Raw genomic sequence first — 57,671 nt, forward strand, 5'->3', positions numbered from 1 at the left:
TCTTCTAACTCTTGGATGATATGCAGATAAGTCTTCTGAGTAGTTGCCATATTAGCATGTCCAAGGCGTTTCGCTACACTAGCAATCGAAACGCCCCCATATAGCAACAAAGAAGCGTGAGTGTGGCGCAAGGCATGAATAGTGATTTCTGGAATATCAGCCAGCTGGCATAGCTTAGCCAAGCGCTGGTTGACCGTAGAATTATGGATACGTCCCTGAACAAAGATCGGCATATTCTGAGGAAATCCTTGGATTAACTGTTGAAATTGTAGGGTTAATTGCCAGTCCAAACGAATCTTCCGTACAGAAGAAACATTCTTAGTCGGAACAAACCCACCTTCATCTTTCTTATAGTCCCAGGTCTTATTAATCGACAACATGTGCTGGCTGAAATTGAAGTCTGCGGGAGTGATACCCAAGGCTTCGCTGAAACGTAACCCTGTCTTGGCAACTAAAAGAATGAGCCAGTCATAGGAAATCTCTGTTTGCAAGTGGAGCTGATTCAAGAGCTTGTGAAGCTCATCTTGGTTTAAATATTTAGCCTTCTTAGCCTTTCCTTTAATTCCCTTAATCACCACTTTTCGTGTCGGGTCACGATCAATTAATCCCTCATCATAAGCTTCGAGAATAGCACCTTTCACCAGATGATGAAAGTCTAAAGTCGTTTGCTTCTCATGGCTTTGGGAAAATTGGTTAAGTAAGCCCTGGTAGTTTTTCTTGGTCAGCTGGTCCAAAGTTAAGTCTGGAGCCAGCCGTTGCAAGTGCCGCCAAGTCAAATCATACTTTCTCAGGGTCACATCACGCACAGCCCCTAACTTGTACAACTCAAACCACTCCTTAAAATACTGGTGAAAGAGAACTTTCCGTTTTCTTGCCATAATAAAACCTCCTGATAATATTTGTTCTAACGAACCTTATTATTATCAGGAAGTTTATGGAGATATTAAATAAATAATGATTGGAGGAGTTTGTTTTTGAGGTCTTTGTATTCCATTAATTTTGACTGTTCAAGAGTAATAATGCTATCTAAATTAGTTATGAAATTACTAATTTTTTCTTGCTCCGCTATTTTTGGAATAAGAATATTTACTTTTAGAAAATCTGTAGAATGAATTTTATATTGTCCATATAAAGCCCCCTGCCGATAACTAATAATTTTGTGTAATATTCGAGGTGTCTGTACGATATAAGAAATAACATCTGGATTATTATTTGTTATTGAAAAAATCTCATAAACTACAGATATGCAGGCATTTCCAAATTTATTAAGCCCTATTGCTCCTACATCCAAGTTATTAGAACTATATATCAAATCATTAAATTCTGTCGCTTTATATTTTTTGTTTGAGTTTTTGACCAAAAAACTTCGATCATAACGGTCTCCTTTTTCTTCAATTCCACCAGTCGATGTAAATGACATTAATGGATAGTCAGCATTAGGAATTATTTTTTCATCTCGTTTATCCAGAATTTCACCTAATTCACACTGAATCCACTCTTCATCAAAATTATCAAATCTTAGCTTAGGATTCCCATCATTGTTAGCAAACATATTCTGCAGCAAGTACTGTTTTAACAGCTCTAGCTTCTCAATTTTTTTCTGCTCAAGAGTAATAATGCTATCTAATAGCAATAAAGTTTTTTCAATTTTTATCTGTTCATCAAAGGTAGGGATATATAGCTTATATTTTAATAAATTTTTCGCAGTGATTCCAAATACTTTCATTCCTGTTCCAACCTTGCTTCCAAATTTTCTAAAAGTAAGGGTATGGATATGATAATAAAGAAAGATAGATGAAATTCTGTGAGGTCTTAAAACTATAGTATGTAAGCCTGCAACTATTTTGTTAAGGGGGGTGCAAATTATTACTGAAGGCCATGCGATGCCTTCATAATCTTCGGAAGCATCTGCTAAAATTAAATCATTTTTCTCAAGTAACTCATAATCTCCTGGGCCTATATTCGGCAATATACTATCATCCGAAACTAAGTTGACTTTATTGGTATGAATATCTCCATAATGAATATATTTATAACCTGTCTCTTCATCTACTTCAACAGATCTTGAAAGAGAATATGACTTTTTTTGAACAACCAATTCGCCTAATTCACACTGAATCCAATCATCCGTGAACCCCTTGAACCTTAACTCAGGTTGTTTTCTTTCTTCTGCCATTATTTAAACACATCCTTTATCGCCTGAATGAGTTCTGCGGTTTCGTCCGTCACCTGCAAGTCATCCACCATTTCTAAGAATTCGGCTGTGGTTTGTTCCAGTTCTTGGTTGATTTCTTGCATGTCCTTGCTGACTTGGACAATATCGATGGGTTCTGGCTCTTCGAAGGTATCCACATAGCGAGGAATATTGAGGTTATAATCATTCTCTTGGATTTCTTCATAGCTTGCTTTATGGGCGTATTTCTCCACATCTTCCCGCTTATTATAAGTATCAATAATCTTATTGATGTGATCTTCGGTTAAGATATTTTGGGTCTTCACCTTTTCGAATTCCTTGGACGCATCAATAAAGAAGACATCACGACTGGTTCGGTTCTTCTTCAAAACAATAATCGTGGTAGGAATACTGGTGTTGTAGAAGAGGTTTTCCGGCAAACCAATCACTGTGTCAATATAACCATTTTCAAGCATAGCCTGGCGTAACTTTCCTTCAGAGGCCCCACGGAAAAGAACTCCGTGAGGTAAGACAATACACATGGTACCGTCTGTCCGCAAGTGGTAGAAACCATGGAGCAAAAAGGCAAAGTCAGCCCGTGATTTAGGTGGTAGAACCCCATAAGCAGCAAAACGCGGGTCATCTAAAAAGCCCTTATCGGCTGACCATTTTTGCGAGTAAGGCGGATTCATCAAAACAATATCAAAGTTGGTTGGCTCATCTGTGGGCCAGTCGGCATCCAAGGTATCCCCATTCCGTAACTTCTGATGGTCAGTTGGCACCCCGTGCAGCATCATATTCATCTTAGCTAAGTTGTAAGTGGAGGTGTTAATTTCTTGCCCAAAGTAACGGATGGAATTTTCCACGTTTTCATCAGCGTACTTCTTAGTATTTAAGAGCAGTGATCCCGATCCAGCCGAAGGATCGACCATATAAGGAATTACCTTATCATTCTTTATTCTATCTATTGCTAATTTATCAGCAGATGAAGCATATAGCATAAATCTAACAATATTAATTGGTGTAAAGAATTGACCTTTAGTTTGTTTAAAACCATCTCTTATTATTCCCTCAAAAAAATCTCCGAGAATATCTTTCCCGTTTAAGCTATTTTTCCCATCAACAAAAGACAAGTTTTCAAGCTGTTGAACGGTGTATTTTAATTTAGACAAAGAGAATTTTTTAGTATCGACTACATAGGATTTATTTAATTCCTTTTCATCTATTACATACAACTTCTCTTTTAAAGCTTTTCTATAAAGATTATTTATTCTTTCAAACAGTGTTTCATTGCTTTCAAAATCATCATCACTGGCTTTTTCAAACATCAACGATTGAAAATCGTATCTTTCTCCATCTTCTTTTTCATCTTCATCTTGAATTTTAGCTAAAATCAAATTCACAAGTGAAGAGAACACCTCATTGTCGTCTGTTCCTCCACCTCCCCATAAAACATTGTGAAGATCTTTTTGTAGGGTTGTAATATATTCAGTAGAAAAATTTGTTCTTAAATCATTTTCACTTCCCTTGATATAAGGTACTTTTTGTGCTTTTTCATAGCGTGCAGGTAATTTATTTGTAGCGTTTCTTACTTGTTCCCAATCTACAAATGTCGGTATTTTTTCATAATCAATTACCATACATTCATCATCAAGAGTTTCTTCATTTAAAGTATATAGAACCAAATATTTTACAATATGACCTTGTGCTTTTTCTAATGCTCCTAAATTAAATAGTTGCTTTTCTATAATTTCATCTTTTGAGTCTTTTGCATATTCATCGGGTGCTTTTACTTCAATAAATAAAAATGCATTATCATTTTTATCTTTGACAATAACATCTATTCTGCTTGTAATTGTATTTGGTCTTCCTGCTTCATATTGTTTTTCAATCTCTATTCTATCAGCAGGATATCCCAATTCATTTACTAATTTTGTTAATAAATATGCTCTTACAAGCTCTTCATCCTTATATTCTGTAATAGTCCTATGTTCTATTATTCCTTTATACCTGAATTTATTATTTTCAGTGGACAAGTTTTGAACTATAGAATTGGGCTGACTATTGATAAAGTCGACAATATTTTTTATATTCTCTTTTGCTATTCCCATCTTATTTGACCTTTTCCTCTTCTTTTACTATTTCTACAACTTCCTCTATCTTGCAATCCAATGCCAAGCAAATCTTTTCTAATGACTCTAAGTTCACATAAGAGTTTTTGCTCATTCTTGAAACTATGTTGCTTGTTATGTTTGCAGCTCTTTTTAAGTCTTCTTTGTTCATTTCTCTTTCTACCAATAAGTGCCATAATGGTTTATAAGAAATTGCCATATTATTACCCCTTATCCGTTTTATTGTTAAGATATATTATATCATAAATAGACTGATAAGTCACTTTAGCCTATTTTATACTTGTGCTTACGTTAGTATTTATTGAGATAGTCCTTGTTTTTTTCCTTGTCCCACTTGGAACTGCTCCAAATCAGACGGTCTCCAAGGGACGTCTAAATCATGTAAAGCTATTAATTTATTCTGTACATTTGTACCTGCTCCCATTTTTTGAGTAGAACCTAATAATACTCTTACTTCTCCTTTTCTTACCTTAGAGAACAATTCATCTTTTTGTTTGTCTGTATCTGCTTCGTGGATAAAAGCTATTTCTTCTTTAGGTATTCCCATATTCACTAACTTATTCCTAATATCATCATAGATATTAAATTCTCCATCTCCTTTTGGTGTAGACATATCTGAAAATACTAACTGGGTTGATGAGCTTTCTTTTGTCTTATCCCAGATTGAAAAGATATTTTTAACGCATACATTTACCTTTGAATTAGGATCATCTGGAAGTAGTGGGTTTATTAATCTTTGGTCTAGGGCAAGTTTTTTACCATCATTTGTAATTTTTAGCATATTATCTTCTGTTGGCTCGACTTGATTATTTCTAACTGCGTCAGCTCTATCTGAAATAGCTTCTAGTATTTCTTTTTGTTCCTCAGTAGGTTTTGTTTTAATAACTTCAAAACTTGCTTCTGGTACTGGCAAATTTAACATATCTGAAGTCTTTATATCTGCTACTTCTTTAAACATAGACATCAATTCTGGTAAATTATAAAACTTTGAAAATCTTGTTTTTTGCCTATATCCAGTGCCTTCTGGAGATAATTCAAAGGTATTTTCTGTTTCTCCAAAAGTAGAAGCCCAAGCGTCAAAATGTTCTAATCCTCTTGCCTTTAGATCGTCATATTGAAGGTATCTTTGCATAGTATAAAGCTCTGTCATTGAATTTGATATTGGTGTACCAGTAGCAAATACAACTCCCTTTCCATCTGTCATTTCATCCATATACCTACATTTCATATACATATCTGAAGACTTAAAGGCTTCACTCTGACCGATACCCGCAACATTCCTCATCTTGGTATGCAAGAATAAGTTTTTGTAATTATGAGCTTCGTCTATAAATAACTTATCTACTCCTAGTTCTTCAAAGGTTATTACATCATCTTTTTTAAAGTCATCATTTAGTTTTTCCAGTCTTACCAAGAGTTTCTTCTTTGTCTTTTCCAGTTGTTTTACTGTGAAATTTTCCCCTCTATTTCTTTTATTCTCATCAATAAAGGAAACTATATCATCAATTTGGTCTTGTATATGTCTTACCTGGTATTCCTTAGACATCGGTATTTTTTCAAATTGAGAGTGTCCTATGATGACCGCATCATATTCTCCCGTTGCAATCCTACCAATAAATCTTTTCCTATTTTTGGGTTGAAAGTCTTTTTTATCGGCCACCATAATATTTGCTGACGGATATAACTGCATAAACTCCCTACCAATTTGAGTAGTTAGATGGTTAGGAACTACAAATAATGATTTACTTGCAAGTCCTAACTTTTTAGATTCCATAGCAGAAGCTACCATTTCAAAAGTCTTTCCTGCTCCTACTACATGGGCAAGTAGTGTATTTCCACCATAAAGAGTCCTTGCTATGGCGTTTTTCTGATGTTCTCGTAGTCTGATTTCAGTATTCATTCCATCAAAAGTTAAGTTAGAACCATCAAATTCTCTATTTCTAATTGAATTGAATTTTTCATTATAAATCTTCTCTAGCCTATATCTTCTATCAGGATCTTCAAATATCCAATTCTTAAATTCTTCTTTAATCAATTCCTGCTTTTGACTTGCAAGCATAGTTTCTTTTTTATTTAATACAGAAGTCTTAGACCCATCATCATTTATTACTTGGTCAAATACTTTTGTATCTTTTAAATTAAGAGCGTTCTCAATTAGCTTATAGGCATTCACTCTACTTGTACCATAAGTCATGTTAGCAAGGTCATTAGTTGAGTCAACACTCTTACCTTCAATATTCCATTCACTTGTATGTGGTGAGAACCTAACATTTATATTCCACCTATCATAGCCTGGTGTTTTTAAAAGATTAAAAGTAAAGTCTTCTATATCTTTTTGAGGTATCCAGGTTGCTCCTAACCTTACATTTATATCAGAAGCAGTTAGTTCTTCAGGCATAACTTCTTGTAATTTTTCTCTTTGATATTTGAGTTTGCCTAACTCGTTTAATAATGTGTCTTTCTTTTCAGAAGGTGCTAAATCTATTACATTTTCAATTTCTCCGATATATGAATTGAGGTAGCCAATTTTTTCTCTAATATTGCCACTTAAATATTCATCAGCTGATACATATGAAAAATGAAAGGGATCGTCATTGTTAAAGTTTTCAAAGGGCATTCTGTTATTTATTAGGTCTGTATCCTTAATATCTAAAAATATCTCGCCTTCTAGCTCACCAATTAAGGTGTCCCTATCTTTACTTGTGATAGATTCCATATATTCAAAGTCTACATATCCTTTTTGTGAAACTGATAAGACTAAGGCTTCAAGGGAAGTATCTACATGATCTACTACCTTTGCCTTTGTTATTGTTCTTTTTGAAAATATATCACTCTTAGCTTTGAAATTATCCTCATCATCAAGTATTTCTATTGATGATACTAAAGGAAAGTTTGAGTCTTCCTTTAAGGCTCTAGTGTTTGATAAGGAGTTAATAAAGCCATGTTTCTTTGAAAAGTTATCATAGACTTCATTTAACTTTGCTTGTGACTCTTTTATTTCTTCATCAGAAAAATCGTCCTTTTGTTTTTCTATTACATCTTTTAAAGCATTCATTACATCAAGGTAATCTTTTATCTTTTCTTTGCTTTTGTCTGATATATTCTGCTTAATTAAGACTGAGTTTTCTCTTAGGTAGACCTCTTCATCAATAATAGTGTAAGAAAAGTTTTTAACATCGTCTGTTGCTGGAAGACTTAATTCTTCATATTCCAATAGTTCAACTTCTTCATATTTTGAATTTGAAGATATTTCCTTACTTGCAAGATCCATTAAATCTTTTAGATTTTCGTCTTCTTTTTCATCACAAGTAATAGTATTTCCAAATCTTCCAGATACTTCTTTCATATCCCCTAATACCATTTGAGGATTATCTACAAAGTATTTATTATAAGTCAAACCCTTTTTATCAGTTGCTAGGTGTATCCAATCGTCATCTCTTTCTATAACTGAATCTCTCTTCTTTAAGAAAATAATATCTGATGTAACTTCTGTACCAGCAAGTCCTTTAAATGTTGTATTAGGAAGCCTCATAGCTCCTAAAAACTTACATCTTGCATTAATATATTTTCTAACAGATTCATCTTTTTTATCCATAGTTCCAGATGATGTTATGAAGGCAATAATTCCTCCATTCCTAACCTTATCTATAGACTTTGCAAAAAAATAATCGTGAATCAGAAAGTTATTTCTGTTATATTCACGATCGTTAACTTTAAAATCTCCAAAGGGAACATTTCCTATAACTAAATCAAAGAAATTGTTTGAAAAGTTTGTTTCTTCAAAGCCTTTAATTTGAATGTTAGCTTCAGGATAAAGTTCCCTTGCTATTCTTCCGCTTAGACTATCTTTTTCTACTCCATAGACTTTAGAGCTTTGTATTTCACTTGGCATACTTCCAATAAAATTACCGACTCCTGCAGATGGTTCAAGGATATTCCCAGTCTTAAAACCCATATCTGTTATGGTCTTATATATTCCATCCATTACCTCTCTAGGTGTATAAAATGATGTTAGAGTAGACTCTTTAGCATTCAAATACTCATCATTTGTTAGATTTTCTTTTAAAATATTTCTTGCTTCAAGCCATTGTCCTCCCTTTTCTTCATCAAAGACATCGGCAAGACCACCCCATCCTAGATAATCAGCAAGATAGGCTTGTTCATACTCTCTTGGACTCCTATTTTCATTTTCAAGTCTTTTGAGCATCTTAATAGCTTTTATATTTTTATCTAGCTTTTCTGATGGTGTTAGGTATTCTGAGTAGATATGATTTTTCAAGTCATAATTTCTAGCAAAACTTAGCCTTTCCTTATTAGGTTCATAGCCTAGATTTTTTAAATCCTCTTTACCCCTCAATAAGTTTTCGGCTGCTTCTCTTGGAACATTGTATCTATCCATCATTTGGTCAATTTCAAGATTGTGGTTATCTATAAAGCTTTCTTGCTCTACTTGTCTTTCAATTTGTTTTTCATGCTCAGATAATTTGTATATCTCATAATTTCCACTATCTAAAAGGTCATCAATCTTTCTACTTTCTTCAAATGTTTCACCTTTATATAAAGGGAATTCTTCCCCATTAACTTCTACCTTAGTTCCAGCTTCAATTAAGTTAATTCCATCAAAGGTATTCTTATCTTCTAAAATAAATTCTTTTCCAACCTTTACTGCTAATTTTTCTGATGTTTGAGTTAGATTTTCAAAGATTTCTTCAAGGTATGAATCGTTTCTATATGGAATTACTTCCGAACCCCTAATCATACCTCCCATATACTCCATATTATCTCTAATGGTTACAGTTTTAAGTCCTCCACTTAGTTCATCAAAATCTGTAATGGTAAAGTCCTTATCTTTATATCTAACCTGATCACCTATCTTAAACTTAGGCTCTATCTTTTCCTTAACTTCTTCTTGTGAAGCTTTTTCCTCACTTAGTGCAACTTGCTCTTCTAAATATGAAAATTCACGCTCATTAACTTCTTCACCATCTCCAAGGTCAATTCTATAATGTTCGACAACTTCGCCGTCTACATAGTGATCAAAATAGAATTTGAAATATCCGATATAATCATCAGTCATTTCTCCAAATTCATTTTCTCCATGAGTTTGATTATGGTCTTTAATATCAATATCCTTTTGTCTTAGGATATTGATTAAGTCTTTAGTTACTATCTGCCCACTATAATCGGGAACTAATTCGTGATTTTCATTAAATTCTACAATCCAGTAATCTTTTCTATTTTCAGTGTTTTTGCCATCAAAAAAAGAAGCTTCATCAGCTTCCTTTTCTGGACTTATTTCATTTTCTAAGCTTCCACGTATTCCTTGATTGCCATTTTCTTCACTGTTGCCATCAAGTTGTTCATCTGTCCTTGGTATTCCTCTGGATTCCCTCTCATCATTTTCTCTGTCAATCCTTGTGCTTTCATCATCTTGACTTTCTCTCTCTTGATAAAGTCCACTGCCTGATTCTGAATTTCCTTCAGGTGGTTCAAAAGTGTTTTCTCCTCGTACATTTTCTGAAGTTTCTTCCAGTTCTCCATGTCTTCGCTCCCTACCAGGTAAGACAGTCTTAGAACTGCGTATGTTGGATTCGGAAATCTCTCCATAAATTCCAGATCCTTCTCCATCATGTCCAAGGTTTTCTCTTCGATCTTCATTGCTATTTCTTCTGTCGCTTCCATCTGTGAAAACTCGTCCATCTCTACTTCTTGACCTATCATCTCGTCTATATAAATCATCTTGACCTCCTCTATCTTCATTTATATTTTCTATATCTCTATTATAGTCGGCAGCGGCCCTTTCTGTCAGCAGCCTAGCTCGATCCATTTCCTTAGATTTTTCTATTGTGCTATCTATAATATCTTCGCTAACTCTTGATATTACAAGACCTATCTGTTCTAAAGAAATTGTATTAATCCTAGAAAAATTATTTTTTAAATTTTCCATATCCATAGGATAGGCTGTATTAAACCTATTAGCTATCGCATAGGATATTGAGTCTCTCATAAACTTTTCAAAACTCAGTCTATCCTCTACATCTATTCTCAAATCAGCAATAGCCAAATTAATATATTCATCTCCATAAATTCGACTTAAAGAAAATATATTTTCGTTTAGTGAATCACTAGCTTCAAATGAAGAATCTCTTATTATTTCTTTTAAAGCCTCGTTATGGTTTTCGTGGTCAAACTGCCATAAGCTAACCTCATTAATATTCCTATCCATTGATGTGGTTTGACTAATATCGAAAATATATGAAATTCTTTGATTTACATCACTTCCAACTAAAATTGGAATACCCTTTTGACCTCTCATAACAACTCGACCAAAATATTTCTTCCACATATCAAATGTCGCACAAGCTCTAGCTTCAGGTTCTTTGTTGTATATACTTAGTTGGCTAGAAAAATCATATTTCTGATTGTTACCTATAACTTTTAAGAGTTTTAAATATTCTTTTTCATCTTGTAAAACTTCATACTTTATTGCTTCTTGTATGTTCTTAAAATCATTTACTTGCATTTCCTACCTCCTTTTTTGAGTAATAAAAAAGACGATAGATTTTAAATAATCTACCGTCTATAATGTAATATAATTAAATGACCTATATTAATTCTTTAAGTTTTCCATATAAGTTCAATAATTCGTTAATATCCATATCCATTATAGGCTCATACATAAAAGAGTTTATATGAATATTTTCTGGAGTCATTATATTAACTTCATTAACTATATTAATTTGTTCTTCATTCGCAATCTGCTTATATGCATCAAATAATACCCTGGTCATATTATTAGTTTTATCTACATGATTCAGAAATTCCGCTTTATCTCCTGTTTTCAAATTATTTTTCACTTTCCAATTTAGCATACCATTATAATTATTAATTTTATCTAACATTATTTCCTCAGCTTTAAGTCTACAAGCCATTGATAATAAAACTTTATGCTCGAGCAAATTTAAGTTACTAGTTAAGTTTTCAGTAGTTTCATAAAGCTTTTCTATAACCAGATCATCCTCTTTAAACTCACTTGGTATATCAAATCTCCCTATATATTCTTTATATACTTTCCCTAAAGTTTTAAAATTAATAGTTCCTGAATTTTCTTTTTTGTGTAGTAAATTAGTTAATAGCTCATAATCGCTATCATAATAACTTGAATCATTAACAGATTTATCAAAACTATATTCAATTAGATTCCTAACAAATGGTATAAGTGCAAATAAGGAATATTTATCTGGTTTAGTTTTCCATGTTATAAAAGGTTGTTTTTGATATTTCTCTTCTATCAAATTTAAATCTTGTTTGTTTTCAACGATAAATCTAGATGTACGAGGTACATTTAGTCTAGAAGAAATTGTTCTATAAAAATCAAAATTATGAGATAAAATTATCATTCTAAAATTATCAATTGTTGCCATTTCATACAAATATTCTACAATAGCATACTTATTTTTATAATCAAAAGAATCTGCTATATCGTCTACTATAAATAGGACTTCATTGCTTTCTTTTTTTATTTTTTCTATGTCAAATATTATATTTAACAAATATAAAGATCTTTTCTCTCCTTGACTTAACACGTCTAATTTTTCTAAATTTGATCTATCTAAACTTGCTTGATTTTCACCCTTTTCAAATATAAACTCCACACGTGGTAGGTTTTCTCCTATTATCGCTCCCTTTAAATTTGATATTTTCATCTTATATGGAACAGTGAACCTATCTTCAAATATTTCTAAAGAACGATTCCACAATGTATTGTCTATATTGAGATTTTTAATATTCTCCTCTAATTCTTTATATATCTCTAATAAATCATCAAAAGATTTCTTTTCTTTCTTTATATATGAAGTCCATAATTCTTTTTTTAAATTATCTAAATTTTCTATTTTCAAAAACTCTATTAGTTCAGGATTGTTTTCTATTGTATCTCTTAATAATATGCCTTTTGTATCACTTAGTAACTTTTCTATCTGTTGAAATTCTGGAATATCTTTAATTTTCCCCTCTATTTCATATATTTTCTCTTGTAGTTCATCATTATTACCAATTACTATGCTATTATTTAAATTAAGTTTATTATCTCTTACAAAAAAATTATCTGAATCTAAATTTTTTGCAACATTCTTCAATTTTGGAAATGTGAATTGACCTTTTTCAAAAAAAGTATAACTACTGTATATAGTTTCAGCAGCTTCACAAAACTCTTTTATTTTATTTTGAAAACTACTGTCTTTTATTTTTTTAATTACACTATCATCAAAAATTGTAGAGTATTTAACGAGATATTTTTGATAAACAAATCGATGAATACTATTCCTTAGGTTATCAGCTTACCGATACAGAAACTATAAAACTTCTTAGTCAAGGACAAGGTAAAAAATCGATTCAGGAAATTAATTTAAATCTTCCTGATGAAATAAATATAAACATTGAAGAACTTGAATTAAAACCTATCCATAATCTAGTTTCCTTAAATCAAATCAAAAATAAAAATAGTCCTGACAAAGGCTTTAAAGAAGGATTCCCACTATGGGAAAAAGGTGATAAAATCAGGAAACAGGGACAGATAAAAGAAGCTATTGCTCTGTTCGATGAAGCAAGATTTCTTGGCTACGACGCACCTGCATTATATGAATCTTACGCCCTAGCTTATCGCAAATTAAAGGATTATGAAAATGAAATTGCTATTTTAAATGAGGGACTTAATCGTTTAGAAGAAACTAACCCTGAACATAATGGAACTCAATATTCTAAACTGTCCAGTCGTAGAGAAAAAGCAGCTGCTCTTTTGCTTAAAAGCAACAAATAGATTTATATTCAAAAAAGCCTCATCCATGCTCTATATTATTATAGAGGTGGGTGTGGCTTTATTTTTTCTTACTAAAATATAGAATTACATATTTAGTAGTCTTATACACTCGCTTTTAAACGTTCTCTTTCAATTTCTAATACCTTAGTTTGCAATTCTTTTTCATTTATAGGATCTGCTTCAGTACGATCATATGCATCAGATACGACCGAATCATTGGCATAATCATTAAATAAGTCTGTTTTTTCGCCTAATAGTTCCAGCATTGATTCATCTATACTATCTTCTGTTAATAAGCGATAAACAATCACATTCTTGGCTTGTCCCATTCGGTAAACCCGTCCAATCGCTTGTTGTTCTGTAGACGGTTTCCATTGAGGTTCACATAAAATGACAATATTAGCAGCTTGAATATTCAAGCCTACCCCACCAGCATCAATTTGAGCTAGTAAAATAGAACCTTTACCAGAATTCTCTAATTGGTCAATGAGTTCCTGACGTTCCGCTGTAGAAACATCGCCAGATATCATTCCGATAACATTATCACCTAGGAAATCCTTCAATTTATTTAAAACCAGTTTGAAGAAGGAGAAAATTATTATTTTGTCGCCGTTTTCCATAGCTTCCTGACAAATATCACATGCGTTTGCAATTTTTTCTGAGTGCTTCCTATCTCTACCAGAAAAAGCTGCACGTCTCATCATCTGCAATCCAGAAATACCTCTCATAACAGCTTCATTATAATAGTCTTGTTCTTCCTCAGAAAAACTAGACCACATTTCAACCATTTCAATTTCTGGCAAGTCTCTAAGAACATCCTCACGTTTTCGACGTAAGTAAACAGTCGCAATTCCATCTCTAAAGGCTTGGGGATTGTCATTATAATCATTAAAGAAGCCTTGATCATTGTCCTTAAAGTAGTCTAAATCAGGCTGTAAAACAGAAAGAAGTTGCTTCATCTCTTTCAATCGATTTTCTAAAGGAGTCCCGGTCATAAATAAATTATAATCAGCTAATTGGGCTAATCGATAAGCATTTTTTGATCTTTTTGTCCATGGATTTTTAATATAATGCGCTTCATCGACAATCACTAAGCTAGGCAACATTGAAAATTGATTTTCTACCAAATGGGTAGCTTGTTCATAGTTCAATAACAATACTCCTCCTTGGTCTTGCCAATTTTCAAATGCCTCTTCACGATTAGCATTTCTATATACAAGACTTTCCATTGTTGTCCACTTTTTTATTTCTCGTTGCCAATTCATTAAAATTGACAACGGCCCCAGTACTACATGATGCTTGTAGCCCTTCTGACTTAGATGATTAGCTATAGCTAGGGCCTGTATTGTTTTTCCTAGACCCATTTCATCGCCTAATAGCACCTTCTTAAAAGTTAAAGCATACTTTACCCCAAATTCTTGATATGGACGTAAAATCCCTTTAAAGCTTCTATTATCCAATTGAAATTTATTTACCTTATCAACAACTAAACTAGGTAAATCATTAGTATCTTTTCGTCCACCGCCATTTACTTTATCGATAACGGCATAGTATTTAGCTATATTACTTTCAAAATCATTAATTGCTTCACTATTGCTAAGCTTAGGAACCTGCCAAAGCTTTTTAGGAATAGCAGTTAGTTGATTAAAACAATCAAATAATAAATAGTAAAGTTTAACTGTTTCCTCTTGTTTAGTGACTTCTAATTGAGTCATCTGGTAAGAATTTAATTGTCTATCCCAAATTTTATCGAGATTGTTTTGAGCTCGTTTAAGTGTCACTTTTAATAGATCTAGATTTTTTTCTTCATTTTCAGCCAAATGTATATACCGATAAATTAATTTTAATAAAGTAATCTCATCTAAATCTAATTTTTGAAGGTCCATTCTTGGATAATAATCTTTTTTAGCATATTCAAGATATTTATTTAGTTCAGTCTCTATCTTCCAGCAAGCAGCTGTAGTCAAGCCTGAACGCGGTCTAACATCCCACAACTTAGTTTGAAGATCGGCTAAGTTAGTAATACCACGATCCTTTAAACGATTTAGGTGTAATTTTTCATCACTAAAAATATTCAACACTCTTAGGGGTTGATTTAAAGCTTGAGTTAACCCTTTTTTCTCTTTAATTTGGTTAATTTGACTTTTTATCTCACCTTCTAAAGACTGAACATCAATTAGATTAATTGCAGCTTGTACTTGGCCTAAATATTCTTCAATTTCTAACAGAAGATTATCTTTACGATTTTCTAAATAAGTAGTTTTGTTAACTATAACTTTGTCAATCTCCGCTTTATTATCTTGAATAATTATTAAATAATCTTTGTTATCTGAGCTTTTATCGATAGCTTCTTTCAATTTAGATTTTAGCAATTCTATATGCTCATAATTTTCCAAAATCCATTCCTTGTTTTCTTTAAGTTGAGATCTATTTTTCTTATTCATAAAGAATAAAGCAAAGCTATTTCTATCATTATTAATGACAAATTCTAAGTTCTTTCTTAAGCTCTCTATAAAATCTGAGTGTTCTTTTTCAACTTTTAGTCTTGTTTGAAAGTTAAATAAAAGATGGGCTATTTTTCGTCTATTAGTTTCATAGGCTAAAGATATGCCTGGTAGCATTAGGGGCGGAAATAAGAAAATATTACCTTGCTTATTTAAAGAATCCACTTGCTTTAACTCTGAAAAACTAATATCCGATAATTTAGATTGCATCAAGTGATTATATTCTTTACTGCATTCTTTCAAAAGGGACTCCAATTCACTATTATTCATAATATTGTGGTCATTTAAAGTTAACTTATCAATATCTTTTAAAAGCTCCTTAGCAGTGGCTTTATTTATTTTTATCTTATTCTTCAATTTCCCGCCCCTTTCTTCTCAAAATCATCTCGCCTTTACACCGAAAGCTCCAAACAAACTTAAATATTCACCTAACCCCCTACACATCATAAGGCATAATTTTCTCTCGAATCAGATCTTTATAGCCATTCCGTATTTCCTTAATATACTTCAATTTTGGTTTAGGGTTCTCAGTATTTGCCTTGTAAGCGTTAAAATCAGCCGTATTAATCATTTCACTTTCACCAATTTGCGGACCTTCCCGGTCTTCATCATAGTTAGCAGCGACGTATTTCAATAAATCTTCATCTATAAATTCTGCCTTGGCATAGTCTTCTAAGACCCGTTCCTTATAACCGTTAATTTCATTAGCCAAAATTTCATCAGTCGACTGATTTTTATACTTATCTGGGCTGGAAATAATAGCTTGGAAAATATCACGAATTTTTTCACTTAATTCGGGCTTCCGGCGACCAAATTCATCGATAGTCTTCTCCGCTTCATGTTTAAATTTCTCTTTATCTTGTTCTGCCGTCGATTCACGGTAACGGTCAATGAGAAGCACTAGATAGTCATAATCAATTTGTTCCGTTCGAACCGATTCAATCTCATACTCGATATCGATCGAATCATCCTCATCAACTTCATCCTCATCGTTCATCTCATCTTTAATCCGTTCGATAAGATTTTTATAAGCTCCAGTGTAGTCTTCAAATTCTTCCCGGTCGAAGCCATATTGAGCGACAAATTCCGCTTCACTAAAGTCACTATAAACCTCAATGGTCCGGTAAATCGTATCGAATCGTTGAAAAGCTTTGGCTACCCGCTTCATTTCAACTAATTCAGTGTAATTGTTGAAACTCTCTGCATTAGGCACTAGCGCTCTTAGTTCTTTAACCGCTTCATCAAGCTCTTCCTTCGACTCTTCATAAGTTGGCGCTTGAATCTGATCTTCCCCACCATTGGAATAGAGTATGAGGGCCTTTTTAACGGCTTCCTCATAGATGGCTGGTGTTTGAAAAGTGACAATTTGTCCATATTTCTTATGGTCATCAAACAAACGATTAGTCCGAGAGAAGGCTTGAATCAAGTGGTGTGGTTTCATCGGTGGTCGATCCATAAATAATGTCGATAGACACGGCGCATCAAAACCTGTCAGTAAGCGATCGACCACAATTACCAAGTCCACTTGTTCAGAACGCACTTTATAGGTATCTGACTTACGCGCTAAACGATTATTGAGATTTTGATTATAAGCATTTAGAGTTTCAAGAGAAAAGTTTGTGCCAAATTCCTGGTTATAATCCGTTAAAATCTCTTTCATCGCTTCTTTACGGTCTTGAGAATCGTGTTCATTATCAGAGATGGAGAAGGTAATCGCAACTTTAGGAAAATCCAAGACCGCACGTTTAGTGATTTCACTAATGGAAACTCGCGGATTTTGACCGGCCTTGACTTCTTTAAAGAGTTGGTAATAAGCAATGGCTTTATCAATAGAAGTTGTCGTTAAAATGGCATCATAGGTCTTTCCAACACCATTATTAAAGCCAAATTTATTTTGTGATTTATTAATAATTGAATCCACCACCGCTTCCATATGGTCGGGATGGTCAAATATGGCTGAATCTAACTGGGCTTCCTTTTCCTTCTTATCAATCGCATCAAGGTTAGCCTTAGGAAACTGGTTTGCCACGAGCTGGTCGAGTTGAAAGTCACTGAAGGTTTGCTTGTACTCAATTTGAAAACCTAAAACAGCTTGGTCATGCATGGCTTCTTGGACAGTGTATTTATGCAAACATTCACCGTACTGCTCTTCTGTAGTCCGAGCAAGATCACCAAAGGCATCACGAGCATTCTCCGCAAAAAGCGGCGTCCCGGTAAAACCATACCAAAGAGAATATTTGAAAAACTTCTCCAGTTCAAATTGCTTCTGTGGTGTGACTGCGCGATGACATTCATCAACAACCACCGCAAGTCTTAAATCCCTTAACTTATTTAGCCGCTTATTATCAGGATTTTGATCGTAGCGCTTCATGACATGGTTTAATTTCTGAATGGTGGTGATCACTAAGGATCGATCCTTAGAGGTTAAGCGTTTGATCAGGTCATTGACATTAGCCGTTTCATCCACATCGACAAAATCTGCTTCAGCATAGGAGGCGAAGGCATTAAAGGTTTGTTGGTCAAGGTCTCTACGATCCACAATGAAGATGGTCTTATCAATCGAAGCAATTTTTAACAGGTTGCGGGCAACCTTAAAAGAAGTCAAGGTCTTCCCTGAACCTGTGGTATGCCACACATAGCCGCCTTTTTGTTGATAACTGGCTTGGCGAATGGCCTTAATGGCGTGAATTTGATAGGGACGTAGTAAAATGACTGAATTACTAGATTTATCCAAGACCGAGTAATTTGCAATCATTTCATGAGCTTCTGGAATCGAGAGCACAGAAGTCGCAAAATCTTCTAAATTCATTACTGGTTGGTTATCTTGATCGACCCAGCCCGTTAAAAACTTGGCATTCAACTTCGTATTGGCAGCGATATACTTCGTATCCACCCCATTTGAAACCACAAACATTTGCAACATGGAAAAAATTCCATGATATTTTCCGGTTTTAATATAGCGATCAATCTGATTAAAGGCCTTTTTATAGCCTTCTGACCGATTCTTCAATTCGATTTGAATTAAGGGAATCCCATTAATCATCAAAGTCACATCAAAACGCCCATCTTGGTCAAGAAAATCGCGTTTTTCACTGCGAAATTGATTAATCACTTCATAATGGGAGCTCCCCCCAGCAATCTCATTGCCATTAATTACCATTAACTGGCAGGAGCCAAGGGATGCATCCTCGCGGTGGAGCTCGACTTGAGCCACACCATTCTCCCCACTAAGCCACTCTCCAGCCGCATAAAAAGAAGAAAAGTCCAATTGCGATTTAATTGATAGCTTTTCTTGGGTCGTTAAAGGCACGCCATCTAACTTGGCGGTATTATTCGCTTCTAATTGTTGGAAAAAGTTCTTCCAAAGATCATCGGCTGTCTTTAAATCAGAACGATAAGTCCACTGCGATTCCCTTTTCGTTAACAGTTCGATTAAGCGTTCTTCCATTTGCTGCTCTTGAGTAAAAATTTTTGCCATATCATCACTTGTCCTATTGCTTTTCTTGACTTGATACAAAGATTTCATTTATCTTTATCGCTTGATAATACTTTCAGTATAGCAAAGAAAACAAAGGCTTTCAGTGGAATTTTTACAGGAGAACGGTATAAGTGTATAAAAGATGATGCTTGGAGTATGAAGGGGGATATATTAGGTCATGGAGAAAGAATTATTGGATTCAGGATAAGTTGGGGAATTTAGCAAACTTTTCAAAAGGTAAAGGATATTCTAAGAATGATCTTGTAAGTAGCGGATTTCAAATTTTGCTATATGGTAGTTTATATACTAACTATAAAATAGAAATTTCAGAAACTAATACCTATGTTTCGGATGATACTGGCGCTGTTAAGAGTAAAGGACACGAAGTAGTTGTTCCATCTTCAGGAGAAACCCCTGACGAGATAGCACGGGCCTCTGCTATAACTTCTAAAGATATAATAATTGGTGGAGATCTAAATATTGTCCTCCCGCCGTTTCAGCTCAACTCTATTTTTTTAGCTGTAGTTTTAACATTTGGAAAGAGTCAAAAAGAATTAAGAAAACGAGCACAGGGTGCTACTATTACACATTTAAGAAATTCAGATTTAACTCATGTATTGGTTTCATATCCAACAAGAAAAGAACAAGATATCATCACATTATTTTTAAAAAGATTAGATAAAATTATTACTCTTGAGCAGAAAAAAATTGAGAAGCTAGAGCTGTTAAAACAGTACTTGCTGCAGAATATGTTTGCTAACAATGATGGGAATCCTAAGCTAAGATTTGATAATTTTGATGAAGAGTGGATTCAGTGTGAATTAGGTGAAATTCTGGATAAACGAGATGAAAAAATAATTCCTAATGCTGACTATCCATTAATGTCATTTACATCGACTGGTGGAATTGAAGAAAAAGGAGACCGTTATGATCGAAGTTTTTTGGTCAAAAACTCAAACAAAAAATATAAAGCGACAGAATTTAATGATTTGATATATAGTTCTAATAACTTGGATGTAGGAGCAATAGGGCTTAATAAATTTGGAAATGCCTGCATATCTGTAGTTTATGAGATTTTTTCAATAACAAATAATAATCCAGATGTTATTTCTTATATCGTACAGACACCTCGAATATTACACAAAATTATTAGTTATCGGCAGGGGGCTTTATATGGACAATATAAAATTCATTCTACAGATTTTCTAAAAGTAAATATTCTTATTCCAAAAATAGCGGAGCAAGAAAAAATTAGTAATTTCATAACTAATTTAGATAGCATTATTACTCTTGAACAGTCAAAATTAATGGAATACAAAGACCTCAAAAACAAACTCCTCCAATCATTATTTATTTAATATCTCCATAAACTTCCTGATAATAATAAGGTTCGTTAGAACAAATATTATCAGGAGGTTTTATTATGGCAAGAAAACGGAAAGTTCTCTTTCACCAGTATTTTAAGGAGTGGTTTGAGTTGTACAAGTTAGGGGCTGTGCGTGATGTGACCCTGAGAAAGTATGATTTGACTTGGCGGCACTTGCAACGGCTGGCTCCAGACTTAACTTTGGACCAGCTGACCAAGAAAAACTACCAGGGCTTACTTAACCAATTTTCCCAAAGCCATGAGAAGCAAACGACTTTAGACTTTCATCATCTGGTGAAAGGTGCTATTCTCGAAGCTTATGATGAGGGATTAATTGATCGTGACCCGACACGAAAAGTGGTGATTAAGGGAATTAAAGGAAAGGCTAAGAAGGCTAAATATTTAAACCAAGATGAGCTTCACAAGCTCTTGAATCAGCTCCACTTGCAAACAGAGATTTCCTATGACTGGCTCATTCTTTTAGTTGCCAAGACAGGGTTACGTTTCAGCGAAGCCTTGGGTATCACTCCCGCAGACTTCAATTTCAGCCAGCACATGTTGTCGATTAATAAGACCTGGGACTATAAGAAAGATGAAGGTGGGTTTGTTCCGACTAAGAATGTTTCTTCTGTACGGAAGATTCGTTTGGACTGGCAATTAACCCTACAATTTCAACAGTTAATCCAAGGATTTCCTCAGAATATGCCGATCTTTGTTCAGGGACGTATCCATAATTCTACGGTCAACCAGCGCTTGGCTAAGCTATGCCAGCTGGCTGATATTCCAGAAATCACTATTCATGCCTTGCGCCACACTCACGCTTCTTTGTTGCTATATGGGGGCGTTTCGATTGCTAGTGTAGCGAAACGCCTTGGACATGCTAATATGGCAACTACTCAGAAGACTTATCTGCATATCATCCAAGAGTTAGAAGACAAGGATAATAATAAGATGATGGAAATTCTTTGTCAGTTATAGCTTTCAATTAAAATTTTGTACAATTTATTGTATAAAAAAGATGAGGTAAGCGAGGTGGAAGTAACGAATCACAATGAGTTTATACAAAATATGAAATAATTTAATGACATTGTTACTATAGTCAAATCATATTTTGATTGTTTTATGGAGACTTAGCATCTCTTATCTATCGAGTTGTGCTAACCGTTAAAATCTATATCAAGCAATGGATAAAATTGATAGTGACGATTATGATGGTGAGAAAATCTGATGAAAAATCATTGGTGTGACGTTCTGTAATGAACGTGACGGCTGGAAAGAAAACGATTTATTAGATAAGGATTAGGTAAGCCAGAGTCATTAAATATGATCTATCGGGTTACTGATCGCAATGGTTGACCAGACAAGAGCGTTTAGTTTATCAGGTTACAGACGATTCGATTTAAATCTTATCTTGTAAATATCATTACTTAATAAAAGGCCTCTGCTAGTTGTCTCAGCAGAGGCGATTTTATTGAATTTAAATGAATAGAGATGAGAGAAATTTTTGTTTTAATATCTGTATTTTATCTAGTTTAGTTTTCTCAAGAGTAATAAGGGAGTCTAACGTATTAAAACAGTTACCGATCTTTTCTTGTTCTACAGAGTTGGTTGTTCTAATAAGCAAATTGCGTATTTTCTTTAATGATATAAATTTTTGAGTTCCTCCATCTAAATTAATCCGCAACTGTTTAGTTATAAACGGGCAGTGAAGGTAATAATATAAAAAGAGATAAAATATCTGTTGAGTATCTTTGATTAAAGCCACGTTTTTTATTGCGAAAGCAGGTTCTGTATGAATAAGTGCTAAATTACCAATAGTTCCTATCATTCCCATAAGAATATCATTAATATCAACTTTTGAACGATTATTGATTTTTTTATAATCATCTAGAGAAATATAGTTAATATCATTGTAATTTATTTTTCCATTACCTACGTTCTTAGAGGTAATTAATGGAACTCCTTCTGATAGATATTTAGGAGAGTCATGTGTACCATCCCTAACGTCAGCAACATCCTCTAATTTATCTTGACTCCATTCATTATTGAAATTAGTGAACCTAATTTTAGGGTAGCCACTCTTATCTGCAAACATATTCTGCAGCAAGTACTGTTTTAACAGCTCTAGCTTCTCAATTTTTTTCTGCTCAAGAGTAATAATGCTATCTAATAGCAATAAAGTTTTTTCAATTTTTATCTGTTCATCAAAGGTAGGGATATATAGCTTATATTTTAATAAATTTTTCGCAGTGATTCCAAATACTTTCATTCCTGTTCCAACCTTGCTTCCAAATTTTCTAAAAGTAAGGGTATGGATATGATAATAAAGAAAGATAGATGAAATTCTGTGAGGTCTTAAAACTATAGTATGTAAGCCTGCAACTATTTTGTTAAGGGGGGTGCAAATTATTACTGAAGGCCATGCGATGCCTTCATAATCTTCGGAAGCATCTGCTAAAATTAAATCATTTTTCTCAAGTAACTCATAATCTCCTGGGCCTATATTCGGCAATATACTATCATCCGAAACTAAGTTGACTTTATTGGTATGAATATCTCCATAATGAATATATTTATAACCTGTCTCTTCATCTACTTCAACAGATCTTGAAAGAGAATATGACTTTTTTTGAACAACCAATTCGCCTAATTCACACTGAATCCAATCATCCGTGAACCCCTTGAACCTTAACTCAGGTTGTTTTCTTTCTTCTGCCATTATTTAAACACATCCTTTATCGCCTGAATGAGTTCTGCGGTTTCGTCCGTCACCTGCAAGTCATCCACCATTTCTAAGAATTCGGCTGTGGTTTGTTCCAGTTCTTGGTTGATTTCTTGCATGTCCTTGCTGACTTGGACAATATCGATGGGTTCTGGCTCTTCGAAGGTATCCACATAGCGAGGAATATTGAGGTTATAATCATTCTCTTGGATTTCTTCATAGCTTGCTTTATGGGCGTATTTCTCCACATCTTCCCGCTTATTATAAGTATCAATAATCTTATTGATGTGATCTTCGGTTAAGATATTTTGGGTCTTCACCTTTTCGAATTCCTTGGACGCATCAATAAAGAAGACATCACGACTGGTTCGGTTCTTCTTCAAAACAATAATCGTGGTAGGAATACTGGTGTTGTAGAAGAGGTTTTCCGGCAAACCAATCACTGTGTCAATATAACCATTTTCAAGCATAGCCTGGCGTAACTTTCCTTCAGAGGCCCCACGGAAAAGAACTCCGTGAGGTAAGACAATACACATGGTACCGTCTGTCCGCAAGTGGTAGAAACCATGGAGCAAAAAGGCAAAGTCAGCCCGTGATTTAGGTGGTAGAACCCCATAAGCAGCAAAACGCGGGTCATCTAAAAAGCCCTTATCGGCTGACCATTTTTGCGAGTAAGGCGGATTCATCAAAACAATATCAAAGTTGGTTGGCTCATCTGTGGGCCAGTCGGCATCCAAGGTATCCCCATTCCGTAACTTCTGATGGTCAGTTGGCACCCCGTGCAGCATCATATTCATCTTAGCTAAGTTGTAAGTGGAGGTGTTAATTTCTTGCCCAAAGTAACGGATGGAATTTTCCACGTTTTCATCAGCGTACTTCTTAGTATTTAAGAGCAGTGATCCCGATCCAGCCGAAGGATCGACCATATAAGGAATTACCTTATCATTCTTTATTCTATCTATTGCTAATTTATCAGCAGATGAAGCATATAGCATAAATCTAACAATATTAATTGGTGTAAAGAATTGACCTTTAGTTTGTTTAAAACCATCTCTTATTATTCCCTCAAAAAAATCTCCGAGAATATCTTTCCCGTTTAAGCTATTTTTCCCATCAACAAAAGACAAGTTTTCAAGCTGTTGAACGGTGTATTTTAATTTAGACAAAGAGAATTTTTTAGTATCGACTACATAGGATTTATTTAATTCCTTTTCATCTATTACATACAACTTCTCTTTTAAAGCTTTTCTATAAAGATTATTTATTCTTTCAAACAGTGTTTCATTGCTTTCAAAATCATCATCACTGGCTTTTTCAAACATCAACGATTGAAAATCGTATCTTTCTCCATCTTCTTTTTCATCTTCATCTTGAATTTTAGCTAAAATCAAATTCACAAGTGAAGAGAACACCTCATTGTCGTCTGTTCCTCCACCTCCCCATAAAACATTGTGAAGATCTTTTTGTAGGGTTGTAATATATTCAGTAGAAAAATTTGTTCTTAAATCATTTTCACTTCCCTTGATATAAGGTACTTTTTGTGCTTTTTCATAGCGTGCAGGTAATTTATTTGTAGCGTTTCTTACTTGTTCCCAATCTACAAATGTCGGTATTTTTTCATAATCAATTACCATACATTCATCATCAAGAGTTTCTTCATTTAAAGTATATAGAACCAAATATTTTACAATATGACCTTGTGCTTTTTCTAATGCTCCTAAATTAAATAGTTGCTTTTCTATAATTTCATCTTTTGAGTCTTTTGCATATTCATCGGGTGCTTTTACTTCAATAAATAAAAATGCATTATCATTTTTATCTTTGACAATAACATCTATTCTGCTTGTAATTGTATTTGGTCTTCCTGCTTCATATTGTTTTTCAATCTCTATTCTATCAGCAGGATATCCCAATTCATTTACTAATTTTGTTAATAAATATGCTCTTACAAGCTCTTCATCCTTATATTCTGTAATAGTCCTATGTTCTATTATTCCTTTATACCTGAATTTATTATTTTCAGTGGACAAGTTTTGAACTATAGAATTGGGCTGACTATTGATAAAGTCGACAATATTTTTTATATTCTCTTTTGCTATTCCCATCTTATTTGACCTTTTCCTCTTCTTTTACTATTTCTACAACTTCCTCTATCTTGCAATCCAATGCCAAGCAAATCTTTTCTAATGACTCTAAGTTCACATAAGAGTTTTTGCTCATTCTTGAAACTATGTTGCTTGTTATGTTTGCAGCTCTTTTTAAGTCTTCTTTGTTCATTTCTCTTTCTACCAATAAGTGCCATAATGGTTTATAAGAAATTGCCATATTATTACCCCTTATCCGTTTTATTGTTAAGATATATTATATCATAAATAGACTGATAAGTCACTTTAGCCTATTTTATACTTGTGCTTACGTTAGTATTTATTGAGATAGTCCTTGTTTTTTTCCTTGTCCCACTTGGAACTGCTCCAAATCAGACGGTCTCCAAGGGACGTCTAAATCATGTAAAGCTATTAATTTATTCTGTACATTTGTACCTGCTCCCATTTTTTGAGTAGAACCTAATAATACTCTTACTTCTCCTTTTCTTACCTTAGAGAACAATTCATCTTTTTGTTTGTCTGTATCTGCTTCGTGGATAAAAGCTATTTCTTCTTTAGGTATTCCCATATTCACTAACTTATTCCTAATATCATCATAGATATTAAATTCTCCATCTCCTTTTGGTGTAGACATATCTGAAAATACTAACTGGGTTGATGAGCTTTCTTTTGTCTTATCCCAGATTGAAAAGATATTTTTAACGCATACATTTACCTTTGAATTAGGATCATCTGGAAGTAGTGGGTTTATTAATCTTTGGTCTAGGGCAAGTTTTTTACCATCATTTGTAATTTTTAGCATATTATCTTCTGTTGGCTCGACTTGATTATTTCTAACTGCGTCAGCTCTATCTGAAATAGCTTCTAGTATTTCTTTTTGTTCCTCAGTAGGTTTTGTTTTAATAACTTCAAAACTTGCTTCTGGTACTGGCAAATTTAACATATCTGAAGTCTTTATATCTGCTACTTCTTTAAACATAGACATCAATTCTGGTAAATTATAAAACTTTGAAAATCTTGTTTTTTGCCTATATCCAGTGCCTTCTGGAGATAATTCAAAGGTATTTTCTGTTTCTCCAAAAGTAGAAGCCCAAGCGTCAAAATGTTCTAATCCTCTTGCCTTTAGATCGTCATATTGAAGGTATCTTTGCATAGTATAAAGCTCTGTCATTGAATTTGATATTGGTGTACCAGTAGCAAATACAACTCCCTTTCCATCTGTCATTTCATCCATATACCTACATTTCATATACATATCTGAAGACTTAAAGGCTTCACTCTGACCGATACCCGCAACATTCCTCATCTTGGTATGCAAGAATAAGTTTTTGTAATTATGAGCTTCGTCTATAAATAACTTATCTACTCCTAGTTCTTCAAAGGTTATTACATCATCTTTTTTAAAGTCATCATTTAGTTTTTCCAGTCTTACCAAGAGTTTCTTCTTTGTCTTTTCCAGTTGTTTTACTGTGAAATTTTCCCCTCTATTTCTTTTATTCTCATCAATAAAGGAAACTATATCATCAATTTGGTCTTGTATATGTCTTACCTGGTATTCCTTAGACATCGGTATTTTTTCAAATTGAGAGTGTCCTATGATGACCGCATCATATTCTCCCGTTGCAATCCTACCAATAAATCTTTTCCTATTTTTGGGTTGAAAGTCTTTTTTATCGGCCACCATAATATTTGCTGACGGATATAACTGCATAAACTCCCTACCAATTTGAGTAGTTAGATGGTTAGGAACTACAAATAATGATTTACTTGCAAGTCCTAACTTTTTAGATTCCATAGCAGAAGCTACCATTTCAAAAGTCTTTCCTGCTCCTACTACATGGGCAAGTAGTGTATTTCCACCATAAAGAGTCCTTGCTATGGCGTTTTTCTGATGTTCTCGTAGTCTGATTTCAGTATTCATTCCATCAAAAGTTAAGTTAGAACCATCAAATTCTCTATTTCTAATTGAATTGAATTTTTCATTATAAATCTTCTCTAGCCTATATCTTCTATCAGGATCTTCAAATATCCAATTCTTAAATTCTTCTTTAATCAATTCCTGCTTTTGACTTGCAAGCATAGTTTCTTTTTTATTTAATACAGAAGTCTTAGACCCATCATCATTTATTACTTGGTCAAATACTTTTGTATCTTTTAAATTAAGAGCGTTCTCAATTAGCTTATAGGCATTCACTCTACTTGTACCATAAGTCATGTTAGCAAGGTCATTAGTTGAGTCAACACTCTTACCTTCAATATTCCATTCACTTGTATGTGGTGAGAACCTAACATTTATATTCCACCTATCATAGCCTGGTGTTTTTAAAAGATTAAAAGTAAAGTCTTCTATATCTTTTTGAGGTATCCAGGTTGCTCCTAACCTTACATTTATATCAGAAGCAGTTAGTTCTTCAGGCATAACTTCTTGTAATTTTTCTCTTTGATATTTGAGTTTGCCTAACTCGTTTAATAATGTGTCTTTCTTTTCAGAAGGTGCTAAATCTATTACATTTTCAATTTCTCCGATATATGAATTGAGGTAGCCAATTTTTTCTCTAATATTGCCACTTAAATATTCATCAGCTGATACATATGAAAAATGAAAGGGATCGTCATTGTTAAAGTTTTCAAAGGGCATTCTGTTATTTATTAGGTCTGTATCCTTAATATCTAAAAATATCTCGCCTTCTAGCTCACCAATTAAGGTGTCCCTATCTTTACTTGTGATAGATTCCATATATTCAAAGTCTACATATCCTTTTTGTGAAACTGATAAGACTAAGGCTTCAAGGGAAGTATCTACATGATCTACTACCTTTGCCTTTGTTATTGTTCTTTTTGAAAATATATCACTCTTAGCTTTGAAATTATCCTCATCATCAAGTATTTCTATTGATGATACTAAAGGAAAGTTTGAGTCTTCCTTTAAGGCTCTAGTGTTTGATAAGGAGTTAATAAAGCCATGTTTCTTTGAAAAGTTATCATAGACTTCATTTAACTTTGCTTGTGACTCTTTTATTTCTTCATCAGAAAAATCGTCCTTTTGTTTTTCTATTACATCTTTTAAAGCATTCATTACATCAAGGTAATCTTTTATCTTTTCTTTGCTTTTGTCTGATATATTCTGCTTAATTAAGACTGAGTTTTCTCTTAGGTAGACCTCTTCATCAATAATAGTGTAAGAAAAGTTTTTAACATCGTCTGTTGCTGGAAGACTTAATTCTTCATATTCCAATAGTTCAACTTCTTCATATTTTGAATTTGAAGATATTTCCTTACTTGCAAGATCCATTAAATCTTTTAGATTTTCGTCTTCTTTTTCATCACAAGTAATAGTATTTCCAAATCTTCCAGATACTTCTTTCATATCCCCTAATACCATTTGAGGATTATCTACAAAGTATTTATTATAAGTCAAACCCTTTTTATCAGTTGCTAGGTGTATCCAATCGTCATCTCTTTCTATAACTGAATCTCTCTTCTTTAAGAAAATAATATCTGATGTAACTTCTGTACCAGCAAGTCCTTTAAATGTTGTATTAGGAAGCCTCATAGCTCCTAAAAACTTACATCTTGCATTAATATATTTTCTAACAGATTCATCTTTTTTATCCATAGTTCCAGATGATGTTATGAAGGCAATAATTCCTCCATTCCTAACCTTATCTATAGACTTTGCAAAAAAATAATCGTGAATCAGAAAGTTATTTCTGTTATATTCACGATCGTTAACTTTAAAATCTCCAAAGGGAACATTTCCTATAACTAAATCAAAGAAATTGTTTGAAAAGTTTGTTTCTTCAAAGCCTTTAATTTGAATGTTAGCTTCAGGATAAAGTTCCCTTGCTATTCTTCCGCTTAGACTATCTTTTTCTACTCCATAGACTTTAGAGCTTTGTATTTCACTTGGCATACTTCCAATAAAATTACCGACTCCTGCAGATGGTTCAAGGATATTCCCAGTCTTAAAACCCATATCTGTTATGGTCTTATATATTCCATCCATTACCTCTCTAGGTGTATAAAATGATGTTAGAGTAGACTCTTTAGCATTCAAATACTCATCATTTGTTAGATTTTCTTTTAAAATATTTCTTGCTTCAAGCCATTGTCCTCCCTTTTCTTCATCAAAGACATCGGCAAGACCACCCCATCCTAGATAATCAGCAAGATAGGCTTGTTCATACTCTCTTGGACTCCTATTTTCATTTTCAAGTCTTTTGAGCATCTTAATAGCTTTTATATTTTTATCTAGCTTTTCTGATGGTGTTAGGTATTCTGAGTAGATATGATTTTTCAAGTCATAATTTCTAGCAAAACTTAGCCTTTCCTTATTAGGTTCATAGCCTAGATTTTTTAAATCCTCTTTACCCCTCAATAAGTTTTCGGCTGCTTCTCTTGGAACATTGTATCTATCCATCATTTGGTCAATTTCAAGATTGTGGTTATCTATAAAGCTTTCTTGCTCTACTTGTCTTTCAATTTGTTTTTCATGCTCAGATAATTTGTATATCTCATAATTTCCACTATCTAAAAGGTCATCAATCTTTCTACTTTCTTCAAATGTTTCACCTTTATATAAAGGGAATTCTTCCCCATTAACTTCTACCTTAGTTCCAGCTTCAATTAAGTTAATTCCATCAAAGGTATTCTTATCTTCTAAAATAAATTCTTTTCCAACCTTTACTGCTAATTTTTCTGATGTTTGAGTTAGATTTTCAAAGATTTCTTCAAGGTATGAATCGTTTCTATATGGAATTACTTCCGAACCCCTAATCATACCTCCCATATACTCCATATTATCTCTAATGGTTACAGTTTTAAGTCCTCCACTTAGTTCATCAAAATCTGTAATGGTAAAGTCCTTATCTTTATATCTAACCTGATCACCTATCTTAAACTTAGGCTCTATCTTTTCCTTAACTTCTTCTTGTGAAGCTTTTTCCTCACTTAGTGCAACTTGCTCTTCTAAATATGAAAATTCACGCTCATTAACTTCTTCACCATCTCCAAGGTCAATTCTATAATGTTCGACAACTTCGCCGTCTACATAGTGATCAAAATAGAATTTGAAATATCCGATATAATCATCAGTCATTTCTCCAAATTCATTTTCTCCATGAGTTTGATTATGGTCTTTAATATCAATATCCTTTTGTCTTAGGATATTGATTAAGTCTTTAGTTACTATCTGCCCACTATAATCGGGAACTAATTCGTGATTTTCATTAAATTCTACAATCCAGTAATCTTTTCTATTTTCAGTGTTTTTGCCATCAAAAAAAGAAGCTTCATCAGCTTCCTTTTCTGGACTTATTTCATTTTCTAAGCTTCCACGTATTCCTTGATTGCCATTTTCTTCACTGTTGCCATCAAGTTGTTCATCTGTCCTTGGTATTCCTCTGGATTCCCTCTCATCATTTTCTCTGTCAATCCTTGTGCTTTCATCATCTTGACTTTCTCTCTCTTGATAAAGTCCACTGCCTGATTCTGAATTTCCTTCAGGTGGTTCAAAAGTGTTTTCTCCTCGTACATTTTCTGAAGTTTCTTCCAGTTCTCCATGTCTTCGCTCCCTACCAGGTAAGACAGTCTTAGAACTGCGTATGTTGGATTCGGAAATCTCTCCATAAATTCCAGATCCTTCTCCATCATGTCCAAGGTTTTCTCTTCGATCTTCATTGCTATTTCTTCTGTCGCTTCCATCTGTGAAAACTCGTCCATCTCTACTTCTTGACCTATCATCTCGTCTATATAAATCATCTTGACCTCCTCTATCTTCATTTATATTTTCTATATCTCTATTATAGTCGGCAGCGGCCCTTTCTGTCAGCAGCCTAGCTCGATCCATTTCCTTAGATTTTTCTATTGTGCTATCTATAATATCTTCGCTAACTCTTGATATTACAAGACCTATCTGTTCTAAAGAAATTGTATTAATCCTAGAAAAATTATTTTTTAAATTTTCCATATCCATAGGATAGGCTGTATTAAACCTATTAGCTATCGCATAGGATATTGAGTCTCTCATAAACTTTTCAAAACTCAGTCTATCCTCTACATCTATTCTCAAATCAGCAATAGCCAAATTAATATATTCATCTCCATAAATTCGACTTAAAGAAAATATATTTTCGTTTAGTGAATCACTAGCTTCAAATGAAGAATCTCTTATTATTTCTTTTAAAGCCTCGTTATGGTTTTCGTGGTCAAACTGCCATAAGCTAACCTCATTAATATTCCTATCCATTGATGTGGTTTGACTAATATCGAAAATATATGAAATTCTTTGATTTACATCACTTCCAACTAAAATTGGAATACCCTTTTGACCTCTCATAACAACTCGACCAAAATATTTCTTCCACATATCAAATGTCGCACAAGCTCTAGCTTCAGGTTCTTTGTTGTATATACTTAGTTGGCTAGAAAAATCATATTTCTGATTGTTACCTATAACTTTTAAGAGTTTTAAATATTCTTTTTCATCTTGTAAAACTTCATACTTTATTGCTTCTTGTATGTTCTTAAAATCATTTACTTGCATTTCCTACCTCCTTTTTTGAGTAATAAAAAAGACGATAGATTTTAAATAATCTACCGTCTATAATGTAATATAATTAAATGACCTATATTAATTCTTTAAGTTTTCCATATAAGTTCAATAATTCGTTAATATCCATATCCATTATAGGCTCATACATAAAAGAGTTTATATGAATATTTTCTGGAGTCATTATATTAACTTCATTAACTATATTAATTTGTTCTTCATTCGCAATCTGCTTATATGCATCAAATAATACCCTGGTCATATTATTAGTTTTATCTACATGATTCAGAAATTCCGCTTTATCTCCTGTTTTCAAATTATTTTTCACTTTCCAATTTAGCATACCATTATAATTATTAATTTTATCTAACATTATTTCCTCAGCTTTAAGTCTACAAGCCATTGATAATAAAACTTTATGCTCGAGCAAATTTAAGTTACTAGTTAAGTTTTCAGTAGTTTCATAAAGCTTTTCTATAACCAGATCATCCTCTTTAAACTCACTTGGTATATCAAATCTCCCTATATATTCTTTATATACTTTCCCTAAAGTTTTAAAATTAATAGTTCCTGAATTTTCTTTTTTGTGTAGTAAATTAGTTAATAGCTCATAATCGCTATCATAATAACTTGAATCATTAACAGATTTATCAAAACTATATTCAATTAGATTCCTAACAAATGGTATAAGTGCAAATAAGGAATATTTATCTGGTTTAGTTTTCCATGTTATAAAAGGTTGTTTTTGATATTTCTCTTCTATCAAATTTAAATCTTGTTTGTTTTCAACGATAAATCTAGATGTACGAGGTACATTTAGTCTAGAAGAAATTGTTCTATAAAAATCAAAATTATGAGATAAAATTATCATTCTAAAATTATCAATTGTTGCCATTTCATACAAATATTCTACAATAGCATACTTATTTTTATAATCAAAAGAATCTGCTATATCGTCTACTATAAATAGGACTTCATTGCTTTCTTTTTTTATTTTTTCTATGTCAAATATTATATTTAACAAATATAAAGATCTTTTCTCTCCTTGACTTAACACGTCTAATTTTTCTAAATTTGATCTATCTAAACTTGCTTGATTTTCACCCTTTTCAAATATAAACTCCACACGTGGTAGGTTTTCTCCTATTATCGCTCCCTTTAAATTTGATATTTTCATCTTATATGGAACAGTGAACCTATCTTCAAATATTTCTAAAGAACGATTCCACAATGTATTGTCTATATTGAGATTTTTAATATTCTCCTCTAATTCTTTATATATCTCTAATAAATCATCAAAAGATTTCTTTTCTTTCTTTATATATGAAGTCCATAATTCTTTTTTTAAATTATCTAAATTTTCTATTTTCAAAAACTCTATTAGTTCAGGATTGTTTTCTATTGTATCTCTTAATAATATGCCTTTTGTATCACTTAGTAACTTTTCTATCTGTTGAAATTCTGGAATATCTTTAATTTTCCCCTCTATTTCATATATTTTCTCTTGTAGTTCATCATTATTACCAATTACTATGCTATTATTTAAATTAAGTTTATTATCTCTTACAAAAAAATTATCTGAATCTAAATTTTTTGCAACATTCTTCAATTTTGGAAATGTGAATTGACCTTTTTCAAAAAAAGTATAACTACTGTATATAGTTTCAGCAGCTTCACAAAACTCTTTTATTTTATTTTGAAAACTACTGTCTTTTATTTTTTTAATTACACTATCATCAAAAATTGTAGAGTATTTAACATTAGGTAAATACGTTTTATTTTCAGCTTCACATAATTCTTTCAAGCTTAATAAAAAACTTTTTTCACTTAAATTCATGTCAGAAACTACTGTAGGCTCTAATTCATAAATTTTTCTTCCTTGTTGTGTTTTTTCAATTTTTAATCCTGAATATTGCACTAACTTTTTTAAAAAATTATTTTTTTGCTTTAATAAAGTTGTGATAGATTTTTTTGTTTTTTCGTCTACTAATAAATCTGCTACACTACTAGATTCATAATAATTCTCAAAGCTTTTTATTACAAACACTTGCTCTTTTCTTATATCTTGTCCATCTATGCTCACATTAACTTCTGCTTTTATATCGAATATTTCATCACGTATTTCGTCAGCTTTACCATCTTGAATTTTCTTAAAAGTTTTTGCAAAAGAAGTTTTCATCAATCCATTTTTTGCATATACTGTAATCACATTTGTATTTGTAAAATCAAATTCATGGTTAAACTCATCTATTCCTTAACAATTCTTTAATTTACATTCTAGAATATCCATATCATATCCTCCTGTCTTTTATTTTATTATATCATTCACAATAATAAGTTTGCACTAACATGCATTATTGAACTAATAATGCACATTAAAACATCAACCACAATAGAATTGCCGGCCTGCTTATATAGTTTGCTTGAAGTGCAATTTTTTCTTCTTGAATGCACTTCCTCTAATTTGTCTATATCACTATCATCAAAACCCATGAGTCTTAGGCATTCTCTTTCTGTTAAATACCTATACCTACCATTTCCAATATCTATTATTCCAGAATTAGGTACTCTCATTTGTTTTGTAGAAATAGTATAAGAAAAATCTTTAATCACTTTGAGTCGCCCTCTAAAACTGTTATCTATGCTTTTATTTAAAAATTTCAGCATATAGGGTTGGGTCATTGTATAAAGTTCACTTACATCCTTTTCTAAAAATTCACTTAGTGGTCTAGTTTCTTTCCTCTCCAATTTATTAAAAGAAAAGTTATTTGCTCCTAGACATGAAACAACAAATATCCTCTCCCTTTTTTGAGGTATCCCAAAGTCCATTGCATTTAAAATTTCATACTTACTTTCATATCCAAGGTCTTCTAACTCCTTTAGATAAATAAACAAGGAGTCCCTCATATTTCTATCAAGGACTCCTTTTACATTTTCCCAAATTATCCATTTAGGTTTATCTTTCATTTCTTTGATTATTCTAATTGTTTCAAATAGTAAGCTTGATCTAGTTCCTGAATTCTTTACTCCTCCTTGCTTTTTCCCTATTCTTGAAAAGTCTTGGCAAGGACTTCCATGCATAATTAAGTCTATCTTCTCATTAGGAGCTTTATATCCTACTACTGATTTTGGCTTATAAGCCTCTCCATAAAGTGCGTTGTATGATTTAACACAAGCCTTATCTATTTCTACATAATCAACTACTTCATAAGATATCTTTAAATTAATAAAAGCCTTTCTAATAGCACCTATGCCACCGAAAAGCTCCAATATTTTTACCTTATTCATTTAGATTATTCTTGTACCTATCTACAAGCTCCCTTATACTATCTTCTATTTCTCTTAAAAAGTCTTCTTTATCTACTTCACCAGAGCTAATCTTTGCAAGTTTCATTTCCCATTCAGATGTTGTTTTAGCTGACTTAAACTTATCCTCTACAATTGATACAAGTCTATTGCCTTTTTCTGTTACAAGTAGATTTTTCTTATCTCTTCTTATAAGGTCCTTATGGATAAGATTTTCAATAATTCCTGCTCTTGTAGCTGGTGTTCCTAAGCCTTTTCTCTCCACTTCTATATCTTTATCCAGTGATTCAATCCCTGCATTCTCCATAGCCTTTAAAAGTGTATCTTCATTATAATGACTTGGAGCTTTTGTAAATTTCTCCGATATATTTTTAGAAGTTAGCTTAATTTTATCTCCAGTCTTTACATCTGGTAATTCATTTTCTTGCTTTTCTTTTCCATAAGCCTTTAGATACTTGGTATAACCTTCATCGATTATAGTCTTTCCACTTGCATTGAAGTTAAATTTATCATATTCATATCTGATTTTTCTACTAGATTCCTTTAAGTTATCCGAACATGAAGCAAGTAGTTTATCCTTAATTAGATTATAGACTTTGCTTTCTTTATCAGATAAATCTTTAACTTTTCCAATACCTGATATAGTAGGAATAATCGCATAGTGGTCTGTAACCTTAGATGAATTAAAAATAGACTTAAAGTTTGATTCGTTGATTTTAAAACCTTCTTCAAGTCCTTCTAATAATTCTTTCATAGTAGTAACCATATCATCGGTTAAATACCTGCTATCTGTTCTTGGGTATGTGATTAGCTTTTTTTCATACAGACCTTGTGCCATATTTAAAGTGTCATTTGCTGAATATCCAAAATATTTATTTGCTTCTCTCTGTAAGGTAGTGAGATCATAAGGCTTATCTGGTTTTGTGCTTATTTCTTTATCCTCTACCTCTGTAATAACTATTTCATCTTCTATCAAGTTTAAAAGTTGCTCTGCCACTTCGATTTTATCAATCCTATCTGATACAAGTTTCAATCCTTTATAAGATAGGTCAACTGTATAATATTTTTGCTTCTTAAATAGATTTATTTCACTATCCCTTTTAGCTATTAAATATAGAGTTGGTGTTTGTACTCTACCAACTGAATATGTTTCCTTGTAAATGCAAGAATAAAGCCTACTTAAATTCATTCCTACCAGCCAATCAGAGGTAGCTCTTGCACTTGCCGATCCATATAAGTCTTCAAATTTTTCTCCGTCTTTAAGATTTCTAAAACCATCTTCAATAGCTTTGTTTTCCATTGAAGATATCCAAAGTCTTTGAATTTTCTTCTTACATTTAGCTTGATTATATACAAGCCTAAAAATAAGTTCTCCCTCTCTTCCAGCATCACAAGCATTTATAACTGTGTCGATATTCTTATCGTTTAAAAGTTTCTTTAAAACTCCATATTGTTTTTTAGTGCTTTTAGATACTTCATAAATATATTCTTCTGGAATTATAGGAAGATTTTCTATTGTCCATTTCTTCCATTTTTCGTCGTGTCTTTCTGGACTTGCCATTTGAATTAAATGACCGACACACCAAGAAACAATGTATCCATTCCCCTCATAATATCCGTTTTTTCTTGTTCTTGCTCCAATTACTTTTGCAATTGTAACTGCTACGCTTGGCTTTTCTGCTATTACTAATTTCATTAATACCTCCATAAATAAAAAAAGAGCGAAAGATTTCTCTCTCGCTCAAACTTTTAAAAATTATTATAATAGTTCATCTTCATCGTCTTCATCTAAAGATTCTTCATTACTTTCTTCATTGTCAGATTCATCTTCTGACTCACTAATATAATCCTTATCATCTTCTTCAAAGTCTTCCAACATTTTATCTTCCTTAGCTTTGACTACCTTAAAATAGTATCCTGCTCCTATAACTCCTCCAATTACAAGTGCAATAATTAGAAATGAACCTATTCCACTTTTCTTTTCTTCTTTTACTGGAACAGTCTTAGGTTCTTCTTTTTTTACTTCTTCTTTCTTAGGCTCTTCAACCTTTATAGTATTTTTGTCTTCTGATTCAATCATATTAAGTAGGTCTTTCTCTCCTACTTCTGTCAATAGCCTTACATTATCTTGATTTGATGAGTGATCCACTATTAGGTGCATAGTTTTTCCACTTTTAGTTTGAAATGTTAAAAATTGTCTCACATCTACTGGATTTTCTTTATCTTTTTCTGTATCTCCACTTGGTGTTATATCTTTTCCATTCCTATCTACATTTTCAATTACTGAACCTCTTGCCTTATTTTCTTGTGTCGCAAGATTATTTACTGCCTTTGTATTACCACCTTTTACAAGTGGGGTTTTCTTTGGAGGATTATTTGAAGGCTTATTTGCTTCACTTGTATTTCCTGGTATTCTTGGAACATCTTGATAAGGAATTTCTTCTTTTGACGGTGTAAAAACATCATCTTTCAACATTTTTTCAAATTCTTCTTTTTGTGGTTCATAGATTGATTCGTTTTGACTTTCTATTTGCCCTTCATTTGTCATTGCAAATGTAGTTGCTGGTACTGTAAATGTAAAAAGGAGTAACGCTATGGCTACTCCTCGTTTAATACTCTTATTCATTTTTCTATCCTTTCTTATTTTACATTTTTAAATACATAGACTGCTTTTCTAGCATTGTCCCATTCTATTGTTTGGTTTTTACCATCTTTAATATCTCCATTACTTGCTCCAAAAGCTTTAGCAATGTTTGAAATTGAAGCATGGATTCTTCCATTTATAATAACTGGCTTAACATCTGAATTGTAGACTTTACCATCTGAATCTTTCATAACACCAGTATCAATATTTAGTCTTAATGTCTTTTTAGCTAGGATATTATTCTCTTTATTGGAGAAAATAGCTTCACGAGTAGAGTTGTCATACTCAACATTAAAACCTAGAGTATAAGCGATATATCTTACTGGAATCATAGTTCTTCCTTGATCCACATAAGTTTTTACATCCATATAGACTGTTGTCTTACCATCTTTGTTGATAATGTTATAAAAGTTTTTGTCAACTTGGAAAACTGCAAATTCTTTTTCATCTTTAACTTGTTTTTTGTATTGTTGTTCCTCTTGCTTTTTCATCTTGTTAAGATCAAATTGATTTAGGATGTTCTTGTCATCAGCTTTCAAAAGTTCATCCCACTTCTTATCTTGAGATTTCTTATCTTCTTTCTTTTCTTTGTTTTCTTTTTGGAGTTTTAGAAGTTCATCTAATTTTTTAGATAGGTCTTGGTTTAGATTTTTATCTTTTTCATCTTTAGCTTGTTTCTCAAGTTCTTCTTTTGCTTTTTTATTTGCTTCCTCGATTAACTTCTTTGCTTCTTCGATTTTCTTATCTAATTCTTCTTTTAGCTTTTTAATTTCTTCTTCAGAAGCTTTTTGTTTTTCTTCTAGTACTTTAATCTTATCTTCTAATTCTTTTTTTGTATTTTCAGAAGATACTTTTAAACTATCAATAGCCTTTTGAAGCTCTTCAATTTTCTTACAGCATTCTGACTTAGAATTTTCTGTCTCTTTCTTTTTAGACTCTAAGTCTCTTATCTTAGCATCTTTTTCATCAAGAGCTTTTTCTAAGTCCTTAATTCTATTATCTTTATCTTCAATTTCTTTAGTCTTCTTTGCAAGTTCCCCTTCTAAAGACTCAAGCTTTTCTTGCATTTCTTTGATTTTATTTTCGTTTTTATCTGTCTTTTCTTTCTCAGCTTCTAACTCCCATTTTGTAGATGAATAATCTTCTTTTAGTTTTGCATTTTCATCTTGTAATCTTTTTAATTCATCTTTAAGCTGAGTAATTTCTGCTATTAGTTCATCATTGTTAGAATTTTTAAGTTCCTCAATTTCTTTATTCAATTGAGCAATCTTATTATCTTTATCTCTAATTTCTTCTTCTAGCTTAGCTTTTTCTTGTTTTAGTTTCTCTCCATTATCTTTGCAAGATTCTAACTTTTCCTTTAATTCATCTATCTTTGTTTGGTCTTCTTGTTTCTTATCATTTAAGTCTTTGATCTGATTTTCCAAGTCCTTAATATTTTTAGTTAAATCATCAATCTTATTGTCCTTTTCATCAATATCTTGCCCTGTTAAATCTGTTTGAGTATCAATGGAATATTTATTTGGATTGTATATAGTCATCTTTCCTTGATACAAATCATTGTTATAATCAAATTCAAGTTCTACACTATCTACGTTCTTATCAAAGACAAACTCTCCATTTTCAAACCTTAATCCATTAGGAATAGATTTGAATCCTTGATTTCCGTTGAAACCAAAATGATTTTCGTAAAATGGATTTTGTTTTGGTCTATACTCAACTTCTTGATTATGGAATACTCCCTTACTGTTAATGTTTGGATTGCCTAAAACTTTTACAGTGTGTAGTTTATTTCTTGAAAAAGCATACTGTTCAATTGTCTTCACAGACTTCGGTATAGTTATTTCTTGAAGGTTATTTCTTTCAAAAGCATTATGTTCAATATTTACCAAAGTATTAGGTAAAGTTACTTCTCTAAGTCCACAATTGAAAAATGCTAAACCACCAAGATAAGTTAGACTATTTGATAGTTTTACTTCATCTATACTTGCTTCGTAAAAGGCAGCATAACCTAAATGCTTAACAGAATCAGGAATAATTACTTTATCCCAATGTTTGCCACGCCCAAATTCTCTTTTATATCTAAGTTCATCGTTTGAATGACTTAAAGAATAATTTCCATTTATAGACTTCGTTTCTTCAGGAAATACTAGAATATTTGTCTTTTCTTTCTTTTCTAAGCCCTTATCACTAAAAGCGATTATATTTCCCTCAGAGGAATACATAAAATCATCTTCCGTCCAAGTAACATCAGACTTTGCAAATGCACTTGTATGCACAGTTGATGTTAAAACTAATAAAAGAGCCATAAAAAAGGCTCTTAGTCTGTTCGTATTAAATTTCTTCATTATGAATGTTCTCCTTTTCTTTTAATTTCTCTTCTCTTTTTCTATCATTGATTTTCTCCATTAATTCTTCCAAGCTAATATTGTTCCTCCTAAGAGTTACAATTATTTCTTCATTTTCAACCTGTATTTCTTCATCGCAAATTTCCTTGTATTTTGCATTTAAATCTTTCAATTTCTCTTCTATTTTTTTCTTTTTGTTTCTAATACTTATAAGCTTCCTGTTCACATAATATCTCCCTTCTATCTAGGTCTTCCAAAACCATAAAAGTGTGATTTCCAATATTTTGAATTTATTGATGTGTATTGAATTGGATCTCCTGCGTGAATCATCATTCCATTACCTGCGTATATTCCTACGTGAGATATTGGTGTTCCACTGTTATATGTTGAATGGAAAAATATAATATCTCCAGGTTGAGCTTCACTTGGACTGACTGGGTTACAATAGTCTTTGTATATTCTCCATGCAGTTGTTCTTGGCATTCTCTTTACACCAGACTTTGTAAATGACCAACATACAAAACCTGAGCAGTCAAAGTTAGATGGTCCACTTGCTCCAAACACATATCTTTTGCCTATATGTTTTTCTGCTTCATTAAATAAGGCTTTGGCAGTAGCTGAATCAAAAGCAAGACCAGGATTTCCAAAGTTTGGATTATCTACTATTTCTCCTAAGTCCCCATTACCTGATCCAAAAACATCTCCCATATTTCCCTTAGCTTCAAGAAGAGCTTCATAATGAACTACATTGTCTGGATAATCTTTAAATATTTCCCTAACAACTTCATCCATTTCTCTTTTCTTTAAAGTTACAATTAACTTTTTATATTCGTACTCTTCTTTTTCATAGCTAGTATAGGGATTACCACGACTATCATATCTAGTTCTTTCTACTGTTCTTGTTCTAATTTCGATTTCTTCCTTAAAATCAAGCTTATACATTTTATCGAAAAGCTCTTTTAAAATTCCTTTTACTTCAGATGCTGATTTTACTTCACCACATCTTGAAGTTATATAGGATAAAAGTTCATGGGTATTATGACCAATTTCTCCATCTTTATTTATAATATATTCGTCATATCCAGGATGACTTGTTTTTACACTTTCGATTTGTGATTGTAGGTCATACACCATTGATGAAAATTCTTGATTAACTTCACTTAGAACTGTATCTTGTGATAGGTATGTTGTTGTCATTACTGAGTTAACAGAGTTACTTAATCCACTCATACCAACACTTCCACCACCAATCATGATTGATAGCATAAGACCTAGTCCTATTACTAGAAATAGAACCATCTTACTTTTTCTTACGATTAGCTCTTTAGAAGCCTTACCTAAACTTAAAATAGCTTTTTTAACTCTATCTACCAGTCTTGTTTCGTGCTTTTTAGCTATCATGCTTTTCATTTGTTTTCTTTGGTAAAACTTCTTAAATCTATTTTTCTTTATATAGGAGTCTGACTTTTTTAAATCTTCCAAGCCACTTTTAAACTCCAACTTGCTTTTTCTATTTCTTATTTTCTTATCAAGTGTAGATAGCTTTTTTAATGACTTTTTCTTTTTGTCTAACTTATACTTCCTTATTCCATGCTGAAGTTTAGAGCTTACATTAGCGGCCTTTTCTCCAGATTCTACACCAGTATTATCAGATCCTGAACTTAAATAATCTCTCACTAACTCTGATGACTTAGCTCCAGATAATAAAACCCCAGAAGATAGACTTCCTTTAGTTTTATTCTTTAAAATATTATCCTTTAGCTTGCTTTTAGACTTTTCAAGCTCTCCAATCTTTTTATCTGATATAAAGTCTTTAACATCTTGTGCCTTCTTAGAATCTTTCGGTGTAACTTTCTTAGATTCATTTTTTAAGTCATCGATTTTCTTTCGAGTAAATTTATCACTTTCATAATTTTTTCTCTTGTAGTAAGTCTTCTTTTTATTAACTTTCTTTTGTTCTGAAGGTTTAAGGCTTGTTTCTTTTTCATCTTTTATAAATTCTTGATTATTGTCTTTAAACTCAGGATTATCAAAAGTTTTATCTGTATCAACTTCGTTTAGCTTATTTTCTTTATCTTTTTCTTTAGAAATTTTCTCCTTATCTCTAAACTTCTTTTCTTGATAAAGTTTCTGTTTTCGCTTTTTATCGATATTAGCATTACTGTCGTTCTTGCTCACTTCATCTTTAACAAGCTTATCTTTTCTATATATTCTCTTGCTTTTCTCTGCTTCGATAGGTTTATCTTCACTTGTCTGGATTCGCTTAGACTCTTTCTCGTTGATTTTGTCTTGGAATTTATCCTTACTATGGATAAGTTTATCCTCATAATTTTTAAGAACTTTTCTTTTACTTGATGCCTTCTTATTGCTTATTGGTTGAGCGTTAGCTGAAATATCATCTGTTGTTAATTTATTAGAATTAATATTTCTACTGTTTTCACTATCAAAATTTACTTTTTTGAAGTCTACATCTAAGTCTTCATCAAGTTTAATGCTTTCATCTGTCCTTATTTCAAGATTAGTTTGTTTTGTTTCTTCAACCTTATCCTTATTATCTAAAACTTCTTTTCTGATTCTTTCCTTGTTTTTAGCCTTCTGAAAATCTTTTAGTTTATCTTGTTTTTGATCTTTAGCTAATACATTCTCATGAATAAGTTTAGATTCTTTTTCTGAAATTTTATCTCCGAACCTATCCTTATTCTTAATAATCTTATTGGTATAATCATCTGAATGAACAAGTTTACTATCCATATTCTTTTCAGGAGCGTCCCTATTTCGTATAATTTTCTTTTGAAAATCTTTTTTTAATTTTTTATCCATATCACACCTACTTAGCTTCTTCTGGTTTTGTTGTCATTAGCTTATATAGCATGGTGTCTTTAGGGAATTTATCTATAAATGGAACAATAGTATTTCCGAAGAATAAGAGTCCTTCACCTGCATTTGAATTAGTAATATAGTTTAACTGATAAGGCGATATTTTTAATTTCTTAGCAAGAATATCTCTATCCCCAGATGCTTGATTTAACATTAGAACAAAGTCTGTATTGTCAAAGATATTTTCAATTTCCTGACTTGTTAAAAGGTCTTTTACGTTTTGAGTTATGCCTGTTGGAATACCTCCCCATTTTCTAAATCTTTTCCAGATTTCTACTGAATATGAAGCAGTTTGTGGATCTTTTAATAAAAGGTGGAACTCATCTATATAGTATCTTGTAGACTTGCTTCCTCTATTTAGGGAAACCTTGTTCCAAACTTGGTCTTGAATTACAAGCATACCTATTTTTTTAAGTTGTGTTCCTAGCTCTTTTATATCAAAACAGAGCAGTTGCCTATTTAGGTCAACATTTGACCTATTATTAAATACATTAAGACTTCCCTTAACATAAATTTCCATTTCTGTTGCGAGCTTCCTACCGACTCCCTCTTCTTGAGATAGGAGCATATCGTATAAATCTCCTAATATCGGCATATTTTCTGGTTTTGGGTCTTCAAAATATTTTTGATATATCTTTGGTAAGCACCTATCTATAACTGATTTTTCTGCAGCAGTAAGACCAGATCCTCCTACTACAAGTTCAAGCATAGACATTATGAAATTTGCCTTATCCTTTAAAGGTGCGTCCCCATCTCCATAGTTCATATTTATATCTAGTGGATTTAGATAGTCCTTTGACTTTGCTGAAACTTTAATAACTTCTCCATTAAATTGTTTTACAAGGTTTGAATACTCGCCCTCAGGATCACAAATAATTACATCATCATCTGTGACAAGAATTGCATTTGCCATCTCTCTCTTTGCCGAGAAAGATTTACCAGAACCTGGTGTTCCTAATATTAGTCCATTAGGGTTCTTTAGTTTCTTCCTATCTGCCATAATCAAGTTTTGACTAAGGGCATTTAAGCCATAATACAAGGAATTTGCCGAATCAATAAATAGCTCTTCTGTTGTAAAAGGCATAAATACTGCCGTTGATGACGAAGTTAAAAATCTTTTTATTTCGACTTGATTAACTCCTAAAGTTAAGACAGAAACAAGTCCTTGTTCTTGTTGATGAGATAATCTTTTTACCTGACAATTATGTCTGTTAGCAATTGATGAAATTTGAGCAATGGTATTTTCTAATTTTTGATTAGTCCTAGCAAAATTCATCATTACTATGGTAACTACAAAGAGCCTTTCATCTCTATTTTGTAAGTCAGATAACATGGACTTAACATCAGCCCCAAAAGTATTTATATCTGATGGAATAATATCCATATCATACCCAGCACGAACTGCTTTCTTTTGTTCTTCAATTTTCATTCTATCCAGGTCTGTGTTTTTTCTCTTAATGAGTTTAATGGCTTCTGCTTGTTCAACTACATCTATATGAAAAGCTACATAAATATTGTCATCAATATCTAAAAACTCAGATAACATTCTGTCTGATAACTCACTTGCAAGTATTTGAAAATGACTTACTGCTCCAATATATTTGCCAAACTTAAAATTATTTGCTGGTACAAAATTAAAGATATTGGGAGTTATATGTGATTTTGTAGACTCTTTTTTCTTCAAATCTTTATATGAAAAATCAAAGTTTTTGTCTGGATTTAACATATCGTGAACAAGTCTTAATCTTTCTTCGCCATCAAGACTTTCTGCTCTTACCCCCATAGATTTAAAGTTAGATAAAATATCTACTTCAAGTCTATTTAACTTTGCTCTTGCTTGCTCTAGATTATCGGCTTCTGTTGTAAAGGTTATATACTTCATCTTTTTAAGTCCGTTATTGCCCTTTGCAAGTTGAAGCTTTAACATTTCCCTAAACTCTTTTCTTACATCGTCATAGAAGTCTCCTTTATCAGCAATTTTAATTGCATCTTGTAGGTCTCTATTTCTTCCTAATTGATTTACATATGAAAGTTCAATGTGGACACTTGGATCAAAAGAATTTAAAAAGTTGGCAAATTGGTTAAAGATTAAATCTCTATCTTCTTCCAATGCCAACTGGTAATTTATATCTTGAAATGAAATTGTCTTTGAATAATTTTTTTCATCTAACTGGCAAATGCCCTCTGGTAACATTCTTATATATGGAATAGTATCCTCAACTGTAAATCTCTTTTTCTCTTTCTTTAAAAGTACACTTAGAAGACTATTTGTCGGATCTTTCTTTGTTTTTAGCCTTCTTACTTCCTTTCGGTCTTTTTTTAATTGTTTTTCCCTTAGATTTAAGTCGCTGATTTGCTTTTTTCTTTGCTTCAAGGTATGCCTCCTTTCTTATTCTCTTAGTTGGTTGATAAAACTTATGAAGATAGAAAAATTTAAAATATTTTTCAAAAGTTAAGGTGTCTTTTTCATATAAGGTTATAAAAAAGATTGGAAGGGTTACTATTAGCATTACAATAATTGAAACATCATTAGGTAGATATTTCTTAATAAATAAATAGGTTGGTATGCCAATTAGTCCTGCCACAGAAAAACCTATAAGTTGTCTTTTAGTTAAGTTAAAGGCAACCTTTGTTTTAATCTTGTCCAAATCTTTTGGTATTGGTACATACGCCATTTTAATCTCCCTCTACTTCTTCTTTGGAAAGTTCAAGTATATGGTCATAATTAGATATTGTTTCTTCTTCTAGGTAGCTAATTCTTTCTTCTAATTCTTCTTGTTTTTCTTCATTTCTGTCATTGTATTCGCCTTGATACATAACAAATTCATTGTGACATCTTCCGAGTCTATTTATTCTCCTCTTTAAGTTTCTAATCTCTTCATTTCTTTTTTCCTCTTTTAAGATTTCATAAGTTCCTCCTAATAAAATTCCAAGTCCCAATAAAGCACAATTTTTCTTTTTTAACATTTATTCCTCCTAGTGCGTATTCATAATACTTTTTGCAACTGTTCCACTCTTAAACATCATAAGTCCAAGTAGTAGAGCATATCCTAATATACTAAACAAGCTTGCGTGAATATCTGTAATCTGTACCGTTCTTATTAAAACGGTGTAGATACCTAAACATACCATCAAAAACAAACCTTGTAGTCCCAAGGCAAAAAGTCCCTTGATATAATTTGTTCCAATCTGACCCCATTCTTTATTTCCCATAGTCGCAAATGGTATGGATGATACTGATGAGTAGACATATATTTCAAACATACGCCCATATACTATTAAGGTAATAGTTAAAGATATACATTGAATTGCAATCCTTACAAGGCTTGTTTCAACTAATATCATTAAAAGCTCACCTATTTCTTTTTCTTTTAATGTATCAACCATTGCAACTATCTGATCTCCTGAAACAGTGGCAGAAGTAGTGATTACCCCTGCCGCTTTGTTTACAAGATTTTGTGCCACATCAAAGACTGCCATTGAAAATTCAAAGGCATGGCTTGCAAGGTAGACTGCTATAAACATCTTTATAATGTATTTGAAAAACTCAAAAGTATCTGTATCGTGCATATTATTCTTTTGCATAACCATATTTATGAGTTCAATACATAAAACTGCTGTTATGATAAGACCTGCTATTGGAACGATCACATTATCATTAATGTTTTTTATGAAGTTATACACTTCTCCATTCCAACCCATTGGTGTCTTCCCAACATCAGTTGCAATAACTCCTACCTTGTCATTTATATCTAAGAACATGGACTCAAGATTTGCTTTGATACCTCCGAGTAGCATATCCTTAAAAAATTCAGTTAGCTTGTCAAAGATACCAAACATAGACTTTCTCCTATTTTAAAGCATTTGCAAGTAGTGGAATTAATTTAATACCGATTAGTACAATTCCCCCACCAGCCATAAGCTGCTTAATACCTTGAGATTTAGCACCAGGGTTATCATTACCATAACCTTCCATTAAGTTAATAACTCCCCATGCTCCTAAACCTGCACCAATTGCAGTTACAAGTGTCTTTAAAACTCCAACTCCAGCTGTAAAAAATTCCATATTATTCCTCCTCGTTTTCTTTCTTATTTTCTATTTTATTTAGTGATTTAACTATAAAATTCTTGTAGACCTTATCTCCTTTTTTGTTTTCTTTGAAATATCCAAAGACATGGATTAGATCTCCTTTATCTAATTCTTTTGCACGTTCGCTTTTTTCTCCGTAGACTGAACAATTTATATATTCTTTTCCTTTACCATATTTTTTAATGAGAGTAAAATTTGCTACATCTACTTTTTCTCCATCTCTTTCAAATTCTGATAATTCCACTTCTTTAACTAAATTTGCATTAATATTTATCATTTCTCTATCCATTAATTTCTTCTCCTTAATCTATAAATTTCAATTAAAAAAGCGACTGGATCTATTTATTTCCAATCGCTATACATTATTCCTTATTAAATTGTTCTAAGTAGGAGCTCTTATCCTTAACATCTTAACCTCCTAATTTTGAGTATAAAAAAAGCAGTAAACTTTATAATTACTGCTTTAATAAAATATCCTATATTATTAATCATTAAATGAACAATCTCGACAAATACCACCTACATCTTCTCGCCTATCCTTAAATCCCTTTCCACATTTAGAGCAAATAAATGCATAATCATTATTGTAATTCTCCTCTTCTAAATAAGAGTCATCGTAGTCTTCTTCATTTTTGTTTATAGAATCTTGATCTATCTGAATTTCAATTATTTCAATATCTGTATATTCTTTATCATTATTAATATAAAAAGAATCTTCTTCGATATCATCTTTATTAATTAATCTTGTGACATTAACTATGACACTTCCACTAAATTCTTGTTCTATTGGTGGTGATTGTATGACTTCTTTTGTATCATCATCACGTCCCCAATAATCAAAGGATACACAACTTAAATTTATTAAATATTCTAGCTCATAAGTTATACTAACAATCTCGTCTGTAAACTCTTCATAAGTATCTAATATCTCATTGAATTCACAATTATTTATATCTAATTCTTCAATACCCTCACTTCCAATAACATACGATTCTAGATAATAATAGTTGTTATTATAAATACTGTCAACTATATCATTAGAAATATCTTGTTTTACTCTTTCTACATATGACACATCTTTTCTATTTAAATCTACATAAACATTAAAATCATATCTATCATATACTTTTGAAGCGAAATTCTGAAACATTCCTGTTGTTAAAAATTCAATATTTACATTTGGATTTTTTTCTTTAAATTCACTTAATAATTTATCGTGAACTACTAAATTATCTTGACTATCCTTACTCCACCAGTCTTCTTTTATATCATTCGTAATAAAAATAATATCTTTTACTGATTTTTCAACTGGTAAATCTAATATCTCTTTCCAAACAAATAAATCTCCAAATTTTTCAACTCCATCTTTATTAATGTCCTCATATCCAGGCGGAATTTTATATTTATACCTAAGTTCACCCTCTCTAATAATTTTTAATTGTTCACTAAACCTTATCCTATTACCTATCCTATTATTTTTTTCTAAATATGAAATAAGATTATCTATATCTTTAATTATTTCAGGAGAATCTGTTGTTATTTCATCATATTCAATACCAACACTATTTTTATAAGATTTGATTATTTGTTTTAATTCAACTAACTTGTTATTTAAATCATTCTCCAAATTTTTTCTTCCAAAATAATTATATTTAGATGATTTAATCAAGACACTCTCTAAATTTTTTTGACTCCTTTCAATTACTCTTAGTAAATCTTTTTCAAAATTTTGATACTTTTTTTTCAATTGTCCGAATACGCTATATTTATTTTTATTAAATTCTTTATACACTTGATTCGGAATCCATATTAAATCCTTACACTCCTTGAAAATTTCTAATATGTTTTTGCTACTGTATAATGAATATCGAGCTAAGTCAAGTATTACATTTGTATCTAATACTATTATAGAGGTTTTTCTATTTATTATTTTTTTAAATTTTTCATAATTCAATTAAAGCACCAACCTTATTATTTAATTACATTCACAAAATTATTAAGTTTTTTCCATTTTCTAATCTTAGTCCTAAATGTTCCAAATGGTGCTACTGTATTTACATGGATAAATTTATATACTTCCCAAGTTGCAGTTTTTGTTGCTTCATCTGCCCATTTTCTCATATGTGGTTTAAATAATTCTTCCTCTGTAAGATTATCTATCAAAGAGTAAATATCTTCTATATTCTGTGATAGTTGTTCTTTTAATTCCTTTAACGATTTATGAGCATAGGTATCTGTAAACCATTGATACAATTCTCCAAGTTGATTCCACTTAAATTTGTCAGATGGCGTTTTAACCTCAATTCCCTTTTTTTCATCTTCTTCCCATTTCAAAACTAAAGTTGTCCAACCTACTTGATAGGCAAGATTTTCAGCTGGTGTCCTATCAACTTGATCTACTCTTTTATCTTTTAATTCTTCTGGGATATTATCAAACTCTGAAATATATTTTCCAAAAGTTTTCTTTATCTCATTTTTTAATTCTTCCTTACTTTCATAAGACCTCATATGCCTACCTCCATGGTTTATATAGATATTATACCAAAAATATTTTTATCCTAGGCTTAATTCATAATCTTGTAATCAAACTGTTCCTGTTTATTTTTATTTTATCTCTATTTGTTAAATACTCTTCCACATCAAACAAGTTTTTCTTATCATAATCTTCCAACAACTTGTAATTCTTATGCTTTGTAATATCGAATTTATCAGATAGAAAAGGTCTTACTCCTCTTAACTGATAAATACACTTACCGCCATCCATTACAGTTATTTCATCTTGACTCATAAGTTCCTTGCCAGTTTTTTGGTAATTTAGACCAAAAGATTTTTGATTGGATCTTGTTTCTGATGTGTTATATAGGTCTATGGTTTCTTTTCCTAAGGTTTCAGATAATTCTTTTACTGTTGTTTTTTCTTTTCCTCCTAAAAAGAGTGTAGAGTCGCAGTTACCAACTATTGTATCTGCATGGTCTTTATAGATTGCTTTTAATTGAGATTGTGCTTGCAGTATTATGCTTGCCGATATTTCTCTTGAACGAATTGTTGCAATCAATTTTTCAAATTTAGGAATTAATCCTATATTTGCAAACTCATCAAGTAGACACCTAACATGAACTGGAAGTCTTCCACCATACACATCATCTGCCTTATCACATAGAAGATTAAATAGTTGAGAATACATTATTGAAACTACAAAGTTAAAGGTATCATCTGTATCTGATATTATTACGAATAAAGCAGTTTTTCTATCTCCAATTTTATCAAGCTCTAATTCATCTTCGCTCATTAGTTCTCTAAGCTCTCTTATATCAAAAGGTGCAAGTCTTGCTCCACAAGATATTAGAATTGACTTGGCAGTTTTTCCAGCTGCCAGCTTATATTTCTTATATTGCTTAACTGCAAAATGACTTGGGTCTTTCTTTTCAAGAGCTTCAAAAAGCCTATCAATTGGGTTCATATAGGTTTCGTCATCTTCTCTAACCTCACTTGCATCAATCATATCCAAAAGTGTCTTAAAGTTCTTTTCTTCTTCAGGTGCTTCATAATATATATAACCGATAAGGGCAGTGTAATATAACTTTTCAGCCTTTACCCAGAAATCTTCTCCTGCCTTTTCTCCATCTCCCTTGGTGTTGGCGATAATTGTTTGGACAAGTTTTAAAATATCTTTTTCACTTCTCAAATAAGCAAATGGATTGTATTTCATGGACTTTTTGAAGTTTATTGTATTTAATATCTTTATATCATATCCATTTTCATAGAGCATTTTTCCACATTCTAACACAAGTGTTCCTTTAGGGTCTGTTACTACATAGGAAGAGTGCATTTGCATTAGATTTGGCTTTACATAAAATCTTGTTTTACCTGATCCAGAACCACCTATTACTAATACGTTTTTATTTCTAGCGTATTTAGGGTTTTTAGGTCTTGAGTTCATTGTTAGTCTTTCGGTATTAGTCATTAGTACATTGTTTTCAAACTTAGGGTCAATGTATGGAGCAATATCCTTACTTTCTCCCCATCTTGCAGATCCATACTCTTTACCTTGCCTATATTTCTTTTTATTTTTTCCTTTGCTATAAACAATTAGCTTAACAAGACCAGCAACTGAAATACCTACTAACAAGTCCCTTGGATTAAGGCTTGGTATATAAGATAAAGTTCCTATATCAGAAATTCCCACCATTATTCTATCAATAATATCTCCTCCAACATAAGAATTTATGTGCTTAGAAAAAATATTTCCAATGTAGAAGAATGATAGATAAGGAATGTTTGATAATATAAATTTCTTTGGGTTGTCTATTTTAATTAAGTTTTTAATATCAGAAAGAATGGCTTCTAATACCTTATTCATCGTAGAAACCTTCGCTATCTAATAAAATTAGTAGGTAGTGTCTTCCCTTTGGTGTTATAAATGTTTGTATTCCTACAAGTGTACCCAGTGGATCAACCCATTCTTTTACTTCAAAATATCCCTTGTTCTTATCTGCATAAGGTAAGAGTTTCTTTTTCTTATCTCTATAAATTAATCCCTTATCCATTAGAAAACTTATAAACTGATTTTGTGGTATTCCTAACTCTTTGGCAGTATTTCTAAAATTTGTAAGTAGGTTATAATCTACTAATTTGTCATAATAGTCTGCCTTTGGTCTTAATTCTTCAATTTCTTCTTCTCTCTCGGCAATAATTCTATTGGCTACTAAAATTGCATCTGCAAGGAGATCTTCATTAGTTTTCTTTTCTTGCCCTGATATATATCCTCCATTCTTTCTAATACTTGGTAAGACTTCTCTAGTTACCCAAGCTTTGAATATTTTTGCTTGTGGTAGTTTTGATGAGAGGATGAGTGAATACAATCCTGATTCGTTAATTATTGAAATATTCTGTATTCCTCCAGGGGTGTTCCATTTCGTTACACCCTTATCTTCCTCATCTACATGGTCATAAACAGCTTTTCTTGGATTGACATATCCCAACATAGTTGCTACTTCATTAGCTATAAAGAAAAACTCACCGTCTTTTTCTATAACAGTGAGTTTCCCAAAATTCTTATTTTCAAATGTTTTTAAATTACTTATCATAAGCTTTGCTCCTTATGTTTATTTTTAACTTTATCTTTGCTAATGGTGTCCTTAGCCATATTTTTAAACTTATTTATAGTCTTTGTTATTGAATCTTTCCTATCGGCCTTTCTTTCAGAAGCCTTAACTGCTTTTTTAAAGGCATGTTCCATTACTTTTATATCCTTAGATTGAAAAAACACAGAGTGGTTACCAGTTTCCTTATCTTTCATAACAGAAAACTTCACTCCGTGTTTGTTTAAAATTTTCTTTAATTCTTTTAACTCAGGATCTTTTAGATTAATTTCTTCTAACTGTCCCTTTTTAACCATATCTTTTAGTTTTACTTCTTCTCCATTATTTTTTATTACATTTTTCAAGCCTCCTTGATCTTCTATTTGCTTGTGAACTTTCTTTAAGGCATCAAGAATTGCTTTACTTGTTGCTTTTGCAAGCCTTACTTCAAGGTTAAGACTCGACCTAGATACTTCTTCATTAATCATCTATTCCACCTCCATATAAAAGTAACTCTTTGTATTTTCTTAACTTCTCTTGATGGATTTTTCTTCTAAAATCTTCTCCCGTAACTTTAACTGGTATTGTCATTTCAAGTATTCTTGAATATATCCTCTGATACTCAAGTTCAATATTAGGATTTTGAATAATTTCCAATGATAAGTTTGTAGTAAAAATTGTCGGCCTACCTTTTAAGTATCTTGAGTTTATAATGTTATATACTTGTTCTCTTGCATAAGATGTATCCCTTTCAATTCCAAGATCATCTAAAATTAACAACGGAATGTTTGATAGGTTATCTATAATTTCATTTGAATCTAGCTTAAATGCTGATTTTTGTATTTGATTTATAACCTGAGATAAATTCATAATCTTAACTTTAACTTGCTTTCTTTCGATTAATTCATTTGCAATTGAACAAGCAAGGTAAGTCTTTCCACTACCAACATCTCCATAAAATAACAGTCCAACATTGTCTTTCTTCATTTGTTCAAAACTTTTAGCGTAATTAAAGGCAACCTTGTAGGCTTGACCTTTTTCATTTAAGAATTTCTCAAAAGTATATTGGTGCTGGAGCGGCGATGAGAAGCAATCTCTTTTCAATGATGATATTCTCGTTAATATTTCTCTTTCTGCATTTTCCTTATCTCTCTTTATTTCACATTCACATTTAATTCTGGGAATAAACTTTGTAAAGCCAAGGTCAAGTAATTCTCCATCTACTCTTTTACCACATACCTTGCAATAGATATGTCCATTTCTTTCAATATCATTTTCTCTTAATACAAAATCTTTTAAGTTTTTCATAAACTCTCCCCTATATCGTAATTCATTTTTCTTATTGATTTGTCATTAATGCTTTTCGCCTGATCATTAAGATACCAATTGATTATCGTTGCCTTGTGGTCTTGATACACTCTGTTATTTGCTTTCATATATGACGACAACCTATCAATATACTCACTAATCCTGCTTCCTAACTCATTTGTTAAGTCCTTATATTCTTCATCAGTCAAAAATATGTTTTTATATATCCCATAAGGCTTTTGCCCTTTACTAAAATCATTATTTCTTAACTCATTATTACTAATATTGTTATAGTTACCTTCTGATTTTCGAAAATCTTGATTTTCGATATTCGAATCTCTTGAATTTCGATTATCGAACTTCTGGAATTTTGTTTTTCGAACTTCTTGATTTTTTAATTCCATATTATTAAATATGCTCATAAAGTCTTTAACATAAATTCTGTTAGGCTTTCCAAGTCCTTGCCTTTTCTTTTCAATCAGTCCTATTCCTGATTTAATATCAAGTTCAGCTATTAATTTATTTGCTTTTTCGCTTGCACAATTAAATTGATCTTTTATACTTTCAATTGTGTAGTAAATAAAGACTTTTCCATCTTCATCTATCCAGCCATTTTTATACGAAAGACCCATTCGATTAAGCATATATGAATACAAAACTTTAGCTTCAATAGAAATGCTCTCAAAAATCTCATCTTCCATCAATACCATAGGTAACCTAATGAAGTTATACATCTCAGATTGCCTATTATAAAAATAATCAAAATTCATCCCTACCTCCTTTCTTTGAAATAAAAAAGACGACAGAATTATTGCTTTCTATCGTCTAAGATTTACATGTTAAATTTTCATCATTAGATAACCTTAAAAACTCTTTTTCATCCACTAATATTGTCTTTAATATATATTTTCCCTTTTATAATTTCAGGTATATGTTTTGATGTAATCTCATATTCTATTGATTCTGGAAGGTTTTTAAACATTAAAATAGAAGGAAATGCCATTGAAGAGTTGTGTTTTAAATACTTTATATCAAAAATCAAGATATCAGAATCTGAGTTTTCAAATTGCTTATATGAAAATATGTCATCTAATAAATCTCGATAATCATATTTGTTATCTTCATATTCATCATCAATGCTTTTTGTTAAAATTGGACTAAGTCTATTAACATGTCTAAAATTTAAATTATCCACTTTTGAATCTTCATATCTATTAACAGTATCACTCTCTTTAATTGAAAATATGAAATCAAAAAGTTTCATGTCAAGTAAGTCTTCTATAATATTCATGCCTGGATCAGGTAAATCTTTATGTTTAAGAATGTATCCTTTTGGTATAATCAATTTAATATCAATATCTTCATCAAATGTATTACCTAAATTTGAAATCATTAATTTAATAACTTTAACATTATCTATATATCCAAAATACTCGTTATATTCATTGTATTCTTTTATACTAATATAAAGTTTTTTTAACAACGAATAGCGTTTTTTCTCCTCATCAGTTCCATAATACGAAGGTCCACTACTCCCAAATGGAAGCTGTAGCTGAGAACTATAACTCTTTAAGTTTCCCAAATTCCAAAAATTTTCTTCAATGTTAATTTGATTTTTATTAGCAAAATCATTAATAGCTTTTATCCATTCGTCACTAATTTCTACATAATTATTTATCCCACTAAGTTTACTAATTTGTCCATATGATTTGGTAATATTAGTTAATTCGTTAAAATTATATTTTTCTGAACTTATATCTTTACTACGTTCTGGCAAAATAAAGTTATTTAAAGTTTCAATACTCTCTATTATTTTATCTTTTTGATTGTTAATAAATTTTGACTCTAACAACTTATTCATACTTATTGAACAATATTCTTCTGAAAATGTATTTAAATCTCTTATTTTTAATATAGGATTTAATATTTCACTTTTCAAGTTTCCTGAATCCGAAATTAATGATAAAAAATATAATGATAAATGATTGGTAAATTGTCGCTGAAAATCAAATTTATCATCAACTATTGCGTATATTCCTTTATCCTTATATTTTCCTCTAAATTCTAACACTTTTTGATATTGTTCTTGATTGAATTCGGAAGGATTAATAGGAGCATTCAAAAAATACATAAATACTTGCTTATTAGCTAAAAGCATCTCTTCTATTTCCTCTTCTGTACCAGATCCATACTTATCAGTTGGTGTACCAAATCTTGTCCAAAAAACTGCAACTGCAGCATCACAATTTCTAACAAATTGTTTGTTTAATAATTCTTGTGGTTTATCACCTGATTCAGGATAACTATTTGTAGACCAGTGTTTAGTAACTACTTCGATATTATTTAAATCACCAAAAGTTCTATTAAAGCTTTCAACACTTTCTTTTATTATTTCTAAAAAATCTGTAACATCGCCTGGACAAGATATTAATAAATCATATATGGTTACCCCTTTTCTTGGCATCTAACTACCTCCTTATGTTGATGTACTCTTTACAATAATTATTATATAATAATTACTCTAAGCAGCACACCAACTATTTATTTTTTGAGTTTTAAAATTTGGTAGAAGTCTTGAACTCCTTATATTTACATAACTATTTGCCTCTATCACTATTATGACACGAAACCCCATAGTTGGGTCATAGGCGGTTAATCCGAGTTTATCTTCCTTGCCTTGAATGGCAATTCGAGTCATTAATTCTGAAACAGGTTGTGGGGTATAGAATTCGCCGGCTTTTTTTCCCGATTCAGAGGCAAATTGACCCAGTAAGAATTCATAGGCATCCCCTAATAAATCGGAATTCTTAGCAAAGTTTAACCCCGCTAATTCCTTCATCACGGCTGTGATGGTTTGGTTACGCTTCTGTGGCGTGGGACCTAAACGGCGTGACATCAGGTCAACATCTTCAAATAAGTTCTCAAAATCAGGATGTGAACGTTCAATATCACGGAAGCCCTGCGCTAAGTCTTCCAACATAAAGTTATTATCATTAATCTTTTCCATGAACTTGGTAAAGGTATAGTCAGGGTGAATGGTGTAAGAGTAGGTATATCGTAACTCATTGAGGAGGTCTTCTCCGTCCTCTTCATCGTGATAAGTTTCTTCATATAAGGCTTGTGCTTGAGTGAGGTCGACGAAATCTTTCCCCATTAGATCACAGGTCTTCTCTAGTAATTGGTCGGATAGAAACTTATAAAAAATAATTCCTAATGTATAGTTCTTATATTCGTTGGCATCCATCTTTGAACGCAGCACGTTCGCCGAATTCCAAAGGGCCTGTTGAATTGTCGTTACTTGTTCAGACATTAATAGTCACTCCACCTTCAAATAATAAAAAGTTTTTAATTTTAATTATACTGTAAATCAGTAAAAACTTCTGAAAATATCCTTGACGCAATAAAAATTTCCGCTCAGCCAAAAAAGGCTTTGACAACCGTCTCAGCCTTTATTTCCTGTTATAACCTATTTTTTAGGCGGACGCACGTCTACCTGCAATTCACTATATTCAATACCATAGATATCGAAAAGATGGCGAATAATATTCATCTTATTCCAATTATTGAGACCAGTATCGATATAAATGTTTTTTGTTATCTGATCACGCGAATCGCCTTTACTCGTTGACAAACGGGTTTGCCAACCCCGTGATTTTTCTTCCTCTGCTATTTGATAAAGGGTTTGATAATCAAGATAGGCAAGTTCTTGTAAAACTTCAATCAGTAAGATTGTCCAATTTTTGACCGACCGATATTCTTGGTCCCGAAAGATATAGCCCTTGATCTGATAGCTATTAAAGTCTTTTTCTCCATCATAAGTTTCTAAGCCATCTTGGTTTTCGGTTTTAATTTCAAAATCTACCTCCGGATAGGGCCATACTTCCAAGGCTTTATCCGCTAAGCGTCGTGTTCTTTCCTTAATGGTTTCCTCATTCCAATGGTCCACTTCCCTAGGCAGGGCATTAAGATAAACGAAATGGCTCTCATTAAAGCCCTTGTCCATGGTCTTCTTGGTTTGGAAGGACTTGTTACTATATTTGGAATTATAGCCAGTAATGGTTAGATTTCCTAAACGATTTAAGTAACTTTCATGAATCTCCTCATAATTAGGACCTAGTTCTTTTATCCAATCCTTACTTAACTTTTGCGGCATGATATGCTCAATCGAA

At 32.0% G+C, this 57,671-nt stretch carries 35 protein-coding genes and 4 pseudogenes (2 of these 39 only partly in view); 2 read left to right on the forward strand and 37 right to left on the reverse strand.

Features of this window, described 5'->3' with window-relative positions:
• The 9 genes and pseudogenes from DBT50_RS08855 to DBT50_RS08890 all read right to left on the reverse strand — a co-directional run.
• Window positions 1-878, reverse strand: the 5' portion of a protein-coding gene (locus DBT50_RS08855) for a site-specific integrase (protein ID WP_111852785.1). 43 nt of this gene lie to the left of the window's left edge; the window shows 878 of its 921 coding nt (coding positions 1-878); the start codon lies at window positions 876-878; its stop codon lies off the left edge, out of view.
• Between the two features lie 65 nt (window positions 879-943).
• Window positions 944-2,176, reverse strand: coding sequence for a restriction endonuclease subunit S (locus DBT50_RS08860; protein ID WP_198434785.1), 1,233 nt, complete (start codon window positions 2,174-2,176; stop codon window positions 944-946).
• Window positions 2,176-4,284, reverse strand: coding sequence for a type I restriction-modification system subunit M (locus DBT50_RS08865; RefSeq protein ID WP_111853409.1), 2,109 nt, complete (start codon window positions 4,282-4,284; stop codon window positions 2,176-2,178). The genes DBT50_RS08860 and DBT50_RS08865 overlap by 1 nt, the downstream gene beginning before the upstream one ends.
• A gap of 1 nt (window position 4,285) precedes the next feature.
• The gene (locus DBT50_RS08870) at window positions 4,286-4,504 is read right to left on the reverse strand and encodes a helix-turn-helix domain-containing protein (RefSeq protein WP_111853410.1); all 219 of its coding nucleotides are present in this window, start codon (window positions 4,502-4,504) and stop codon (window positions 4,286-4,288) included.
• A 99-nt stretch (window positions 4,505-4,603) separates the two neighbouring features.
• A pseudogene (locus DBT50_RS09650) lies at window positions 4,604-6,739 on the reverse strand (DEAD/DEAH box helicase family protein); the annotation flags it as partial.
• A 209-nt stretch (window positions 6,740-6,948) separates the two neighbouring features.
• Window positions 6,949-8,557, reverse strand: a pseudogene (locus tag DBT50_RS09655) (Eco57I restriction-modification methylase domain-containing protein); the annotation flags it as partial.
• 2,353 nt (window positions 8,558-10,910) lie between these two features.
• Complete coding sequence (locus tag DBT50_RS08880) at window positions 10,911-12,443, reverse strand: hypothetical protein (protein ID WP_318602835.1); 1,533 nt, start codon at window positions 12,441-12,443, stop codon at window positions 10,911-10,913.
• A 781-nt stretch (window positions 12,444-13,224) separates the two neighbouring features.
• A complete protein-coding gene (locus tag DBT50_RS08885; protein WP_111853495.1) occupies window positions 13,225-15,984 on the reverse strand; it encodes a DEAD/DEAH box helicase in 2,760 nt (919 codons plus the stop codon).
• Window positions 15,985-16,063: 79 nt separating this feature from the next.
• Window positions 16,064-19,105: a type I restriction endonuclease subunit R gene (locus tag DBT50_RS08890; RefSeq protein ID WP_111852783.1), complete on the reverse strand. Its 3,042-nt coding sequence runs from the start codon at window positions 19,103-19,105 to the stop codon at window positions 16,064-16,066.
• Between the two features lie 149 nt (window positions 19,106-19,254).
• Between DBT50_RS08890 and DBT50_RS08895 the strand changes: the two genes are divergently transcribed.
• Both DBT50_RS08895 and DBT50_RS08900 read left to right on the forward strand, forming a co-directional pair.
• On the forward strand, window positions 19,255-20,463 hold the full coding sequence (locus DBT50_RS08895; RefSeq protein WP_318602836.1) for a restriction endonuclease subunit S: 1,209 nt from the start codon (window positions 19,255-19,257) through the stop codon (window positions 20,461-20,463).
• A gap of 65 nt (window positions 20,464-20,528) precedes the next feature.
• The gene (locus DBT50_RS08900) at window positions 20,529-21,449 is read left to right on the forward strand and encodes a site-specific integrase (RefSeq protein WP_111852785.1); all 921 of its coding nucleotides are present in this window, start codon (window positions 20,529-20,531) and stop codon (window positions 21,447-21,449) included.
• A 499-nt stretch (window positions 21,450-21,948) separates the two neighbouring features.
• On the opposite strand, the gene DBT50_RS08905 is transcribed toward DBT50_RS08900, so the two are convergent.
• The 28 genes and pseudogenes from DBT50_RS08905 to DBT50_RS09035 all read right to left on the reverse strand — a co-directional run.
• Window positions 21,949-23,190, reverse strand: a complete 1,242-nt coding sequence (locus DBT50_RS08905; RefSeq protein WP_150934507.1) for a restriction endonuclease subunit S — start codon at window positions 23,188-23,190, stop codon at window positions 21,949-21,951.
• On the reverse strand, window positions 23,190-25,298 hold the full coding sequence (locus DBT50_RS08910) for a type I restriction-modification system subunit M (RefSeq protein ID WP_111853409.1): 2,109 nt from the start codon (window positions 25,296-25,298) through the stop codon (window positions 23,190-23,192). The genes DBT50_RS08905 and DBT50_RS08910 overlap by 1 nt, the downstream gene beginning before the upstream one ends.
• 1 nt (window position 25,299) lies before the next feature.
• Complete coding sequence (locus DBT50_RS08915; protein WP_111853410.1) at window positions 25,300-25,518, reverse strand: helix-turn-helix domain-containing protein; 219 nt, start codon at window positions 25,516-25,518, stop codon at window positions 25,300-25,302.
• 99 nt (window positions 25,519-25,617) lie between these two features.
• Window positions 25,618-27,753: pseudogene (locus DBT50_RS09660) on the reverse strand (DEAD/DEAH box helicase family protein); the annotation flags it as partial.
• 209 nt (window positions 27,754-27,962) lie between these two features.
• Window positions 27,963-29,571: pseudogene (locus tag DBT50_RS09665) on the reverse strand (Eco57I restriction-modification methylase domain-containing protein); the annotation flags it as partial.
• A gap of 2,353 nt (window positions 29,572-31,924) precedes the next feature.
• Complete coding sequence (locus DBT50_RS08925) at window positions 31,925-34,057, reverse strand: ATP-binding protein (RefSeq protein WP_220091902.1); 2,133 nt, start codon at window positions 34,055-34,057, stop codon at window positions 31,925-31,927.
• Window positions 34,058-34,173: 116 nt separating this feature from the next.
• A complete protein-coding gene (locus DBT50_RS08930) occupies window positions 34,174-35,136 on the reverse strand; it encodes a DNA cytosine methyltransferase (protein WP_002836657.1) in 963 nt (320 codons plus the stop codon).
• A complete protein-coding gene (locus DBT50_RS08935) occupies window positions 35,129-36,850 on the reverse strand; it encodes a DNA topoisomerase 3 (RefSeq protein ID WP_035109583.1) in 1,722 nt (573 codons plus the stop codon). Before DBT50_RS08935 ends, DBT50_RS08930 begins: the two co-directional genes overlap by 8 nt.
• 63 nt (window positions 36,851-36,913) lie before the next feature.
• Window positions 36,914-37,780: a CD1107 family mobile element protein gene (locus DBT50_RS08940; RefSeq protein WP_002836659.1), complete on the reverse strand. Its 867-nt coding sequence runs from the start codon at window positions 37,778-37,780 to the stop codon at window positions 36,914-36,916.
• Window positions 37,781-37,794: 14 nt separating this feature from the next.
• Window positions 37,795-40,146: a leucine-rich repeat protein gene (locus tag DBT50_RS08945; protein ID WP_111853412.1), complete on the reverse strand. Its 2,352-nt coding sequence runs from the start codon at window positions 40,144-40,146 to the stop codon at window positions 37,795-37,797.
• Window positions 40,133-40,372, reverse strand: coding sequence for a hypothetical protein (locus tag DBT50_RS08950; protein WP_001080402.1), 240 nt, complete (start codon window positions 40,370-40,372; stop codon window positions 40,133-40,135). The genes DBT50_RS08945 and DBT50_RS08950 overlap by 14 nt, the downstream gene beginning before the upstream one ends.
• A 14-nt stretch (window positions 40,373-40,386) precedes the next feature.
• Window positions 40,387-42,966: a CD1108 family mobile element protein gene (locus DBT50_RS08955; RefSeq protein ID WP_111853413.1), complete on the reverse strand. Its 2,580-nt coding sequence runs from the start codon at window positions 42,964-42,966 to the stop codon at window positions 40,387-40,389.
• 7 nt (window positions 42,967-42,973) lie between these two features.
• Window positions 42,974-45,397 (reverse strand): VirB4-like conjugal transfer ATPase, CD1110 family, encoded by a 2,424-nt coding sequence (locus tag DBT50_RS08960; protein ID WP_002836672.1) that lies wholly within the window; start codon window positions 45,395-45,397, stop codon window positions 42,974-42,976.
• Window positions 45,288-45,698 carry a PrgI family protein gene (locus tag DBT50_RS08965; RefSeq protein WP_005956341.1) on the reverse strand — a complete coding sequence of 137 codons (411 nt, stop codon included), beginning with the start codon at window positions 45,696-45,698 and terminating at the stop codon, window positions 45,288-45,290. Before DBT50_RS08965 ends, DBT50_RS08960 begins: the two co-directional genes overlap by 110 nt.
• Window position 45,699: 1 nt before the next feature.
• Window positions 45,700-45,990: a hypothetical protein gene (locus tag DBT50_RS08970; protein WP_111853414.1), complete on the reverse strand. Its 291-nt coding sequence runs from the start codon at window positions 45,988-45,990 to the stop codon at window positions 45,700-45,702.
• Between the two features lie 9 nt (window positions 45,991-45,999).
• The gene (locus DBT50_RS08975; RefSeq protein WP_000466919.1) at window positions 46,000-46,863 is read right to left on the reverse strand and encodes a VirB6/TrbL-like conjugal transfer protein, CD1112 family; all 864 of its coding nucleotides are present in this window, start codon (window positions 46,861-46,863) and stop codon (window positions 46,000-46,002) included.
• Window positions 46,864-46,873: 10 nt separating this feature from the next.
• Window positions 46,874-47,089, reverse strand: coding sequence for a Maff2 family mobile element protein (locus tag DBT50_RS08980; protein ID WP_000394203.1), 216 nt, complete (start codon window positions 47,087-47,089; stop codon window positions 46,874-46,876).
• A 1-nt stretch (window position 47,090) separates the two neighbouring features.
• Entirely contained in the window at window positions 47,091-47,402 is a 312-nt protein-coding gene (locus DBT50_RS08985; RefSeq protein WP_002839977.1) for a single stranded DNA-binding domain-containing protein, read from the reverse strand.
• A gap of 195 nt (window positions 47,403-47,597) precedes the next feature.
• Window positions 47,598-49,067 (reverse strand): PIN-like domain-containing protein, encoded by a 1,470-nt coding sequence (locus tag DBT50_RS08990; RefSeq protein ID WP_001105422.1) that lies wholly within the window; start codon window positions 49,065-49,067, stop codon window positions 47,598-47,600.
• Window positions 49,068-49,084: 17 nt separating this feature from the next.
• Window positions 49,085-49,621 carry a ClbS/DfsB family four-helix bundle protein gene (locus DBT50_RS08995; protein ID WP_001258251.1) on the reverse strand — a complete coding sequence of 179 codons (537 nt, stop codon included), beginning with the start codon at window positions 49,619-49,621 and terminating at the stop codon, window positions 49,085-49,087.
• A gap of 61 nt (window positions 49,622-49,682) precedes the next feature.
• A complete protein-coding gene (locus tag DBT50_RS09000; RefSeq protein ID WP_111853415.1) occupies window positions 49,683-51,473 on the reverse strand; it encodes a VirD4-like conjugal transfer protein, CD1115 family in 1,791 nt (596 codons plus the stop codon).
• Window positions 51,466-52,200: a phage antirepressor KilAC domain-containing protein gene (locus tag DBT50_RS09005; RefSeq protein ID WP_111853416.1), complete on the reverse strand. Its 735-nt coding sequence runs from the start codon at window positions 52,198-52,200 to the stop codon at window positions 51,466-51,468. Before DBT50_RS09005 ends, DBT50_RS09000 begins: the two co-directional genes overlap by 8 nt.
• Complete coding sequence (locus DBT50_RS09010; RefSeq protein WP_111853417.1) at window positions 52,197-52,682, reverse strand: PcfB family protein; 486 nt, start codon at window positions 52,680-52,682, stop codon at window positions 52,197-52,199. Before DBT50_RS09010 ends, DBT50_RS09005 begins: the two co-directional genes overlap by 4 nt.
• Window positions 52,675-53,502 carry an ATP-binding protein gene (locus DBT50_RS09015; protein ID WP_111853418.1) on the reverse strand — a complete coding sequence of 276 codons (828 nt, stop codon included), beginning with the start codon at window positions 53,500-53,502 and terminating at the stop codon, window positions 52,675-52,677. Before DBT50_RS09015 ends, DBT50_RS09010 begins: the two co-directional genes overlap by 8 nt.
• A complete protein-coding gene (locus DBT50_RS09020) occupies window positions 53,499-54,272 on the reverse strand; it encodes a replication initiator protein A (protein ID WP_111853419.1) in 774 nt (257 codons plus the stop codon). Before DBT50_RS09020 ends, DBT50_RS09015 begins: the two co-directional genes overlap by 4 nt.
• A gap of 107 nt (window positions 54,273-54,379) precedes the next feature.
• On the reverse strand, window positions 54,380-55,966 hold the full coding sequence (locus tag DBT50_RS09025; protein ID WP_111853420.1) for a hypothetical protein: 1,587 nt from the start codon (window positions 55,964-55,966) through the stop codon (window positions 54,380-54,382).
• A gap of 57 nt (window positions 55,967-56,023) precedes the next feature.
• Window positions 56,024-56,812 carry a type I restriction-modification system subunit M N-terminal domain-containing protein gene (locus DBT50_RS09030; protein WP_111853422.1) on the reverse strand — a complete coding sequence of 263 codons (789 nt, stop codon included), beginning with the start codon at window positions 56,810-56,812 and terminating at the stop codon, window positions 56,024-56,026.
• Between the two features lie 156 nt (window positions 56,813-56,968).
• On the reverse strand, window positions 56,969-57,671 hold the 3' end of the coding sequence (locus tag DBT50_RS09035; protein WP_111852239.1) for a DUF262 domain-containing protein. 1,397 nt of this gene lie beyond the right edge of the window; 703 of the gene's 2,100 nt are visible here — the last part of the coding sequence; its start codon lies beyond the right edge, outside the window; its stop codon occupies window positions 56,969-56,971.

The sequence above is a fragment of the Aerococcus tenax genome (assembly GCF_003286645.3).
In the GTDB taxonomy this organism is placed as follows: Bacteria; Bacillota; Bacilli; order Lactobacillales; family Aerococcaceae; genus Aerococcus; species Aerococcus tenax.

Excerpts from the sequence above, each read along its gene's own strand:
- DBT50_RS08980 (WP_000394203.1), bottom strand. The coding sequence starts at position 47,089 with ATGGAATTTTTTACAGCTGGAGTTGGAGTTTTAAAGACACTTGTAACT.
- DBT50_RS09025 (WP_111853420.1), bottom strand. The coding sequence starts at position 55,966 with ATGCCAAGAAAAGGGGTAACCATATATGATTTATTAATATCTTGTCCA.
- DBT50_RS08995 (WP_001258251.1), bottom strand. The coding sequence starts at position 49,621 with ATGAGGTCTTATGAAAGTAAGGAAGAATTAAAAAATGAGATAAAGAAA.
- DBT50_RS08945 (WP_111853412.1), bottom strand. The coding sequence starts at position 40,146 with ATGAAGAAATTTAATACGAACAGACTAAGAGCCTTTTTTATGGCTCTT.
- DBT50_RS08975 (WP_000466919.1), bottom strand. The coding sequence starts at position 46,863 with ATGTTTGGTATCTTTGACAAGCTAACTGAATTTTTTAAGGATATGCTA.
- DBT50_RS08930 (WP_002836657.1), bottom strand. The coding sequence starts at position 35,136 with ATGAATAAGGTAAAAATATTGGAGCTTTTCGGTGGCATAGGTGCTATT.
- DBT50_RS08860 (WP_198434785.1), bottom strand. The coding sequence starts at position 2,176 with ATGGCAGAAGAAAGAAAACAACCTGAGTTAAGGTTCAAGGGGTTCACG.
- DBT50_RS08890 (WP_111852783.1), bottom strand. The coding sequence starts at position 19,105 with ATGGCAAAAATTTTTACTCAAGAGCAGCAAATGGAAGAACGCTTAATC.
- DBT50_RS08905 (WP_150934507.1), bottom strand. The coding sequence starts at position 23,190 with ATGGCAGAAGAAAGAAAACAACCTGAGTTAAGGTTCAAGGGGTTCACG.
- DBT50_RS08965 (WP_005956341.1), bottom strand. The coding sequence starts at position 45,698 with ATGGCGTATGTACCAATACCAAAAGATTTGGACAAGATTAAAACAAAG.
- DBT50_RS08940 (WP_002836659.1), bottom strand. The coding sequence starts at position 37,780 with ATGAATAAGAGTATTAAACGAGGAGTAGCCATAGCGTTACTCCTTTTT.
- DBT50_RS09005 (WP_111853416.1), bottom strand. The coding sequence starts at position 52,200 with ATGATAAGTAATTTAAAAACATTTGAAAATAAGAATTTTGGGAAACTC.
- DBT50_RS08900 (WP_111852785.1), top strand. The coding sequence starts at position 20,529 with ATGGCAAGAAAACGGAAAGTTCTCTTTCACCAGTATTTTAAGGAGTGG.
- DBT50_RS08865 (WP_111853409.1), bottom strand. The coding sequence starts at position 4,284 with ATGGGAATAGCAAAAGAGAATATAAAAAATATTGTCGACTTTATCAAT.
- DBT50_RS08985 (WP_002839977.1), bottom strand. The coding sequence starts at position 47,402 with ATGGATAGAGAAATGATAAATATTAATGCAAATTTAGTTAAAGAAGTG.
- DBT50_RS08870 (WP_111853410.1), bottom strand. The coding sequence starts at position 4,504 with ATGGCAATTTCTTATAAACCATTATGGCACTTATTGGTAGAAAGAGAA.
- DBT50_RS08955 (WP_111853413.1), bottom strand. The coding sequence starts at position 42,966 with ATGGATAAAAAATTAAAAAAAGATTTTCAAAAGAAAATTATACGAAAT.
- DBT50_RS09020 (WP_111853419.1), bottom strand. The coding sequence starts at position 54,272 with ATGAATTTTGATTATTTTTATAATAGGCAATCTGAGATGTATAACTTC.
- DBT50_RS09015 (WP_111853418.1), bottom strand. The coding sequence starts at position 53,502 with ATGAAAAACTTAAAAGATTTTGTATTAAGAGAAAATGATATTGAAAGA.
- DBT50_RS08915 (WP_111853410.1), bottom strand. The coding sequence starts at position 25,518 with ATGGCAATTTCTTATAAACCATTATGGCACTTATTGGTAGAAAGAGAA.
- DBT50_RS09030 (WP_111853422.1), bottom strand. The coding sequence starts at position 56,812 with ATGTCTGAACAAGTAACGACAATTCAACAGGCCCTTTGGAATTCGGCG.
- DBT50_RS09000 (WP_111853415.1), bottom strand. The coding sequence starts at position 51,473 with ATGAATAAGGTATTAGAAGCCATTCTTTCTGATATTAAAAACTTAATT.
- DBT50_RS08970 (WP_111853414.1), bottom strand. The coding sequence starts at position 45,990 with ATGTTAAAAAAGAAAAATTGTGCTTTATTGGGACTTGGAATTTTATTA.
- DBT50_RS08910 (WP_111853409.1), bottom strand. The coding sequence starts at position 25,298 with ATGGGAATAGCAAAAGAGAATATAAAAAATATTGTCGACTTTATCAAT.
- DBT50_RS09010 (WP_111853417.1), bottom strand. The coding sequence starts at position 52,682 with ATGATTAATGAAGAAGTATCTAGGTCGAGTCTTAACCTTGAAGTAAGG.
- DBT50_RS08935 (WP_035109583.1), bottom strand. The coding sequence starts at position 36,850 with ATGAAATTAGTAATAGCAGAAAAGCCAAGCGTAGCAGTTACAATTGCA.